Origin of the sequence: Streptomyces sp. NPDC020379, assembly GCF_044387105.1 — a bacterium.
GTDB lineage: Bacteria > Actinomycetota > Actinomycetes > Streptomycetales > Streptomycetaceae > Streptomyces.
Genome location: NZ_JBIRVR010000018.1, coordinates 1 through 56,153, shown reverse-complemented (window position 1 = coordinate 56,153; position 56,153 = coordinate 1). Strand labels below are relative to the sequence as shown.

The window sequence follows — 56,153 nt, the reverse complement described above, 5'->3', positions numbered from 1 at the left end:
GGACCGTGGTCGTGATATCCGATACCGACTTCGAGAGTGTTGTCATCGAGTCCGGCAAACCGGTGCTGGCCGCGTTCGGCGCATCGTGGGACGGGCCGAGCAACCCATCGTGAGTCTCGACGTCGACGAGAGCCAGGCCACGGCGGCCCGGTTCGGCGTTCGTGGCGTCCCGACTCTGATCCTGTTCAAGAACGGTGCGGCAGTGGGGCAGAAGGTCGGGGCCGTGAGCAAGAGCCAGTTGACGAGCTTGCTCGACAGCCGCATCTGATCTTCCGGGGCCGTGTATCCGTCACTGTCGCCGTCGTGAAGCATCACCGCTGATGCCCGGAGCCAAGGTCGAATCGCGGCGACGGTGACGGTCTGCCGGACTGCGAGGCCTCGCCCCGCTGGCCCGGGGTGACCGGGAGAGCCAGCGGACCCAGTTCACCTTCTCCAGCGAGGTGGATCTTGCCGGTCCGTCCGCCCCGGCAATGCCGAGCCCCTTGTCTGAGCGGTGCTGCCGGGGCATTGATGTCCGTGCCGCTCATAGACGGCCTTCCAGTTCCCGAAACGTGCCGGTGGATCCCGCCAAGGAACACGGGCCTGCCCGGGAAGAGGAAGACCCGTTGACCACCGTGCGGTGATCGGCCCAGCGTCCACGCTGCCCGGACTCCGGCAAATGCGGCTTCACCGGGCCCACTCGCCACTCGTTGAATCGCCCCGCTCCGTGCAGGAATCCGGCGCCCTCAACGCGAGACGCTCACATGATCAGCCGGACAGGACTTAGATGACGGCTCGTTCCCTGCCCCGCACCGCCCTTCAGCTGCCGCAACCGCTCTACGGGTGAGGAGTCGGAGCGAGCAGGTCTGGGGCATGCGCGATCACGGGGCGGGAGACCGACCCGCAGATGTCGAAGGCGCGCGGCGACCACGTCGACACCGGCGCCTGCCACCGACGCACCCGGGCCGCGCGCCGATCTCCGAACGGCCAACTACAGGGCCACGGACTGGCCAACCGCAGTCCACGCCACCGCGTGACCTGCAAAGGCTGGGGATCAGCCGGCCACCGCTCAAAGTCGCACGTGATCACCCTTAGAATCGTCCACTTGTCCACTAGGGGGAATCATGCGCAAGATCATCATGGGTGCGGCTCTGGTCCTGACCGCGGCCCTGCTGACGGGATGCGGCAGCGACGGCAGCCCGGCGACCGCCGACAAGCCCGCGACGGCCACGCAGCCGAAGGCGAAGCCGGAGAGCGGGAGCGGTGAGGTCAAGCACGAGGTCACCCTCGAAGTCCTCGGCACCGGCACCACGTCGGTCTACTACAACCTCGACACCAACAAGTTCGAACAGGTCCAGCTGCCCTGGAAGAGGTCCTCGACCATCACCTTGACGACGGACGCCGAGAAGAAGGTCGGCCTCGGGGTGTCCGTCGCCCCCGGCTCCGTCACCGGCTCCGACGGCATGCTGCACGCGGCACCCTGCGTCATCACCGTCGACGGCAAGAAGGTGGCGGACAACCAGAACGGCAAGTCGGACAAGATGTGCGAGTTCAAGCTGAAGTAAGGATTCCGAGGGGCTCGCCGTCTTTCGAGTCAAGTGGTCACCCAGGGCCGGGAGTTAATGATCTGGGTGCACGGGCCGGACTGTGCGGGTGAGGCCGGAGATTCCTGACCCCCCGGCGGACGCGGGCCAGGGCGAGTCGGCCGGGAACCCGCGCCGGTACGGACGTTGACCGCGCTACGGGCTATGGCCCCCGTGGCGGGGACACCGCCGAACAGCGGGCGGCGATGTTGGCCAGACCCTGCCCGGACAGCTCCCGGGCGGGAGCGCGCTTCCGCCCCACCGCCATCCCGTCCGCGACGGACGCGGACAGCGCCGACTCCAGCGCGGCCGGCGCCGCCACCACGACCGCCGGGGCCAACAGGGAACCCAGCGCGCCCGGATCGAGAAAAGACAGCGAGGGGATGGGCGGCCCGGCGGGCAGGTCAGCGATCGAGCCAGCCATGTCCAGGTGGAAGAGCTGGGCCACGCCGGTCACGCCGGTCACCGCGATGATCGAGAACGGGGTCGCCGCCCGCCACCGCGCGCCCAGCGGCACGACCGCGGCCACCGAGCACCGGGCACAGGGCCCGGGACGTGAACCCATATCCCTCACGCAGAAAGCACCTCCGCTTGGACCGGCAGAACCCCTCGGCAAAGTTCATCGCCGCGGCCAGAGAGGCACTTTCGTTTTCGGCACCGCGAGAACCGCGCCTCTGGCGAAACAGCGGGGTGCGGCCTCCCGCTGCCCTCGCGAATCAATCAGTCCACTGCGCCACAGGCGAATCGGGGCAGCCTCGGCAGGTGAATTATCCGGCACACGGAAAACTGGAGGAACACCCCTTTCACCGAAGGGGTGTTCCTCCAGTCTGCCGTGGGGGCGGCGAATCGGTCCGCCGCCCCCACGGCCTGCTCGTGGGCTGTCTAGCCGATCCTGATCTCGGACTGGCCGAGGACATAGCCCTTGATCGCCGTGACGAGCTCGCCGATGGAGACCTTGCCGTCCCGGTCCGTGTCGATCGCCTGGTATGCCTCGTCCACGGCGTCGGCGCGCACGCCGATGACCGCGAGCCACGTGGCGATCTCCTGCCGGCTGATCATTCCGTCGCCGTCGATGTCGCACAGGTTCGCGCAGGCGTACGCGTACGGGGCCATGACCTCGGCGAATCCCGCGCCGCCCCGGTTGCTGATCGCCGATGTCGCCGCCGCGACGAACTGCTCCCGGCTGAGCGCCTCGCTCTTCACGTCGGCCTGGCTGACGATGTACTCGTACACGCTCATGTAGCTCTGCTTGAGCACGATCGCGCGCGGCGAATCCGGGTCGGCGCCGAACGCGCGGGTCAGCCGGTTCGCCTCTTGCTCGAAGTCGGACCGATCGATGCGGCCGTCCTGGTTGACGTCGAACTGGTCGAAGCGCAACTCGAAGACCTGGGCCTTGCTGCCTTTCGCCATTTTCCGCCTCCACGCGAATCGGTGAACCGACGATCGAATGCGGCCGAGCGGCTCCTCGGAGGGAACTCGATGACGCTCCATGGACGGTCCCCTACCTTGCTCGCAAGCAGCCATTCAGGCCATGAATGCGGCTGCCGGAGTTGAGGGCCGATCTCGCTCTTTCACTTCGCGCGGGAGGCCGGTCCTGAATGCCGGCTCCGGGGTGCGTGCGCCGATATCGTGATCCGGTATGCCGACGGCCCGGCGTGGCGGCCGGGGTCTCCGGGGCCCTGCGGGCCGTGAGCGGACGAGGACGCGGCGTTCGGCCGGGCCCGTGGAGGACGCCACGCGCTCGCGAGGCACTGTTCGCGTCATCCGGCCGGGCCCGGCCACCCGTGCGCGCTGCGGGCCGCCCTGTTCCGCACCACCGCCGATCGCCGGACGGGCTTGACGCGATGACGCGATCTCAGCCCGTCCGGCACCCAGCCCCCGCTCACGCGTCGCGGAAAAGCTCCACCAGATCCTGGCGGCCGAAGACCCCCGCCGCCTCGACCGCGGAGGGCGACCCCGCCGACGGGTCGGCGCCATGGGCGAGGAGCGTGCGGACGATCTCGTCCTCGCCCTTGAAGACGGCTCCGGCGAGGGGGGTCTGGCCGCGGTCGTTGGGGCGGTTGGCGTCGGCGCCGCGCTGGAGCAGCGCCGTGACCGCGTCGAGGTGGCCGTGGTAGGCGGCCAGCATGATCAGGGAGTCGCCGCGGTCGTTGGTGAGGTTGACCGGTACGCCCGCGTCCACGTAGGCGGCGAGGGTGTCGGTGTCGCCGTGTCGTGCCAGGTCGAAGACCTTGGCCGCGAGCTGGAGCACCTCGGGGTCGTGTGCGGGCTCGGTCTCGGGGGTCTGCTCGGTCATCTCCGCTGTCCTCCGGGTTGGGCTGCTGGCGGCCTGGTGACGTCAGTGCTGCCACCCTATGTACGGCCGGGCCGCCGGAACCACGGGCCCCGGCCGCCGCGCGTCGCATCCGGGCACCGAGCGGCCCGGAGGGCGACGCGCGCGGGCCGGGCAGGGGTCGGACGCGGCCGAACGGGTGAATCCCGGGAATCCCCGTCGGCGGCGGCTCACAGGAGGGCGCTGATCGCCACCGGCCGGGTTTCGAGGCGTGTTCAAGCGGTTCGCCCCGCCCGCGGGGCCCAAAAGCCCCCGCTCCTGGTGCGGCGACCGGCCGCCGAACGGCGATTCATCCGCTTTTGCCTTATTAGCACTTTCTGTGAGTCTTGAGGAACTCGTGGTGACCGTCCCCATCAACCAGGAGAACCTCATGATCCTGTCCATCTCCGGCGTCGTCCTCTTCGGCATCGTCGTCTTCCTGTTCTTCCGCAAGGACGGCCTCAAGCCCTCCCACGGCATCGTGTGCGCCCTGTTCGGCTTCTACCTCGCCGGCACGGCCATCGCCCCGAGCATCAAGGCGGGCAGCGCGAGCCTGGCCGGGCTGCTGGGCGGCCTCAAGTTCTGACCCGTCACCGACCCCGGAGGACGCCCATGGCCCGGCGACCGCTCCCCGGCGGCCTGACCGGCGGCGCCACGCTCGCCCGCGGGCGGGAGTTCGCGCGGTCGGCCGCCTACACCGCCGCCGACGTCCTCCACCCGCTGATCACCGTCGCCCGGGGCCTGCGCGTGCTGGCCCACGGCGGGCTGCGCCGCTGCGCGCGCACCCCCAGGGAACAGCGCGCCCCCGGGCTGCTGCTGGTGGTCTCCTCGATGGTCATCGTGGCGCTCGTGCCGTACGGCCCGGCGTGCGCCGCGATCGCCCTGATGCTGGCGGCGGGCTGGGCGGGGCGCGAGCGGGCCGCCGGGGAGACGCACGGCGAGGACGAGGAGAACGAGCGGCTCCAGCTGCTGTACGAGTCCCTGGTCCCGTACTTCTCCACGCCCGAGGACCCCGATCCGCTGTACGCCCGCGGGGGCGACCCGCAAGAGGCGTTCCTGTCCCACGCCTTCGAGGACGGGCGGCTGGTCTCCCTCCAGCTGCGCTACCCCGCCTGCTTCACCGACGGCGAGGCCGAGGCGAGGGCCAAGGTCGAGCAGTTGCTGCGGGTCAAGGCCGGCCGCGGCCGCGAGTACCGCTTCGACTGGGACGAGGAAGCCAACCGCCTCACCCTGACCGTGCTGCCCGCCCTGCCGACCGACATCCTCGCCCAGCGGTTCGTGACCACGCCCGGGGAGACCGTGCTCGGGTTCACCGACGCCGACTCCGTGCAACGGACCCTGCCGGTGGTCGACAGCGAGGGGATCCGGGACGCGCCGCCCGTCGTCTGGCGCACCGGCCGCCGCTCCACCGAGCCGCACCTGCTGGCCCTCGGCAGACCCTCCTCCGGCACCACCACCCTGCTGCGCTCGATCGTGCTCCAGGCGCTCCACCACGGCGACGTCCTGCTGATCGACGGCGGCGGCACCGGCGGCTACACCTGCTTCCCCGGCCGGGAAGGGGTGCTGGCCCTGGAGTGCTCCCCCGCGGGCGCCCTCGCCACCCTGGAGTGGGCCTCGCACGAGACAGAGCGGCGGCTGATGACGGGCAATCAGGCCCGGCAACAGGGCCGTCCCACGCCGGAGGACGTCCGCCGTCCGCTGTGGATCGTGATCGACCGGCCCACGGCGCTGAGCCACCTCGCCGCGACCGAGGGGCGCCCCGATCCGCAGGAGCTGCTGGAGGTGCCGCTGCGACACGGCCGGGCGGCCAACGTCACGGTCGCCGTGGCCGACCACCTGGAGAACGCGGGGCTGCTCGGCGCGGCCGTGCTCGCCCACACCCGCGCCCGGGTGATCCTCGGCCCCGCCACTCCCGAGCAGGTGCGGACCGCGCTCGGCGCCCCGCCGCACACCACCCCCACCCCGGACGTGCCGCCGGGCCGCGGCTACGCGCGACTGGGCTCGGGGCCCGTGTACCGCGTGCAGGTGCCCGCCACCCCGGACCCGCTCGACGAGGAGGCCGCCGAGACCGAACGGCAGGCGGTCCTGGAACTGCTGCCCCGCCCGGACGGCCCGCTGTACGGCGCGGGCGTGGAGGCGGCGCCGGAACCCTGCGACGTGGGCGCGCCGTACGGCAGCGCGGCCCCCGCCCCCGAAGAGGCCGCGGGCGGCTTCGGGCAGCAGCTCGGCGGCGGGGAGCCGCTGCCGGTTCAGGCCACGTAGGTCCGCGGGGCCTCGACGGCCACGGTCGCGCCGCTCGCCACGAGGCGGGCGGCCTCCGCCAGCCGGCTCGCGGCCTCCTCGGCGACCGCGCCGGTGACGGTGAACGGCACCCGTACGAACCCCTCGAAGGCCCCGTCGACGCCGAACCGCGGCCCCGACGGCACCCGTACGCCCAGCCGCTCCCCCGCCTCCGCGATCCGCGAGCCGGACAGTCCGCCGGTGCGCACCCACAGCGTGAGCCCGCCGCGCGGGACGGTGAACTCCCAGTCGGGCAGGTGGCGCCGCAGCGAGTCGACGACGGCGTCGCGGTTCTCGCGCGTGGTGGAACGCCGTATGGCGACGGCGGCGTCCCAGCCCTCGGTGTTCAACAGCCAGGTGACGGCGAGCTGTTCGACCACGGGCGTGCCGAGGTCGGCGTAGGCGCGGGCGGCGACGAGGCTGCGGATGACGTCCGGGGCGGCCCGGACCCAGCCGATCCGCATGCCCGCCCAGAACGACTTGCTCGCCGAACCGACGGTGATCACCGCGTTGCCCGCGGGGTCGAAGGCACAGACGGGCCGGGGAAGTTCGAGGTCCGGCTCCAGGGCGAGGTCCGACATGGTCTCGTCCGCGACGAGCACGGTGCCCGCGGAGCGGGCCGCCTCGACGAGTTCCCGGCGCTGCTCCTCGGAGGCCAGGGCGCCGGTGGGGTTGTGGAAATCGGCGATGACGTACGCCATCCGGGGCGCCGCGTCGCGCAGCACCTGCCGCCAGGCCGGCAGGTCCCAGCCGGCGAGCCCGTCGGCCATGGCCACGGGTACCAGCCGGGCCCCGGCCTCGCGCATCAGCTGGAGGACGTTGGCGTAGGAGGGCGATTCGACGGCGACGCGCTCGCCACGCCCGGCCATGAGCCGGCAGATCGCGGCGACGGCGCCCATGGCACCGGTGGTGACCATGATCTGCTCGGGCATGGTGGGGATGCCGCGCGCCGTGTAGCGGTCGGCGATGGACTGCCGCAGCGCGGGCAGGCCCGCGGGGTAGTCGCCGTGGGTGTGCGCGTAGGGCGGCAGCTCCTCCAGCGCGCCCTGGAAGGCGCGGGTCAGCCAGGGCTCGGGGGCGGGCAGGGCGGCGCAGCCGAGGTCGATCACGGAGCCCGCGGCCTCCGGCGGCAGCGGGTCGAGGCCGCGGGTGGGCAGCGGGTTCCCGGCGGGCACGGAGGTCCAGCTCCCGGCGCCGCGCCGGGACTCCAGGAAACCCTCGCCGCGCAGCGCCTCGTAGGCGGCGGCGACGGTGGTGCGGCTGACGGAGAGCGCCGCCGCGAGTTCGCGCTCGGCGGGCAGCCGGGCGGCCACGGGGACGCGGCCCTCCAGGACGAGCAGCCGGATGCCGTCCGCGAGGGAGCGGTAGGCGGGCGCCCGGCGCCCGCCGATCAGCGTCACGACGCCCTGGCCGTCACGCTCGTGCTGCGACCCGAGAAGATGCGCGAGCTTCTGCGCACCCACGGAAGAGGTCCACTGACTCATCCTGACCGGTCCACCTTTCCGGGATTGGCCCTGGATCTTCCCTCGATCCAGTCCACAGACTGTCACGCGGCAGGCCACTCGCACCACTGGCTCTGCCGATTCTTCGTTTCACTCACTCGGGAGGATCCTGTGTCCGCATCAGGGGGACTGCTGCTCGCCCGCCGTCTGCTCATGCTCTACGGCGGGCTCGTGCTGTACGGCGTGAGCGCGGGGCTGCAGGTGCGGGCGGGGCTCGGGCTCGCGCCGTGGGATGTCCTGAACCAGGGGGTCGCCCGGCACGCGGGCACCTCGATCGGAGCCGCCTCGATCGCCATCGGCGCGCTGGTGCTGCTGCTGTGGATCCCGCTCCGGCAGCGGCCGGGGCTCGGCACCGTCTCGAACGTGCTGGTCATCGGCCTCGCGATGGACGCGACGCTGACCCTCACCCCCACCCCGGCGTCGCTGTGGACGCGGATCCCGCTGCTGGCCTTCTCGGTGGTGCTCTGCTCGGCGGCGACCGGGCTCTATATCTCGGCGCGCTTCGGACCCGGGCCGCGCGACGGCCTGATGACCGGTCTGCACCGGCGTACGGGCCGCTCGGTGCGGCTCGTACGGACCTGCATCGAGGTCGTCGTGCTGGCGACGGGCTTCGTGCTCGGCGGGTCGGTGGGCGTGGGCACGGTGGTCTTCGCGCTGGCGATCGGACCGCTGTCGCAGTTCTTCCTGCGCTTCTTCGCCCCGGCCGGGGCGGCCCCGGCGGCGGAGGCCGTGGCCGGGACCGTACGGGTCGCCTCGGGCGGCCCGGCACCGGCCGGACCGGCGGCGGCGCGCGAAGTTCCGGACCTGGTTTAGGCCCGGGAGACGCGGGCCGGTAGTGTACGCCTTCGACCCACCGGACGGACCGTTACTGCGCGCTAAAGCGACGGAAACGCAGGGTGACATCCGTTGCCAGATGTGACAAAACGGGCGTTGGTGGGTACAACAAGGGGCGGCACGACGGGCGACGCATGTCCCTCAACGGGAATCTTCACCGCCGACCGGACGTTGACCGGATGACGACGACAGCGACACCTGTCCTGTGGGCGACCAAGCCCGGGAGGCACGATTCATGAGTGAGCGAGCTCTCCGCGGCACGCGACTTGTGGTTACCAGCTACGAGACCGACCGCGGCATCGATCTGGCCCCGCGCCAGGCGGTGGAGTACGCATGCCCGAACGGGCATCGATTTGAGATGCCGTTTTCGGTAGAGGCGGAGATTCCGCCGGAGTGGGAGTGCAAGGCGTGCGGCGCCGTGGCACTCCTGGTGGACGGCGACGGTCCTGAGGAGAAGAAGGGCAAGCCCGCGCGTACGCACTGGGACATGCTCATGGAGCGGCGGACCCGCGAGGAGCTGGAGGAGGTGCTGGCCGAGCGGCTGGCCGTGCTCCGTTCCGGTGCCATGAACATCGCAGTGCACCCGCGGGACAACCGCAAGTCCGCCTGACGGCGGCATAGCAGCATCACACAAAGGGCCCGGGCCACTGCATTCAGGCAGTGGCCCGGGCCCTTTGTGCGCGTCAGCGGCCTCAGCGGGTGAGAGGCGGGGCTCCGCCGGTGCGGAGCCCCGAGGGCTCAGCGCGGCAGTTGCGGCCCGCCCTCGCGCGGGGCGCGCGGCGGCTCGTCCTCCCGGATGACCTCGCCCTGGACGACCTTGCCGTCGGGCACATGCATGCGCGCCTGCTGGAAGGCGTCCCCGAAGCTCCCCGGCGCCGCCGGCCGCGCCAGCCGCTTCTCGAAGCGCTTGCGCAGGAGCGCCCGCGTGGGCGGGAAGAGGCACAGCAGCCCCGCCACGTCCGACAGGAGCCCCGGCAGGATGATCAGCAGCCCGCCGAGCATCGTGAGGCCGTTGCCCTCGCTCCCGGGCGCGGGGCCCCCGGCCGCTCCCCCGGGCTGGAGGGTCACCGTCAGCCGCTGCCAGGCCCGGCGACCGGCCCGCTTGATCACATACGAACCGACGACCACGCCACCGGCCAGCAGGGCGAAGACCGTGAGGCCACCGGCGGCCCCGGCCACCAGTGTCAGCAGCCAGATCTCCAGCACGGCCCACACCGCCACCCCCAGCGGGATGAGCTTGCGGGCGCGGCTCCTGCGCGGCGGTCGGCCTTCGGGGGTCTGCTGTGCTCCGAACGTCATGCCTCAAGTGTGCCTGGGTGCCCGCCGTACGGGGCGGGCCGGGGTCAGCGCCGGCCCAGGACCTTGCCGACCCGGGAGCCGACGCCCCAGGAGGTGACCCGCCACAGCGCCTCCGCGACGATGTCGCGGCTCATCTTGCTGTCGCCGAGCTCCCGCTCGACGAAGGTGATGGGGACCTCCACCACGTGGAAGCCGGCCTTGACGGCACGCCAGGCCAGGTCGACCTGGAAGCAGTAGCCCTGCGAGGCGACCTCCTCCATGCCCAGGCCCTCCAGGGTCTCCCGGCGGAAGGCGCGGAAGCCGCCGGTGACGTCGCGCAGCGGCACGTCCAGCAGCAGCCGGGAGTAGGTGGAGCCGCCGCGGGAGAGGAACTCACGGGACTTCGGCCAGTTCACGACCCGCCCGCCGGGCACCCAGCGGGAGCCGAGCACCAGGTCGGAGCTCTTGAGGGCGGTGAGCAGCCGGGGCAGTTCCTCGGGCTGGTGGGAGCCGTCGGCGTCCATCTCCACCAGGACGCCGTAGCCGTTGTCCAGGCCCCAGCGGAAGCCCGCGAGATAGGCGGCGCCGAGGCCCTCCTTGCCCTGCCGGTGCAGGACCTTGACCTGGTCGTCGTCGGCCGCGAGCTCGTCGGCCAGCTTGCCGGTGCCGTCGGGGCTGTTGTCGTCGGCGACGAGGACGTGCGCCTGCGGCACCGCGGCCCGCACCCGGCCGACGATGGACTTGATGTTCTCCGCCTCGTTGTAGGTCGGAATGATCACCAAGGCCGTGCCGAGCGGACCGTACTTCCGCTGCCCACCGTCGTTCACTGCTGGTCCTTCTTTCGAAGCTCGTCCGTACGTCCCCGTCGGCCGATCAGGAGCGCGGCCGCACAGGAGAGAACGCCCACCATAGCGAGCGCCCATTCGGGCGCCGCACCCACGCGGTCCGCGACGGTGGTGCCGTCCCGCAGGGGAATCCGGGCACTGATGACATCCCGGGTGAATTCCTCGCTGCGCTGGAGCACCTTGCCGTCGGGGGCGACCACGGCGCTGATGCCGCTGGTGGCCGCGGTGACCACCGCGCGGCCGTGCTCGACGGCCCGCAGCCGGGACATGGCCAGCTGCTGCTCGGGCTGGCCGGTGCGGCCGTAGGTGGCGTTGTTGGTCTGCACGACGAGGGCGCGGGCACCGGCCTTGACCGTGTCGCGGACGATCTCGTCGTACGCGACCTCGAAGCAGATCACGTCGCCGAGCCGGGCCGGGCCGATCTGCATCACCCCGGTGTGGTCGCCGGGGTAGAAGTCGCGCTGGACGCGCTGGAGGCGGGTGATGACCTTGCTGAGCTCCGCGCGGAACGGCACGTACTCCCCGAAGGGCACGGGGTGCTGCTTGGCGTAGGAGGCGCCGGGGCCCGTTCCCGGGTCCCAGACGATGCCCTTGTTGTCGATATAGCCACTGCTGCCCGGGTGGTCGACCAGGGCCCCGACGAGGACCGGGACGCCGACGGCCTTGACGGCCTCGTCGATGCGGTCGTACGCCTGCGGGTACTGGAAGGGGTCGAGGTCGGAGGAGTTCTCCGGCCAGATCACCAGATCCGGCTTCTCCCGCCGCCCCTCCTTGATCTCACGGGCCAGCTGGAGGGTGGCGTCGACGTGGTTGTCGAGGATCACCATCGGGCGGCCGAGGAAGTCGATGCCGGGCTGCTGCACATTGCCCTGGACCAGGGCGACCTTCACGGTGTCGGCGGCGCCCGTGGGAACCGGCACGGCATACCCGCAGACGCCGATCGCCGCGGCGAGCGCGACGGCCCCGACGCCCGGCAGGGCCGCGCGGACCGTACGCGCACCGCGGCGCAGCCGCCAGGCGGTGACGGTCCCGTACGCGAGGAGGCCGGCCGTGAGGGCCACGGCGAAGGTCACCAGCGGGGCGCCGCCGAGGGCGGCGAGCGGGGTGAACGGCGAGGCGGTGTTGGCGAAGGCGAGGCGCCCCCAGGGGAAGCCGCCGAACGGCAGCCGGTCGCGGGCCAGCTCCTCCGCGACCCACAGGCACGCCCCCCACAGCGGCCACGCGGGCAGCCGGGAGACGCGCGCCAGGCAGGCACCGAGCACGGCGACGAACAGCGCCTCGACGAAGGAGAGCCCGACCACCGCGTCATAGCCGACGACCCGCAGCCAGCGCAGCAGGACGAAGAAGAAGGGCCAGGCGAAGGCGAAGCCCGTCCAGGCGCCCTGGCGGGCGGTGCGGCCACGGGTCAGCAGGGCCAGCGCGGCGACGGCCACGAGCGACAGCGGCCACAGGTCGTACGGCGGGAAGGCCACCGCGAGCGCGATCCCGCCTAGCACGGCGAGGCCGGTGCGCGGCGCCTCACGGCGGGCGAGGCGGCCCAGGCGGGTGAGCCGGCCGGGGCGCGGCGCGGCGGGGGCGGATTCCGCCTCCGCCCGCGGGGCGGGCACCGGTTCGGTGAGGTCGGCGGCGCGGCTCTCGCCATCGGCGGTGGTTTCGGGACCCGGGGGCACGGTCTCGCCTTCCTGCGAGCTGAGCGGTGATGTGCCGACGGTACCCCGCGCGGGGCGCACCCCGGATGCTGGGCTGGGGAAAACGCGCTGCGCGCGCGAGCGGCGAATGGGGGCCCGGCGTCCTTCGGGCCGGCCCGGGAACCGCTGGCTGCGGGTCGGCCGAGACCGTTGTCTACTGAACGTCCGGGCCCCACCCGGGTCGCACCTGCCGGGCGGCGGAACCGCCCCCCGCCCCCGAGCGCTGGAACCTGGCTGCCAGTGGCGGTGTGCCGGTCCGGCGCACCACCCCATGGCCCAGCGGCGTTCGACGACTGTGTGGAGATTCACCGGCCGGACGTCCGTGGTGGACTCCGCCGAACCTACCCGCCGCCGCCCACACCGTGTCAACACCCCTCCGACCTGCGTGAACGTCTCAAATCAGCAGGTCAGTACGGCGAGTGATCACATGCGGCGACAGGCCGACGGCACGTCGTTCGGCGGTACGCCGCGCCGCCCTCATCACTCGTTCGGACGCCCGGGAGCCGCGTGCACGGTGTGGCCGCCGACGACGGTGCGCAGACAGGTGGGGAGGGGGATCCCGGGGGTGAGGTCGGGCAGTCCGGGGGTGCCGGAGCGGGGGTCGGTGGACCAGCTGGCGACCCGCTCGTCCGGCACCTGGACGACGAGGTCCCCGGCCTCCCACACCGCGTAGTCGGCGGGCGCGCCCGGCACCAGGACGCCGGCGTCGTCGCGGCCGACGGCCCGCCAGCCGCCGCGGGTGTGCGCGGTGAAGGCGGCGCGGACGGAGATCCGGTGCTCGGGGGTGCGGTGGAAGGCGGCCGCGCGGACGGTGCCCCACGGGTCGAGCGGGGTGACCGGGCTGTCGGAGCCGAGGGCGAGCGGGACGCCGGCGCGCAGCAGGGCGGCGTAGGGGTTGAGGGTGCGGGCCCGCTCGGCGCCCAGGCGCTGCGCGTACATCGCGTCGTCGCCGCCCCAGGCGGCGTCGAAGGCCGGCTGCACGGAGGCGGTGAGGGCGAATTCGGCGAAGGCGGCGATGTGTTCGGGGGTGAGCATCTCGGCGTGCTCGACGCGGTGCCGGGCGGCGCGGACGGCGGCGAGGCCGAGCTTGTCGGCGGCGGCGCGCACGCCCGCGACGACGGTGGTCAGGGCGGCGTCGCCGATGGCGTGGAAGCCGGCCTGGACGCCGGCCTCGGTGCAGGCGATGACATGCGCGGTGACGGTGGCGGCGTCGAGGTGGGCGGTGCCGGTGTGGGTGGCGTGCGGGCCGTCGGCGTACGGCTGGTGCAGGCAGGCGGTGTGCGAGCCGAGGGAGCCGTCGACGAAGAGGTCACCGGCCGCGCCGTGCGCGCCGAGTTCGCGAATGCGACCGGCTCCGCCCGCGGCGGTGAGGGCCTCGGCCCAGTAGCCGACGACGCGCGGGCCGGGGCGCTCGGCGGCGAGGGCCAGCAGGCCGGTGAAGTCGTCCTCGCCGGAGATCAGCGGGCCGCCGCACTCGTGCAGGGTGCCGATGCCGAGGGCGGCGGCGCGGTCGAGGGTCGCGGCCTGGGCCTCGGCGCGCTGGGCGGCGGTGACGCTGCCGTGCGCGACGGCGCGCGCGGCGTGGTGGGCGTCGCCGGTCAGCGGGGCGTCCGCCTGGGGTCCGCGCAGCTCGGGGACCAGGTCGAGGAGGGCCGTGGTGACGACGGCGGAGTGCACGTCGACCCGGGTGAGGTAGAGCGGGCGGCCGCCGGTGGCCTCGTCCAGCTCGCAGCGGGACGGCGGGCGGCGCTCGGGCCAGACACTGGCGTCCCAGCCATGGCCGAGGAGCACCCGGTCGGCGGGCCGGGCGGCCGCGTGGGCGCGCACCTTCTCCAGCGCCTCGGCCAGGGTGCGGGTCCCGGTGAGGTCGAGGCCGGCGAGCGTGAGGCCGGTCGAGGTGGTGTGCACATGTGCGTCGGTGAACGCCGGGGTGACCAGCGCGCCTTCGAGGTCGACGACCTCGTCCACCCCGTCGGCGAAGGAGTCGGCGGCCCCTTCGGAACCGACCCAGGCGACGCTCCCCCGCTCCACGACCATGGCGGTGGCGAAGGGGTCGGCGGGGCTGTGCACCGTGCCGCGGCGCAGCAGCACGGTGCGGGTGTTCTTGCCGGTCGTGCCGGGTCGGTCGCTCATGGGGGTAAGTCTGTCACCCACCGGGGCGCCGCCTCCGGCGGCCTGGGCGAGCGGGCGTCAGCCCACCCTGGGCGGCCGCGCTTCGTACGGCGTCGACAGCACGATCGTGGTCCGGGTCGACACCCCCGCCAGGGAGCGGATGCGCGCCAGCAGGTGCTCCAGTTCCAGCGGGGTGGCCACGCGCACCTTGAGGATGTAGTTCTCCTCGCCCGCCACGCTGTGGCACGCCTCGATCTCGGGGATCTCGGCGAGCCGGTCGGCGATGTCGTCCGGGGCGCTGGGGTCGAACGGCTTCACCGAGATGAACGCGGTCAGCGGCAGGCCGACGGCTTCGGGGTCCACCACGGCCGCGTAGCCGCGGATGACACCGCGCTGTTCGAGCCGGCGCACACGCTGGTGCACCGCCGAGGTCGACAGGCCCGTGGCCTTTCCCAGGTCGGTGTAGCTCATCCGCCCGTCCTTGACGAGCAGTTCCACGATTTCTCTGTCCAGCTCCTCCACGCGGATCAACCTACTGGGTGAAAGCCGACCCGGCACAGTCGGCGGCCCGTCCGCCCGCGCAGAGCATGTGACGAACAACACACCTATGCGCCCGTGTCCTGCCGGGTGCCGCGATTATCCGACTCGCGTCGCGGGAAGTGCTTGCTGTGGCCGAGGCCGAGGTGCCTGGCCGGCCGAGCCGAGGGGGAGAACGACTATGCCCAGCCTGGAACGCCTCAATGAGGGTGACGGCAGCAGCAGCCCGTACGAGACATATGAGATTCCCGCCATGTTCCGGGTGACGTGCCCGGACTGCGCGCGCCCGATCGCCCTGCTCGCGGACGAGGACGTGCTCCCCGAGCATGCCCTGTGCCCGTCGCCGTGGAACCCCTTCGGGCTCACGGTCTGCCCGGGCTCCGGCCGCGGCGTGGGGAGCGCCGCGCCCGCCGACGAGTCGCAGGGCACCCAGGAGTTCGACGCGGCCCTGATGCTGACGCTGCCGGAGAGCCTGGACTGGCGCACCCAGCCCTTCTCGCACATCGGCGGCCCGGGCTCGCGCCCGGTGCGCGTCCCGGACATGCGGCGCCGGTCCCGGTGACGCCCGGGGGCGCCTCTCCCGGGCGCCCTCCGCTCCGGTGCGACGACCGCGTTCATACCGCCATCGTCCCGCCGCACCGCCCCGGGCGTACACCGTCCGTGCCCTCGTCACACGTACGGGTCGGGAGCCGCCCGCCCCTCCCCGTACGGAAGTGAACCGAGCGGCTCAGCGGGACTCGGGTCCCGCCAGGTGGCGGGCGATGACCAGCCGCTGGATCTGGTTGGTGCCCTCCACGATCTGGAGCATCTTCGCCTCCCGCATGTAGCGCTCCGCGGGGAAGTCCGCGGTGTAGCCATAGCCGCCGAGGAGCTGCACGGCGTCGGTGGTCACGCGCATCGCGGCGTCGGTGCAGAAGAGCTTGGCCATGGCCGCCTGCTTGGAGAAGGGCAGGCCCGCGTCGCGCAGGCGCGCCGCGGCGAGGTAGAGGGCACGGCCCGCCTCGATCTGGGTGGCCATGTCGGCGAGCATGAAGCGCAGGCCCTGGAAGTCCACCAGGGGGCGGCCGAACTGCTGCCGCTCGGCGAGGAAGGACAGCGCCTCGTCCAGCGCCGCCTGGGCGATCCCGACGGCACAGGCGGCGATGCCGAGCCGGCCGGAGTCGAGGGCGGACAGCGCGATCGCGAAGCCCTGCCCCTCCTCGCCGATGCGCCGCGCGTCGGGGACGCGTACGCCGTCGAAGTGGACCTGCGCGGTGGGCGAGCCCTTCATGCCCATCTTCCGCTCGGGCACCGCCGCCGACAGGCCGGGCGCGTCCCCCGGCACGAGGAACGCGGTGATGCCATGGGCGCCCTCACCGCCCGTGCGGGCCAGGACGGTGTAGAAGTCCGCGATGCCGCCGTGGGTGATCCACGCCTTGGTGCCCTCCAGCGTCCAGGTGTCGCCGTCGCGCTTGGCGCGGGTGCGCAGTGACGCGGCGTCGGATCCCGCCGACGGCTCGGAGAGGCAGTAGGCGCCGAGCAGTCCGCCGCCGAGCATCGCGGGCAGGTGCTCGGCCTGCTGCTCCTTGCTGCCGTAGCCGGCGAGCGCGTGGCAGGCGAGGGTGTGCACGCTGACGCCGAGGCCCACGGTGAGGCGGGCGGCGGCGAGTTCCTCCAGGACCTGGAGGTAGACCTCGTACGGCTGGTCGCCGCCGCCGAACTCCTCGGCGTAGGGCAACGCGAGCAGTCCGGAGCTGGAGAGCAGGCGGAAGACCTCGCGCGGGAAGCGTCCGGCATCCTCCTCCTCGGCCGCGTGGGGCTCGATCTCCCGCTGCACCAGATCACGTACGAGCGCGATCAGGTCGCGGGCCTCCTCGGTGGGCAGTTGACGCTCCACCGGCTGCGGGCCGTGGTCGGTCATGGCGGCGCTCTCCTCCCTGTCGGGCGCTGCGGCGACGGGAGCGCAAGGGTGTGTTTCCCGCCGTCCGTGATGCCCAGCCCATGGTCCCCCGCCGGGTCGCGGCACCGGGTGACCTGCGGCTGTGGCGGGTTGGAGTATGCCCGATCGGCGGCTGGACGTCACGGGTTGACAAATCCGGTGGGAGCGTCAGGACAGGATTGGTCCAAACCATTGACCGTACTGGTCTAGTCCTTCTACGGTTTGCGCACCGTTCACCCGCGTTCATGCCAACGCAACGAAACGCGTGTGCGTCACCCCCAGCTCTCCCCACCCACCGAGGAGAACCATGTACGGACCGCACCAGAACGCCCCCCGCCGCCGCGCCCGGACGCTGCTCGCGGCCTTCGCCGCCGCCGGAGCGATGCTCGCGTCCACGCTGCTCACCGGCACGGCGGGCGCGGCCGCCGCGGACAGCGGCGGCACCGGCACCGGCGACGCCTCCGCCGGGCACCGGGTCGTCGGCTACTTCACCGACTGGGGCGTCTACGGCCGCAATTACCACGTGAAGAACATCGAGACCTCCGGCTCCGCGGCCAAGCTCACCCACATCAACTACGCCTTCGGCAACGTCACCGGCGGCAAGTGCGCGGTCGGCGACTCCTACGCCGACTACGACCGCGCCTACGACGCGGCGGGCAGCGTCGACGGCCAGGCCGACACCTGGGACAACGGCGCCCTGCGCGGCAACTTCAACCAGCTGCGCAAGCTCAAGAAGCTCCACCCGAACCTCAAGGTCATCTGGTCCTTCGGCGGCTGGACCTGGTCGGGCGGCTTCGGCGAGGCCGCGAAGAACCCGGCCGCGTTCGCCGACTCCTGTTACAACCTCGTCAAGGACCCGCGCTGGGCCGATGTCTTCGACGGCATCGACATCGACTGGGAGTACCCGGGCGCCTGCGGCCTGACCTGCGACACCAGCGGCCGGGACGCCTTCCGCGACGTGATGGCGGCGCTGCGGACGCGGTTCGGCGGCAACAACCTGGTCACCGCGGCGATCACGGCGGACGGCTCGGCGGGCGGCAAGCTGGAGGCCGCCGACTACGCGGGCGCGGCCCGCTACGTCGACTGGTACAACCCCATGACCTACGACTTCTTCGGCGCCTGGGACGCCAAGGGTCCGACGGCCCCGCACTCCCCGCTGACCACGTACAACGCCATCCCCAAGGCCGGGTTCGACACCGACAGCGCGATCAGCAAACTCCTCTCCATGGGCGTGCCGCCGTCGAAGCTCCTGCTGGGCATCGGCTTCTACGGCCGCGGCTGGACGGGCGTGACGCAGGCGGCGCCGGGCGGCAGCGCGACGGGGCCCGCCGCGGGCACGTACGAGCAGGGCATCGACGACTACAAGGTCCTCAAGTCCAAGTGCCCGGCCACGGGCACCGTGGCCGGGACCGCCTACGCCACGTGCGGCAGTGACTGGTGGAGCTACGACACCCCCGCCACGATCGCCGGGAAGATGGCCTACAAGGACCAGCGGGGTCTGGGCGGGACGTTCTTCTGGGAGCTGAGCGGTGACACGGCGGACGGTGAGCTGATCAAGGCGATCAACTGACCTGACGCCGGGCCGGTCCCGCGGCCCGCGGGACCGGCCGGGCTCTACTCTTCGTCCAGCACTTCGGCCTCAGAGATCACATATGCGGTCATGCGCGCCATGGTGCCAGGCGCCCTGCGGGCGGCGTCCGTCACCCCGCGAGGAAGGCCCGTACCTGGCTCGCGACCGTGGTGTCCGTCAGCAGGTCGTTGTGCTTCAGGCAGCCGGCCGTTCGCGTGTTCACGGCACCCGCCAGCGCGGTGCTGGAGACCGGGGCGATCTGCTCGTCGCACGACGACCACCACGTGGCGTAGCGCGACGGCCCGGGCGTCTCGGAGCCCGCGTTGAGGTGGGAGAGGACGTACGACCCGGGGGTCATGTCCCGGCACCCCTGGTCCCAGAGCGCGCACAGGTACGCCAGGGCGGTGCCGTGGTTCGGGCCGGCCAGCGACACCCAGTGCGCGATCCTGGCGCCGCCCACGGCGGACTCGACGTACCAGCGGGAGGGCAGGCTGCCCAGGCTGTGGGCGACGATGTCCGCCTTCGACGCCCCGGTGCGGGCCAGCACGGCGTCGACGTGAGCGGCCAGTTGACCGGCCAGCACCTCGTTGGCCGATCTGCTGGTGTCGTACGACCAGGCGTCGAGCCGGTCCGCGGGATACCCGGCCCGGACGAAGCCGGCGCGCATGCCGTCCCATACGCCGGGCCCCGCGTTGCGGCCGTGCACGAAGATCACCGGGTTCGGCGGGGCCGTGGCCCCGGCCGGGGCGGCGCCGAGGGCGGCGGCCGTGAGAAGGACCGGCAGGAGGACGGCGAGGACGCGTCGCATGCGGAAGCCCTTTCCGGGGCGGGCTGTCGGCAGGGGCACGCACTATGTCAGCAACTCCCCCAACGGGGAAGCCTCCTTCGCCTCACAGCTCCTTCCGCAGCGGCGCCGGGCACGTCGGCTCGAAGTCCTCGATCGCACGGAGGGTGTCGCCCAGGCCGCGTACGAGCAGCGAGCGCACCGTCTCGCGCGGGAGCTCCTCGGTGCGCAGCCAGTCCAGGGTGACGCCCTCGACGCTGGAGAACCAGCCGATCAGCGCGGTGCGGGCGATGACGGGGAGGTCCCGGCGCCCCCAGGCGCCTTCGGCGATCGCGGCCAGCAGCCGCTCGCGGACGCCGTCGCGCAGGGCCAGGACCTCCTCGTCGAAGCCGACGCCGCCGGTGACGACCGCCCGGTAGGCGGCCTGGTGGTGCTGCGCGTAGCGGAGGTATCCGTCGATGGTGTGGCTGACGCGGTCGGCCGGGGGCAGGTCGTGGGTGGCGGCCGCGCGCTGGGCGAGCTCGGCGACGGAGTCCTCGATGATGGCGAGGTAGTAGCCCCGCTTGTTCTTGAAGTAGTAGTAGATCAGGCCCTTGGCGACACCCGCGTGCCGCGCGATGTCGTCCATCGAGAGCGCGTCGTAGGACGTGTCGGCGAACAACTTCCGGCCGATCGCGATGAGTTCGGAGCGTCTTGCCTGGGAGCGGTCGGTCCCAGCCTGTTGACTATTATTCAAATTCGGCCCTAGTCTCCCGTCACCGGACGTCCGCAGTATGGCAGAAGCCACACTCCTCACTTCCTTACGGGAGGGCGCAGTGAGCGGAACCGACCGACGCCTGCCGGAGGGCAGAACCGGCTGGAGGAAGACGGCCGTGGTGGCCGTCCCCGCCCTCGCCGCCGTGGCCGCGATGGCGACGGCGATGGCACAGGGCGCGCTGGCCGCGTCCTTCGCGGTATCCGGCACCAACTTCCAGGTGCAGTCCGGGAAACTGACGAGCAAGGGGCTCTCCTCGTTCGTCCAGACCGACCGCTCCGTGGACGGCAAGGGCCACCCGGTGTCGCTGCTGGGCATCGGCGACGCGCGGCTGAGCGACATCTGCCAGTCCGCGTCCGTGCCCACCCCGCTGGGGAACGTGGTCTTCAAGCTCACCGCGGGCGGCGGCGCGGGCGAGGTGAGCGCGAGCAAGCTGGTCATCGACGGCGAGGACCTCGTCGGCGACGCCACCTTCGGCACCGCTCAGATCGGCCGGGACGCCTCCACGCTCGACGCGGTGCCGGACGTCAAGGGCGAGGCGGGCCGGTTCGGGCTCCAGGCCGGGGACATCACGGTGGCCGGGGTGCGCTCGCACGCCTGGTCCGCGACCGGCGGCAACTTCCGGCTGCCGGGGCTGCGGCTGAACGTGAGCCTGGACGGCAAGAAGTGCTTCTGAGCGGCCGGTTCACCACGGCGGTGGAGCGGCGGCTGCCCTTCCCGGAGCGGCGGCGGGCCTTTTGGGCATGGCGGCGCACCCGGCCCTTCTGGGCCGGGCTGCTGCTCGTGCTCGGCGGGGCGGAGCTGCTGGTCGTGCCGCTGTCACCGGTGCCCGTGCTGGTCAGCCTGGGACTGGGCGGGCTGGCCGCGCTCGGGATCGGACTGGCGCTGATCGTCGCCGGGGTGTTCCTGTGGTGCGCGCCGTCGGCGCGGCACTACGTGAGCATCAACGCCCTGATCCTGTCCGTCCTCTCCTTCGCCGCGACCAACCTGGGCGGCTTCCTGGTCGGCATGCTGCTGGGGGTCGCGGGCAGCGCCATGGGCTTCGGCTGGACCCCGGCCGAGCGCCGGGAGGCCGGGCCGGGGCCGTCCCGGACGCTGTCGGTCGCCCTGCCGTTCGTGCTGGCGGCGGCGGTCGGTGCCCCGGCGGCGGACCACGCGGAGGCGGCGCCGCGCGGCGCCTCCGGCATCCCGGCCGCGGCGGTCCCGCCGGCCGTGCGCACGTCGCTCTTCGCACCGCGCGGCTTCGCGTTCGGCGGGGTCACCCAGGTGCCCACGGCCAAGGGGCCGTTGAAGGTGCTGGTCCTCAAGATGGGCTCCGCCTCGCTGAAGGACTACCGGATGACCACGCGGGACGGCGGCGCGGAGCTGTCCCTCGGGGCACGCACGCTGGACCTGAGCGGCGATGTGACGCTCTATCTCACGAAGTTCAGCGGGTGCCTGGAGGGCCTGCTGTGCGTGACCTTCTCCCCCGACGGGCTTCCCGTGCCGCCGGTGATCCCGCCCTTCGTCTTCATGACGGACGTCCACGCGGAACAGGCGCTGGTCACCTCGGACGTCATCGGGGCCGACGGACTGCGGGTGGGGGTGACGCCTCCCGGCGCGTGAGGGCCGGGCCCGGCTGCCCGCGGTCCCGGGGGGCGTGCGCATTACGCTGAGCCGACCCGGACCCCAAGCCGCAGCGACGAGGAGCACCGCACCATGACCGCCCCGCTCGACCTCGCCTTCTTCCACCGGTTCCTCCACCGCGCCACGCGCGTCCTCGTCGCGGAGGCCGCGTATCTGACCGACCTCGACGCCGCCATCGGCGACGCCGACCACGGCGCCAACCTCAAGCGCGGCTTCACCTCCGCCGCCGACGCCCTGGCCGCCGAGGCGCCCGCCACGCCGGGCGCCCTGCTCACCACCGTGGGCGTGCACCTCACCAACACCGTGGGCGGCGCCTCCGGCCCCCTGTACGGGACGGTCCTGCGCCGGATGGGCAAGATCCTCGGCGACGACGCCGTGGTCGAACCGGCGACGCTGGGGCGGGCGCTGGCCGCGGCCGTGGCGAGCGTGCGGCGCCTCGGTGACGCGGCGCCCGGCGACAAGACGATGGTCGACGCGTTGCAGCCGGCCGCGGACGCGTACACCGAGGCCCTGGCGGACGGCGGCGTGACGGCGGCGCTGGACGCGGCGGCGCGGGCGGCCCGCGCGGGCGCGGAGGCGACCATCCCGATGCGGGCGCGGCGCGGCCGGGCCAGCTATCTGGGCGACCGCAGCATCGGCCACCAGGACCCGGGCGCCACCTCGTCGGCGCTGCTGATGACAGCGCTGTACGAGGCCACCGACCCGGAGCTGTGCGCGGCGCCCGTCGAGGCGAGCCAGGCGCCCGCGCCGGAGCCCGGGCGCGCACCGGGCCGGGTCGGCGTGGTGCTGGTCTCGCACAGCCGTGATGTGGCCGCCGCCACGGCCGCGCTCGCCCGCGCCCTGACCGGCACGCCCTCCCCCGCGCCGGTCGCCGGGGCGGGCGGGCTGCCGGACGGCTCGGTCGGCACCAGCGCGGAGCTGGTCCGGGCGGCGGTCACGGGGGTGGACGAGGGCGCGGGTGTGGTGGTGCTGTGCGACATGGGCAGCGCGGTGCTCACGGTCAAGGCACTGCTGGCCGACGGCTCGCTGGGCGCCGACGGCGTACGCATCGCGGACGCCCCCTTCGTGGAGGGCGCGGTCACCGCCGTGGTGACGGCGTCCGCCGGTGGTGACCTGGCGACGGTGCTCGCGGCGACCGACGACGCGCGGACGTACCGCAAACTCTGAGGCAACCCGGGGTCAAGATCGCACCGGGTGGCCGAGGCGCGGCGGCCGTGGAAGGCTGGAGCTGGCGAAATACCCTATGCAGCCCATTTCCGGCGTGGAGGTCCCGCCACGGTGTCGTCGCGCAGCAGGCCTTTCGCGCTCGTCCTCGTCTATCTCCTGGTCATCGTGGCCGTCGATCTGACGACCCCGTCCAATCTCCGGCTGGACGTCTTCGCGGCGCTCGCGCCGATGACGGCGGCCGCGGTGTGCACGTATCAGCAGACGGTCTTCGTCGGCGTCCTGGACTTCTGCCTGATGGTGGCCCACCACGGCGTGCTCAACAGCGACGTGGCGGTCAACCGCGTCGGGTCCTTCGTGGGCAACGCCCTGATGGTGGGCGCGAGCATCGCGGTGGCCCGGCTCCGGCGCGACGGCGAGGACCTGCTGGAGCGGGTGCGGGCCACCGGGGAGGCCGCGCAGCGGGCGCTGTTGCGGCCCCTGCCGCTGCGCACGCACAGCGTGGTCGTGGACGGCTTCTATGTGTCGTCCCAGCGGGAGGCACTGGTCGGCGGCGACCTCTACGAGGTCGTCGACACGCCGTACGGCGCCCGGGTGCTGATCGGCGACGTACGGGGCAAGGGCCTGGGCACCCTCGGCGCGGGGGCCGCGGTGCTGACGGCGTTCCGGGAGGCCGCCTACCACCGGCGCGACCTGGAGAGCGGGGTGGAGGCGATGGAGCAGGGGCTCTACCGCTACCACCGGTCGGCGGCGTACGAGGCGAGGTCCACGGGCGCGGAGGACGTGGCGCTGCGCGCGTCGGAGGAGTTCGTGACGGCGCTGGTGTTCGGGACCGAGGAGGCGGCCGCGCCGGAGGCCGGGGCGGTGCCCGTGGTGTTCGTCGACTGCGGTCACGTGGCGCCGTTCCTCATCGGTCCGGAGGGCGGGGTGCGGGAGCTGGAGACACCGGACCCGGGGCTGCCGCTGGGCCTGGGCGACCTGTCCACGGCGCCGCGCACCACGCAACGGGTCGAGCTGCCCGCCGGTGGCCGGGTGCTGGCCTGCACCGACGGCGTCACCGAGGCCCGCGCGCCGGACGGCGGTTTCTACCCCCTGGCCGAACGGCTGGACGCGTGGGCCACGCTGTCGACCTCCGAGCTGCTGGAGCGGCTGCGCGCGGATCTCGACGCGCACACGGGCGGGAAGTTGCAGGACGACGCGGCCGTGCTGGTGATGGAGCGGGTGCCGGTGGGCTGCGGCTGAGATCCCGGCGCGGCTCCTGGAGGCAAGCCCGGATTGTCCGCCTGCCGGGCCGACAACGGGCCGGCGGCGGGGCGTACCGGCCCCGCGGACACGCGGAGTTCCTGCTCGGCGCCGGGTAGCGGGGCCTGCCGCGCTGCCCGGCACCCCGCCGAGGAGGCACCCGCACGCGGTGTCCCCGCGGAGCACAGCGAACGCGCCCGGCGACTGAACGGCTCTAGCGGCTGAACAGCTCGAAGGCCACCCCCGGCCGTCCTCCGAAGCGCTCCGCCACCGCCTTCATGTTGCCTTCCAGGAACTTCCGGCAGTACGTCTCCGGGTCGTCCTTCGTCAGCGCCTCGATATAGGTGCGGTGACAGAGCAGGGACGCCACGGCCCGGTCGAGGCCCGTGCTCGCGTCGACGGCGTGGGTGGGGTGCGGGGAGCCCGCGACGGCCACATAGCGGACGCCGTCCCAGGGCAGCAGGCCGTCGTCGGTGAGCTCGGGGAAGATCCAGCGGTTGCCCGCGTCACCGACGGCGTCCAGCACCGCCCGGCCGACCGCCCGGTGGTCGGGGGTGTTCCAGTAGACGCCGCCCCACGTGTCGTGGTGGTTGAGGGTCAGGACGAGTTCGGGCCGGTGGCGGCGGATGGCCGCCGCGAAGTCGCGGCGCAGCCGGGGCCCGTACTCGATGACACCGTCGCGGTGCCCCAGGAACTCCACGGTCCGCACGCCGACCACCGCGGCGGAGGCGCGCTGTTCCGTCTCCCGCAGCGGCCCTGCCTCGGCCGGGGCGAGCGTGTCGATGCCCGCCTCCCCGGCGCTGGCCAGCACGTACACGCACTCGCGGCCGTCGTCGAGCCAGGTCGCGACGGCCGCGGAGGCACCGTATTCCAGGTCGTCGGGGTGGGCGACGACGGCCAGGGCGCGCCGCCAGTCGGTGGGCATCTCCTTGAGCTGGTCCGCCACGGCGGTCTCCTTCGCTCGTCGACTCGGCTCGGGCAGCGTACGTCGTGATTCCTCGCGACGCGCGGGAACCGGGTGGGCCGACGGTCCGACTACCTGTCCGGACCCGCGCGGACGGGTCCGCGCGGATGTCGAGTTCTGGAGTGTTTTCTGATGCGCCCTCGTGTGTGGTGCGGTGTGCTGGCCGCTGTGGCCCTGTCGGCGACGGCTTGCGGCAGTGGCGGTGCGAAGAAGTCCGACGACGCGGGGGCCGAGTCCTCGGCACGCGCGGGCTTCCCGGTGACCGTCTCCGACTGCATGGGGGCGAGGACGACGTTCGACTCCGCGCCGAAGAAGATCGTCACCAGCAACGCGGCGAGCCTGGAGCTGCTGATGTGGCTGGGCGCGGGCGACAAGCTGGCCGGTACGGGCTTCCCGCCCGGCAAGGGCGCGCTGCCCGAGCAGTTCGCGGACCAGGCGGCGAAGGTCCCCGTGCTGGGGAAGATGGGCATCCCCAAGGAGAAGCTGCTGGCCTCGGGCGCCGATCTGTACGTCGACTCGTTCTCCTCCATGAAGAACATGGGGAAGATGGGCGACGCCCCGACGGCCAAGGAGTTCGAGGCGGCGGGCATCAAGCACGTCTTCCTGAAGTCGTCGGCCTGCGCGTCGATGAGCAAGGCGCCGCGCACGGACCTCTCCGGCGTGGAGGCCGACGTCCTGGAGATGGGCAAGGTCACCGGCACCTCCGCGCGCGCCGACGAACTGGTCGGCCAGATGCGCAAGAAGACGGACACCGTCCGCGACGCGCTCAAGGACGTGCCCGAGGCGAAGCGGCCGACGTATTTCTTCTTCGACTACGACGCCGGCACCAAGCAGCCCATGGCGGTGTGCAACCGGCAGGTCGCCAACGCGGTGATCACCCAGGCCGGCGGCCGGAACGTCTTCGCCGGCTGCGACGGCGACTTCAAGCCGGTGGGCTGGGAGGACGTCGTCGCCAAGAACCCCGACTGGATCCAGCTCGGCGTGCGCAACCGCGGCAGCGAGGAGGCCAACAAGAAGGCGTTCGACGAGGCCGCCGACTTCCTGCGCACCTTCCCCGCGACCAAGGACCTCACCGCCGTCAAGGAGGGCCACTTCGTACGCATCGGCTCCGAGCGGACCACGATCGGCGGGGTGCGCAGCGCCGACACCGTGCGCGAGATCGCGCACACGCTCCACCCGGACCTGGTGAAGTAGGTGGCCGCGCTCGCCACGGCCGCGAAGGCGGAGCGGGAGCGTGAGCCGGGCGCGCGGGCCGGGTGGGTCGGCGCCGTGCTGGGCGTCGCCCTGGTGGCCGCGCTGACCGCCTCCGTGTGCCTGGGCTCGACGGACGTCCCGCTCGGCGAGGTGTGGTCCTCGGTGGCGCGCGGCATCCGCGGCGCGGACCCGGTGCCGGGCACCCAGGACCTCATCGTGTGGCAGCTGCGCGTGCCGCGCGCACTGCTCGCGGCCGTGGTGGGCGCGGGCCTGGGCCTGGTCGGCACGGCCGTCCAGGCACTGGTCCGCAATCCGCTCGCGGACCCCTATCTGCTCGGCATCTCCAGCGGCGCGTCACTGGGCGCGGTCGCGGCGATCGTGCTGGGCGCGGGTGCGGGCGGGCTGCTCGGGCTCGGCCTGTCCTCGGCGGCCTTCGCCGGGGCGCTGGCGTCCTTCGCCCTGGTGTGGGCCATGGCCCGCCGGGGCGGCGGGTTCTCGCCGCTGCGCCTGGTGCTGTCGGGGGTGGGCATCGGGCAGTTCCTGTCGGGCTTCACCCACTATCTGGTGCTCCAGGCCGGGGACGACCAGCAGACGCACGGGGTGCTGTTCTGGCTGATGGGTTCGCTGGGCGGCGCCCAGTGGTCCACGCTCGCGCTGCCCGTGGTCGCGGTGCTGCTCGGCCTGGTGGCCCTGGTGGCCCGCGCCCGGGCCCTCGACGCGATGCTGATGGGCGACGAGACGGCGGCCGGGCTGGGCGTGGACGTGGTCCGGCTGCGGCGCGAGCTGTTCGTGGTCACCAGCGTGCTCACCGGCGTGCTGGTGTCGGTGTCCGGGGCCATCGGCTTCGTGGGCCTGATGGTGCCGCACGTCTGCCGGATGGTGGTGGGCGGCGCGCACCGCCGGCTGCTGCCGGTGGCGGCGCTGTTCGGCGCCGTGCTCCTGGTGGTCGTCGACCTCCTGGCCCGTACGGCCCTGCCGGACCAGGAGCTGCCGGTGGGCGTGGTCACCGCGCTGATCGGCGCGCCGACGCTGCTGTATCTGCTGGACCGACGGCTGGAGCGGGGGTAGCGGCGTGCGTGTCGCCATCGAAGGACTCGAAGTGGCCCTGTCCGGGCGGACGGTGGTCTCCGGCGTGGACCTGCTCGCGGAGGACGGCGAGATCGCGGGACTGATCGGCCCGAACGGCAGCGGGAAGTCGACCCTCCTGCGCACCGTCTACCGCTATCTGCGCCCGCACGCCGGACGCGTCCTGCTCGGCGGTACGGACGTCCGCTCCCTGACGACGGCGGAGTCGGCCCGCCTGGTGGCCGCCCTGCCGCAGGAGCGCGGCAGCGACTTCGAACTGTCGGTCCGCGCGGTCGTGGCCATGGGCCGCACCCCCTACAAGCGGGCGTTCGCGGCCGAGGACCGCACGGACGCGGACCTGGTCGCGGCGGCCCTGGAACAGGTCGGCATGGCGGGCGCCGGCACCCGCCGCTTCTCGGCCCTCTCCGGAGGCGAACGCCAACGGGTGCTGCTGGCAAGGGCGCTCGCGCAGGACCCCCGGGTACTCGTCCTGGACGAGCCGACCAACCACCTCGATGTCCAGCACCAGGTGGAACTCCTGGCGTTGCTGCGCGCGCAGCGCCGTACGACGCTTCTCTCCTTGCACGACCTCAATGCGGCGGCGTCGCTGTGCGACCGCTTGCACGTACTGCACGAAGGGGCGCTGGTGGCGTCGGGTCCACCGCGCGACGTCCTGACGCCGGGGCTGCTGGCGGAGGTCTTCGGGGTGCGGGCGGCGGTGGTGGATCATCCGCTGACGGGGGATCCGCTGATCGCTTTCGATCATCGGGGGGCTGGGCGGTAGTTGTCGCCTGAGGCGATCTCGCTTCGCCCCGCTTTCGTCGCGCCCGGGAGCGGTAGCGTGGGGCCATGGTGACGGAACACCTGGGCGACCGTTTGGGCAGGCTCCGCAAGCTTGCCGACCTCACGCAAGAGGGGCTGGCGGAGCGGTCCGGCGTGTCCGTGGACGTGGTCCGCAAGCTTGAGCAGAAGCGGAAGCACAGCGCACGCCTGCCGACCCTGCACGCGCTGTCCCGGGGACTGGGCGTCGAACTGACAACCCTCCTCGGAGACCCGCCCGGAGTCCCGTCCACCGGAGACGCCGACCCTCCTCAGTTGGTTGCTCTGCGTCGCGCGATCATGCCCCCGCTGTTCGCCCCGCCTCCGGAGCCGAACGGCGCCGAGCGACTGACCGCGCCTCTTCTGAGACGCGAGATCTCCGACAGCTGGACCCTTTACCACGACGCCGATTTCGGTCGGCTCATGGAGATGCTGCCCGGCATCATCTCCGACGCGCGCTTCGCTGCCGCTGTGGGGAACGTGGACGAACGCGCGGCGGCGCAGGCCGCATTGGGCAAGGCGCTGCAATTGGCCGGGCACCTCGCCATCCGCCTGGGGAAGACCGACCTCGCGCTGAGCGCACTTGAGCGCGCCATGAGCGCCGCCTCGGACTCCTCGGACCCGTTGCTCGCACCGATGATCAGCAACAGCGTGGCCTGGAACTACCAGCGGCAGAACCGGCTCGACGACGCCGAGCGCCTTGCCGTGTACGCCGCCGATTCGGTCGAGAAGGAGCATGGGAAGAACGCCGAGGGGTTGAGGGTCTGGGGTGCGCTCATCATGTCCGCCGCCACATCCGCCGCCCGCGCCGGCGACTACGCGACAGCGAACGACATGATGAACACAGCGGAGAACGCCACCCACAAACTGGCCACGCTCCCTCCTCCCGCCGACGGAAAGATGGTGTCGGTGTTCAGCCGCTCATCCGTACGGATCGAGCGCGTCCGCCTCGCCGTCCAGCACGCACGGCCCGAAGAAGCGCTGGCACTGGCCAAGGGAATGCGCCTCAGCGCCGATACTCCCCCTTCCTGGCGCACGTGGCTCCTGCTGGACGTCGCCCGAGCACACACGGACCTGGGCGACGCCGAGGGCGCCGTGCAGGCACTTGAGAAGCTTCGGCAGATCGCCCCGGCCTGGGTGCGGCACCACACGCTCGCCGTGGCGATCGTCAGCGACCTGTGGGCAGGCTCGTACCGCCCGCCCGGCCTGCGGAAGCTCGCCGAGTTCCTGGGCGTCGCCAACTAAGCCCGCGAAACTAGGACGTTGCGTCCCTGTCTCGCTCCCGCCTCTCAGGGTTTGCTGGCCTGACGCACGTACCCCCGCGACCGTCCGACCGGCCCGGGGGCGTGGACCACCCGAGAAGGACGAGCAGGCAGCCATGACAGAGCATAAGCAGGCGCAGCCCACACCGGACACCCCAGCACGAACCGACCATCGCACACCCAGCCACCCGCCCGCCGAGGCCCCCGAGGAACGGACACGGGCCCGACGGATCTTCCAGGTCGGCCCGTACACCGTGGAGACACACCACGAGAGGCCGCCATGCTGATGCCACGCCCACTCAGCCCCGCCTACGCGGCCGCACCGACCGTCTCCCCGCCGCTGTCGCCGACTGCCGGCTCCATCCACCACCCGACAGACTGGAGCCGCACCATGGGTGGAGAGAACGAGGTCAACGGGTACGACGTATTCGAGGAAGAGATCGTGACCCCGACCCCACAGCCGGAGGAGGGCGACGGCGACGATGACTGACGAGCCCGTCCCGGACGAGCCGCCGAGCAACCGGTTCCTGATCGGAATGCTGATCAAGCGCGATCTGCCCGACCGGTCCGGACCCTCCGAGTGGTGCGGCAAGCATCCGAAGGAGCGGACACGGCTCGTGGTCCGTACGGGATGGGTCTGTCTCGACTGCGTCGGGGAGAAGAGCAGGAAGCAACCGTAAACCGGTCACGGCTCGTGCCCCGTCCGCGCCCTCATCGCGAGGCGTGGGGACGGGGCTTCTCGCTGGTCGGGCGGGTGCGGGCCCTGCCCGCTCCCGGAGATCCCCGCGGCGGAGCCGCACATCAGACGCGGCCGGGGAGGAGGCAGGCCCGCCCCACACACCCCGTACCCAAAGCCCCGCTCAAGCCACCGCTTCGAAATGGCTCGGCCGCCCGCCCGACGACACCAGCCGGCCCACCCGCTCCGCGTCCGCGCGACGCATCAAACGAGCCTCTCCCCCCGCCCCCCGGAGCACAGCGCCATGCCACGGCGTGGCCCACGCGTCCGCCGCGTCCAGCAGCCGGATGCCGAACTTCTCCGAGCCCGCCCGCTGTGGGTGGATGGACAGCCGTACCGACCGCGGGTGGCAGTCGGCGATGAGGTCGCCCCACGCGCGGCTCCGTGCGATGACGCCGTACGCCCGCCGCTTGCACTCGCGCTGGAGCGCGGAGTTCGTGCCGGTGAAGTCCGCCGTGTCCTCGAAGAGGAAGCGGGTGATGCCGCGGTAGAGCCGCAGGGTCTCCTCGTCACCGGCGCGGACCTGCGCGCGCAGGGCGTCGAGTGAGGGGGCGTAGGCGGCGGTGACCAGCTCCCGCTTGGTGTCGTGGTCGAGGTCGCCGTGCACGTCGCGCATGTCGAAGGTCTCGAGGTGGCCCAGCCGTTCGCGGTCGATCAGGGCGCGCAGTTCGTCCCCGTAGGCGTCGATGTGGTGGTCGGGGACCCGGATGAGGTCGCCGAAGATATGCCCGTCGGAGCAGATGACGATACGGGCCCCGGGCTCGTATATCTCGCCGACGCGGGCGCACAGCCCGTCGAGGAAGCGCAGGGAGAGCCGCTCGCCCTCGTCGGGGAGGTGGCCGAGCACCTTGGCAGGGTTGGGCGATTTGCAGGGGAAGCCGGGGAGGGTGAAGACGATGGTCTCGTCGGCGGACGTGAACTGCCGTATCTGTTCCAGCTGTTCGGGGTGATCGGCGGGTTCGGAGGGGGTCGCCTCCGCCGTGCGATGGTACGGCAGGAGGAGGCCGAGCACGCGTTCTTCGACGGTGGTGCGGGTCAGGGTCGCTGCGTAGGACATGGTGCGGTCATCCACGGGGGCGGGGGCAGGCGGGCCGGTCGAAGGCGACGGGCAGTTCGCCGACGCCGCGGCCGAGGACGGCGGGGATCCAGGGGAGTTCCTCTTCGGGGACGGCGAGTCGCAGGCCCGGCAGGCGGGTGAGCAAGGTGCCGAGGGCGACCTGGAGTTCGGCGCGGGCCAGGGCCGCGCCGGGGCAGAAGTGGGTGCCGTGCCCGAAGGCCAGGTGGGAGCCCTGTGCCCGGTCGAGGTCGAGCGTGTCGGGGTCGGGGAAGCGCTCGGGGTCGCGGTTGGCGGCGCAGAGGGAGACGATGACGGAGTCGCCGGCGGGGACGCGCCTGCCGTGCAGGTCGGCGTCCTCGGCGAGGAAGCGCCAGGTGGTGAGCTCGAAGGCGCTGTCGATGCGCAGGAGTTCCTCCACCGCGGCGGGCAGCAGCCCGGGCTCGGCGCGCAGCCGCTCCAGTGCCTCGGGCGCTCGAAGGAGCGAGACGACGGCGGTGGTGATCTGGTTGGTGACGGGCTCCTGGCCGGCCACCAGCAGCTGGAAGATCATGGAGTCCAGCTCCTCCTCGGTCAGCTCGCCCGCGTCGCGGGCGGTGACCAGGCGGGAGAGCAGCCCGTCGCCGGGCGCGGCGCGCCGGTCGGCGACCACCTCGGCAATATAGCCCTGGAGTTCGCGCAGCAGCGCCTCGTAGGCGGGGCGGCCCGGGTCGGTGGGGCCGACGGGGGCGACGACCTTGCCCCAGTCGCGCCGGAAGCGGACGGCGAGGTGCGGCGGCAGGCCGATGACCTCGGCGAGCACCTGGAAGGGGAACCGCGCGGCGAAGCAGCGCACGAGGTCCGCGGAGTCCGCGTCGGCGGGCATGGCGTCGACGAGCGCGTCGGCCATCTCCTGGAAGCGGGGGCGCAGCTCCTCGACCCGGCGCGGCGCGAAGGCGTCGGTGATCAGGCGGCGCATCGCGGTGTGCTTGGGCGCGTCCTGGTGGAGGAGGTGGACCTGGAGCTGGGAGTGCTGCGGCTCGGGCATGATCGAGGCGTTCTCGCGCCAGCGGTCGTTGCCCAGCGCGTGGTTCTTGCCCAGCCGGGGGTCGGCGAGGGTCCGCTGGGCGGCGGCGTGGCCGGTCACGAGCCAGGCGGTGACACCGCTGGGGAAGCGCACCCGGTGGATGGGCCCGGCCGCGCGCATGCGCGCGTAGAGCGGGTAGGGGTCCCGCTTGTATTCGGGTCCGTAGAGGGGAATCGGCTCGGGCAGCGGCACGGCGGGGGCTCCTCGCGAAGTCGTGGACCCCAAGGAAGTCGGACGGCGCGGGCGATGAGTTCCCGCCGGATCGTCCAAGGCTCGCGGGCGGTGAGCTCCCGCCGGTTTCACCCAGAGCTCGCGGGCGGTGAGCCCCGCCGGATCGCGCCGTGCGGGCGACGAGCTCCCACCGGTTCGCACCGTGCGGGCGGTGACGGGTGATTCCTGGGTAGTCGGCCGCGGAGGCCCCCTGGTTCCCGTACGCGAAAGGGACAATCCTCACGCGCCGTGAAGCCGTCGCGGGCGGCCGGTCGTGGCGCGCGACGTGTCACGATGCGGCGATGACCGCTCGTCGTCTTCTCAGTCCGAGTCCTCTCGGCCCGTACGGATCCCTGCTCGGCTTCGTCCTGTTGCTGGCCGCCCTCTTCGGCGTCGCGTACGCCGTCGGCTCGGCCGCCGGACCCGCGGCCCCCGGCATACACCGCACCGGTGGTGGCTCCGGCGGCTCCGGTTCCGGCGGTGGCGGTGGCATGGGCGGGATGGGCGGCATGCACGACATGGGCGCGCCCGCGGGCCCGGTGGTGATCCGATGAGCACCGCGAGTCCCCTGGCGCCCGCCGCCACCGAGATCGTCGTCGGCGGGATGACCTGCGCGGCGTGCGTGGCGCGGGTGGAGAAGAAGCTCGGGCGGCTCGACGGTGTGACCGCCACCGTCAACCTCGCCACCGGCCGGGCCCGGGTCAGCCACCCCGCCGGGGTGACGGCGGCGGAGCTGATGGCCGTGGTGGAGGGCGCGGGCTTCACGGCGTCGCTGCCGGAGCCGGAGGTCACCGGGACGCCGGCCGACGGCGTGGCCGCGGCCTCCGCGATGACCCGGCTGATCGTCACGGCCGTGCTGTCCGTGCCCGTCCTGGTGCTGTCGATGGCGCCGGGGCTCCAGTTCCGCAACTGGCAGTGGCTGTGCTTCGTGCTGGCGACGCCGGTGGCCGTGTGGGGCGCGTGGCCGTTCCACGAGAAGGCGCTGCGCGGTCTGCGGCACTCCACCGCGACCATGGACACGCTTGTCTCACTCGGCGTGCTGGCCTCCTACGCGTGGTCGGCGTACGCGCTGTTCCTCGGCGGGGCGGGCGATCCGGACATGCGGATGCCGTTCACGCTGGTGCCGTCCATGGGTGGTGGCATGGCGGACGTCTATCTCGAAGCGGTGGTCGGCGTCCCGCTGTTCGTGCTGGTCGGCCGGCTGCTGGAGGCGCGGGCCCGGCACAGTACGGGTTCGGCGCTGCGGGCGCTGGCCTCGCTCGCCGCGAAGGACGTCGTCGTGCGCGACGCCGACGGCAGCGAGCGGCGGGTGCCGATCGCCGAACTGCGGGTCGGCGACCGCTTCGTCGTACGCCCCGGTGAGCGCGTGGCCACCGACGGCGTGGTCGTCGCGGGCAGCTCCGCGCTGGACCTGTCGCTGGTGACGGGCGAGAGCGCGCCCGTGGAGGCGGGGCCCGGGGCGGCCGTGGTCGGTGGCGCCGTCAACTCCGGTGGTCTGCTGGAGGTGCGGGCCGAGGCGGTCGGCGCGGACACCCAACTGGCGCGGATCGCCCGGCTGGTGGAGGACGCGCAGGCGGGCAAGGCCCGGGTGCAGCGCGTCGCCGACGCCGTCGCGGGGGTCTTCGTCCCGGCGGTGCTGGCCGTCGCCGTCACCGTGCTCGGCTTCTGGCTGGGCGCGGGCGCGCCGCCGCAGTCGGCGGTCACGGCCGCCGTCGCGGTGCTCGTGGTGGCCTGCCCGTGCGCGCTCGGCCTGGCCACGCCGACGGCCCTGCTCGCGGCCACGGGCCGGGGCGCGGGCCTGGGCATCCTGGTGTCGGGCCCGCAGGCGCTGGAGGGGCTGCGCCGGGTGGACACCGTCGTGCTGGACAAGACAGGCACGCTGACGACCGGTTCGATGGCGGTGACCGGGGTGACGGCCCGCGCGGACGGGCTCGGCTCCGAAGAGGCACTGCGGCTGGCGGCGGCGGTCGAGCGGGGTTCGGAGCACCCGGTGGGCCGGGCGGTGTGCGCGTACGTACCGGACGCCGCCGCCCTGCCGGAGGTCACCGGGTTCGCGGCGACGCCGGGCCGGGGTGTCTCGGGCCGGGTCGGTGACCGGCTCGTGGAAGTGGTCCGGCCGGAGGAGGCCGCCGCCCCGGCGAAGAAGAGGCCCAGGAGGAGCGGGCTGCCGGAGGCCCTGGCCACGGCGGTGCGCGAGGCGGAGCGGGACGGCAGGACCGTGGTGCTCGTCCGGGTGGACGGCACGCCCGAGGCGGTCGTCGCGCTCGGCGACTCGGTGCGCTCCGGTTCGTACCGCGCGGTCGACCACCTCAAGCGGCTCGGCCTGCGGCCGGTGCTGGCCACCGGTGACAGCGAGGGCGCCGCGCGGGCCGTCGCCGAGGAGCTCGGCATCACCGAGGTCCACGCGCGCGCGACGCCCGAGGACAAGGCCGCGCTCGTCCGTGAACTGCGCGCCCAGGGGCGCCGGGTCGCGGTCATCGGGGACGGCGTCAACGACACCGCGGCGCTGGCGGGTGCCGACCTGGGCATCGCGATGGGCAGCGGGACGGACGCGGCGATCGGCGCGGCGGACGTGACGCTGGTGCGCGAGGACATGGGCGCGCTGGCGGACGCCGTACGCCTGGCCCGCCGCACGTCGGCGACGGTCCGCGCCAACCTCGCCTGGGCGTTCGGCTACAACCTGGTCACCGTCCCGCTCGCCGCGGTCGGTCTCCTGAGCCCGATGTTCGCCGCGGCCGCGATGTCGGTCAGCTCGGTGCTGGTGGTGGCCAACAGCCTCCGCCTGCGCGGCTGGCAGCCGGCGCCCGCGGGCCTGAGCCGTACGCACTCCCCCGCCCGGCGCCGCCCGGCGACCCGGAGCACCGCCGTCCAGACACGAGGTGACGCGTGAAGACGCAGCTGTCCTCCCCCGCCGCCAGGCCGCTCGTCGCGACCGCCCGCGCGGCCGCCGTGCCCGTGATCGCCTGTGCCGTCGCCCTCGGCGGCCTGTGCGCGTGGACGGCCTCCGGCGCCGCGGGCCGGCCCGCGGCGATCGAGGTCGAGGGCCCCCGCGTCCTGCTTCCCTTCGGCACGGACGACACGGCCGCCTTCGTCGAGCTCCGCAACACCGGTGACGTGGACGACGAGCTCGTCGGCGTCGAGGCACCGACCGCCGGCGGCGCGATGCTCAGCCGCACGGTGGTCAAGGACGGCGCCGGGTCGATGCGGATGGTCCCGGCGGCGACCGTCCCGGCGAACGGCACCCTCGAGATGTCACCGCACACGCTGGACATCATGGTGGCGTCCCCGCCCCGCCTGCGCGTCGGCGACCGCCTCCCGCTGACGCTCCGCTTCCGCGACAGCGGCACGGTGCGGGTCGAAGCGGTCGTGGTCCGCCCGGGGAACCGGGGATAGGCGGCGGCACCAAGCGGTACGAAGAAGGGGGCGAGGCTCATGACGAGCCCCGCCCCTCTTCATTCCCGCTTCATTCCCGCCCGGTCAGGCGGCCCCGGCCAGCACCGGGGCGGCCCGTACGGCGTCCCGCTCGGCCGTCTCCAGCTGGCTGATCAGCGCCTCGCGCGCCCGCGCGACGCGGGAGCGCACCGTGCCGACCGGGCAGCCCGAGACCAGGGCGGCCTCCGCGTACGGCAGGCCCAGCAGCTGGGTCAGGACGAACGCCTCGCGCCGCTCGTACGGCAGGCGGTCGAGGAGCTGCGAGAGGGCGACGCCCTCGTCGAAGCCGGGCAGCTCCGCGGACTGCGCCCGCTCGGCGGCCGACTGCCAGTCGTCGGTGTCCGACAGCCGGGGCCGGGCCGCGTTGAAGCGGATCCGGTCCACGACGGTGCGGCGCGCGATGGTCAGCAGCCAGGTGCGGGCCGACGAGCGCCCCTCGAAGCGGGGCAGCGAGCGCAGGGCCCGCAGATACGTCTCCTGCACGAGGTCGTCCGCGCCCTGCGGGTCGTTGCTGAGCCGCGCCACGTATCGCCGTACGTCGCTCTGGGTGGCGCGGATGAAGCGCTCCACGGCGTCGGCGTCACCGCCGCGGGCCGCGAGCGCCCAGGTGGTCACCGCCTCGTCGTCACGCACGGCGGCCCCCCGCGTGGGGGGTGGTGCGCGGGGCTCCGACGGCGCCGGGGACGATGGCGGGGTGCACTGCGTCGAGTCCCGTACCGCCCTGTCCGCCCGCGTCGACGGCGAGGAGCCGCCGCCGGAGATCTCCGGCCCGGCGCTCGACGCCCACCTGCGGGAGTGCGCCGCGTGCCGGCACTGGGAGGCAGGCGCGCGCCGGCTGAAGCTGCTGTCGGCGGGCCTGGGGAACATCTGACGCGCTGGGTACGGCCGTACGGCGTGAGCCGAGGGCAGGGGGGACGTGCTGTCGCGGCACGCCCCATGTGCGGGCAGGGGTCATCGCCCTGGGTCCTTCCTGGAAATCCGGGCGCCCTGGAGTGCGGGTGGGCCCGGTGACGTGGTTCGGCGCGAGGGGTCGCCGTCAGCCGAAGGCGACGGCGACGCGGGCCGGTGGACCACGCGTGTCCAGGACATGGGCGTAGAGCAGCTGCCGCAGGCGCTGCGCGGCACGCGTCCGGTCGGCGCGGATGCGCGGCGGCCCGGAGGGCGTCGGGACGTCCCGGAAGAGGACGAGCAGCGGGGCGAAGAGGCGGGTGCGCAGGGTGCGGCCGAGCCGGAAGGCGGCCTGTTCGCCGCCGGAGAGCCAGACGCCGCAGACGACCGCGACGAGGACGTGCGCGGACCACATGCCGAGGGCGCCGTGCCCGGCGTGCATGGCCATGGAATGACCCGCCATGGAGTGACCGGCCATGCCGGACATGCCGCCGCTCATGTGCCCCATGGCGCCGCCCATGTCACCCATGGCGCCCGTCGACATGCCGGCCATGCCGCTCATGGACCCGGCCATGTCGTGCCCCATGGGCATGCCGGGGTCCGTCCCCGGCAGCCCTGTCGGCAGCCCGGCGCGTGCGGCCGCGGCCGCTCGGGCCGCGTTGGCCACGACGTTCTGGGAGAGGGCGAAGAAGAAGTGCAGTCCGGTCTGCGCCCCGACGGTGGCGAGTGTGATCAGCAGCGGGCCGCGTTCGCGTCCCGCCATGAACCACGCGCCGCTGCCCGTGGCGCACAGCGCGACCGCGACGGCCCACCAGGGGACGGTCGTGCCGGACATGACCGCGTGTCCCAGGGCAGCGAGCAGCACACAGACCGCTGCGAACACCGCGGCTCGCAGCGCTCGCGGACCCTCGTGCGCCTGCCCTGCTCTCATGACGTGCACATCGTTGCACCCGCTGCGCGCGGCCGGACGGCGGGGGGCGCCTTGACGCCCGCACGACCCCCCGCACGGGCGCATGGGTCCGCCCGGTCCGCCGCCCCTTCTCGACACACCGGAGAATCACTCCATTCACCACAAAGGGTGAACAACTGACCAACACCCAATAAATCGGTTACGTGATCGATGCCTATAGTTGACCAGGTGTTTTCGCGAACAGACATCGCCGCGCGGCGGCGACCCCAGGTGCTCCTGTGGGCCGCGGCGGGCGTGGCAGCCCTCGCGCTCCTCGTCGCGCTGGAGATCGCCGCCCGTCGCTACGCCGGCGTGCCCGGGCCGCTGACGACCCAGGTGCGCGAGGTGATCTTCGCCCCCAAGCCGGGGCCGCTGTACGGCGGCATGGCGTTGATGATGGTGGTGCTCACCTGGCGGCAACGGTTCATCGCGGCCGGCGCGGCGATCGGCATCGACGTCGTCTTCGTGCTGGTGCGGTGGGCGATCGGCGCCGAGGTGCCCGAGGGCCACTACTTCGGCAACGGCGCGTTGTGGGTGATGCTCGGCTGCGCGGTCATCGCTCTCACCCGCCGCACCGGCCGCGAACGCACCCTGATGCTGAAGGGCGTCGCGCTGGGCCTGCTGCTGGTGGCCGGCCGCAAGATCGGCGACACCTGGCTGCTCATCACGGCGAAGACCCGCCCGACGGTGCTCGACCCGTATCTGGCCACCGCCGACCACGCGCTGGGCAACCCGTCCTGGGCGATGGGCCGGGTCCTCGACGCCATCGGCCCGGTCGGCGACCGTCTCCTGGAGACCGTCTACGCCCAGCTCGCGGTGGCCGCGATCGTCGTCGCGCTCTACCAGCTGCGCAACGTCGCGACCGAGCGCCGCTTCCCGCGCCACCACCTCGTACGCACCTTCCTGGCGATCGGCCTCCTCGGGCCGGCGATCTACATGATCTTCCCGGTGGTCGGACCGGTCTTCGCCTACGGCCCGGGCGCCTCCGGAACCGGCGGCGTGCAGTGGGCGGTGGCCGACCTGTGGCCGCACACACCGCCGCCGGTCCACATCCCGCACCCCGTGCCCTACGACACGATCACCCCGCGCAACTGCATGCCCAGCCTGCACACGGCGTGGGCCACCGCGATCTTCATCCACACCCGGAAGGGCCCGCGGCTGCTGCGCTTCGCGGGGGCGTTCTGGCTGGTCGCCACGCTCAGCGCGACGCTGGGATTCGGCTACCACTACGGCGTGGACCTCGTCGCCGGCGTGGTGTTCTCGCTGACGATCGAGACGGCTCTGCGCACATACGACCGCGGCTGGGACCGCTCGGGGATCCGGCTGGTCGCCTACGGCACGGCCGTCTTCGCCGCACTCCTGGCGGCATACCGCTGGCTGCCGGTGGAGATGGCCGAGCACCGGTGGGTCTCCGGACCACTCCTCATCCTGGCGATGGCCTCGGTGATCTACGGCTACGTACGGACCACCAGGCGCTGGCAGGCGAAGGAGCGGGAGCCCGCGCCGATGCCGCGCGCGGAACCGCAGCCCGAACTGGTCTGAGGCACGTGTGGCCCTCGCGGCGAGGCGACGAGCCGCCCCGTACCGTCCGCCCGGCGGTACGAGGCGGTGGGCCGTCGGCTCGGGGGAAGGGCCGACGGCCCGGGTCCCGTCGCTCCAGTGGGACTCGCGTCTTCGAGTCAACCGTGTGGCGGGCCGCGCCGGGAAGCGTGTGCGCGGGGGCGGCATGGGTGCGCCGCGCACACCCCGTGTGAACGGTCAGCCTCCGCTCGACTGCCGCCCCGCGCGCGAGCCTGTCTTGGTTCCGCTTCTGGCGCCGCCGCCGCGGTTGGGCAGCCAGGCGGCACTGTTCGTGTCGCCGAAGCGGCTGCCTATCGCGCCCTTGATCACGGAGAGGGCGGCGGGCAGGGACGCGATCGCGGCCGCCTTGAGCGCGGAGACGTCGGTCAGGTCGAAGCCGTCGGCGATGAGGAGGCCGAGGAAGGTGGTGACATAGGCGGCGAGGGTGCGCTCGAGGATGTCGAGGAGAACTTTCTTGGACAGGGCAGTCATGGCCTTCTCGTGTCTCTTCCGTTCGCGTCGTATGGCTGAAGGGGCAGCGTGCTGGGTGCGCCACCCGCACCGCAAGACCTGACGGACAGTGAGACTCCGCACGGGACCTGTGCGGGCCCCGCCCCCTGTGGGATGCTGCCCTCTTTGCGGGGGCCGCCGAGGGCTGGGAGGGTCCGCATGGTCAACCCATGGCTGGCGCTGGTGTCCGGCGACGACCCCGCGCGGCGGCGCCGCGCGGTCCGTGGCGCCCACGCGGCCTTCGTGACCGGGGGCCCGGCGGGTCCCCAGGTACGCGCCGTGGTCGCCGACTCCTGGCGGCGCTCGGCGAGAGCCCTGCCCGCGCCCGAGTTCCTCGCACCCGTCGAACTGACCGGCACCGAGCTGGAGACCTACCGCCGCGCGCACCCGCTGGCCGCCGCGCTCCCCCTCTTCCGTGAGCTGCTCGGCTCCATCGCCGCCGACGGCGCGCACCTCTTCTCCGTCTGTGACGCCGCGGGCCGGCTGCTGTGGGTGGAGGGACACACGGGCGTACGGAAGGGGGCCGAGCGCATGAACTTCGTCCCCGGCGCCCGCTGGGACGAGACCCACGCGGGCACCAACGCCCCCGGCACCGCCCTGGCCCTCGACCACGCCGTCCAGGTCTTCGCCACCGAGCACTACAACCGCCTCGTCCAGCCGTGGACCTGCGCCGCCGCGCCCGTGCACGACCCCCGCACCGGCCGGCTGCTGGGCGCGGTGGACATCACCGGCGGCGATCAACTGGCCTCACCCCACAGCCTGGCGCTCGTCCAGGCCACCGCCCGCGCGGCCGAGGCGCGGCTGGCGGCGCCGGAGCAGGTGCCCGGCTGCGTCCTGTCGGCGCTCGGCCGGGACGAGGCACTGCTCGTCGTGGACGGCCGCCGGCTACGCCTGGGCCGCCGGCACAGCGAGATCGTCGCCCTGCTGGCCGCCCACCCCGACGGGCTGACGGGCGAGCGGCTCGCGGCGGCGCTCTACGGCGACCGCCCGGTGCCACCGGTGACCCTGCGGGCCGAACTGTCCCGGCTGCGGCGGCTGGTCGGCCCGCTGCTCGCGTCCCGGCCGTACCGGCTGCGTGGCGCGGTCGACACCGACTTCGGCTGCCTGGAGCGGGAGTTGGCCGTGGGCGGCCCGCGGGCCGCGCTCCGCGCGTACGACGGCCCGCTCCTCCCGCTGTCGGAGGCGCCGGGCGTGTGCCGGATGCGGCACCTCCTGGAGGCCCGGCTGCGCGGGGCGGTGCTGACCAGCGGCGACGCCGCCGCACTCCAGATGTGGGCCGAGGCCCCGTGGGGCGAGGAGGACTTGGAGGTGTGGGAGCGGTTGCTGGCCGCGCTTCCGATGAGCGCCCCGCAGCGGCGGTCGGTGGCGGCGCGGGCGCGGCGGCTGCGGGAGGAGTACGGGGCGGCGTACGCGGAGAACGGCCGGGCGACATACGGGCCGGGAGCCCGGGCAACGTTCGCGCAACCTGCGCAGGGCTAGCTTCCGAGGCGCACCTCCGACGTACCCCCGCTTCCGGAAGGCCGTCCTCATGACCCGCTACGCCGACCCCGGCTCCCCCGACGCGATCGTCTCCTACCGCCCGCGGTACGACCACTGGATAGGCGGTGAATACGTACCGCCCAAGCAGGGGCGGTACTTCGAGAACCCCACCCCGGTGAACGGCCGCCCGTTCACCGAGATCGCCCGCGGCACCGCCGAGGACGTCGAGCGCGCGCTGGACGCCGCGCACGCCGCCGCGCCCGCGTGGGGCCGCACGTCGCCGGCCGACCGGGCGCTGGTCCTGCACCGCATCGCCGACCGCATGGAGGAGCACCTGGAAGAGCTCGCGGTCGCGGAGTCGTGGGAGAACGGCAAGCCGGTCCGCGAGACGCTGGCCGCGGACATCCCGCTCGCCATCGACCACTTCCGCTACTTCGCGGGCGCGATCCGCGCGCAGGAGGGCGGTCTCTCCCAGCTCGACGACGACACGGTGGCCTATCACTTCCACGAGCCGCTCGGCGTGGTCGCCCAGATCATCCCGTGGAACTTCCCCATCCTCATGGCCACGTGGAAGCTCGCCCCGGCGCTGGCCGCGGGCAACGCGGTCGTCCTCAAGCCGGCCGAGCAGACCCCTGCGTCGATCCACGTATGGCTGGACCTCGTCGCCGACCTGCTGCCGCCGGGCGTGGTCAACATCGTCAACGGCTTCGGCGTGGAAGCCGGCAAGCCGCTGGCGTCCAGCCCGCGCGTCGCCAAGATCGCCTTCACCGGCGAGACGACGACGGGCCGCCTGATCATGCAGTACGCCTCCGAGAACCTGAAGCCGGTCACCCTCGAACTCGGCGGCAAGAGCCCGAACATCTTCTTCGACGACGTCTCCGCCGCCGACGACGACTTCCTCGACAAGGCGCTCGAAGGCTTCACGATGTTCGCCCTCAACCAGGGCGAGGTCTGCACGTGCCCGTCCCGCGCCCTGATCCAGCGCGGCCACTACGCGGCCTTCATGGAGGCGGCGGTGGCCCGCACCGAACGCATCGTCGCGGGCCACCCGCTGGACACCACGACCATGATCGGCGCCCAGGCGTCCAACGACCAGCTGGAGAAGGTCCTCTCCTACCTCGACATAGGCCGCCAGGAAGGCGCCCGAGTCCTCACCGGCGGCACCCGCGCCGAACTGGGCGGCGAACTGGAGGGCGGCTACTACGTCCGCCCCACGATCCTCGAAGGCGACAACAGCATGCGGGTCTTCCAGGAGGAAATCTTCGGCCCGGTGGTGGCGGTCACGCCCTTCACGGACTTCGACGACGCGATGACCCTCGCGAACGACACGCTCTACGGCCTGGGGGCGGGCGTCTGGACCCGCAACGGCACGACGGCTTACCGGGCGGGGCGCACGATCCAGGCGGGGCGGGTATGGACGAACTGCTATCACGCGTATCCGGCGCATGCGGCTTTCGGGGGGTACAAGCAGTCGGGGATCGGGCGGGAGACGCATCGGATGATGCTGGGGCATTATCAGCAGACGAAGAATTTGCTGGTGAGCTACTCGGCTCAGAGGTTGGGGTTCTTCTAGGGCCTCAAGTCGGTTGCCTGGAGGCATCATTGCGCTCCAGGTGACCCGACGCGACAGCTGCGCGATGTAACGTGTTGGGTTCTTCCCGTTAGCCTCTGGCATCCGGTGGAGTTCCACACGGACCAGTCGCGGACCAATGGTGCCGGAAGAAAGTCATCCCACGGGTCGCCCGTTCATGAGCGGGCGACCCGCCGACATATTCGTAGGCAGCACTCGAACCGCTGGCAGTACCCGCCCGCCCCGCCTGAGCCGACCCCGTGGACTGACCCAGCGGTTTCGGGGTCAGCCGTGCGGCACCGCATGAGCCATCCGGCTGCGCTACGTACGCAGCGAATCTGGCCAGGACCGGGTTTGGGTCGTCCGTGCGGTGGACGAAGGAGACGGCGTAGCGGGGCGGTCCTGCGGGTTCGTCCTCGACGAAGCGGCGGACGGCCACCTCGGGCGGGCGGAGTTTACGGGCACGGCCCAGGTCCATCACGGAGATGCCGGTGCCTTCGGCGACCGAGGCCACGACCTGCTCGAAGTCGGGCTCCTCGGAGACCAGTCGAGGAGGCCCGTCCGGCCACACGTCGGCGACGAGTTCCTTGTACAGCGTGGGCCCGGCCTCGCGCGGCCACAGGACTACGGGCAGGTCACGCAGGTCACGGCGGGTGAGGCGGTCGCGGGTGGCGAGGGGATGGTCGGCGGGAAGGACGACTGCGGCCTCCGCTTCGGCCACGACGACGGAGGTGATGCCCGGTTCGCTGATGACGCCGCGTACGAAGGCGGCGTCGAGGTCACCGTCGCGCAGCAGGCGCAGGCACCAGGACGACATGCCGGTGGTGACCGACACACGGACGTCCTCGTGGTCCTTGCGGAAGCGGCGGATTACAGCGGTGATGAGGTCGTCGGCGCCCGAACGGGAGTAGGCGAGGCGCAGTTTGCCGTGCGTGCCCTCGGCCACGGCCCGTACCCGCTCACCCAGTTCGTCGGCGGCCGTCAGCAGCGGCTCGGCACCTTCCAGCAGTGCCCGGCCGGCCGGGGTGAGGGTGACCCCCTGTGGGCCCCGGTTGAGCAGGGACGCCTTCAGCTTCTGCTCCAGGACCTTGATCTGCTGGCTGAGTCCGGGCTGCGCGATGTTCAGCTCCGCGGCGGCCCGCCCGAAGTGCCGGTGCCGGGCGAGCACTACGAAGTACCTCAAGCGGCGCAGTTCCATATGGACACCATAAACAGTTTCGGCATACGTGCCGTTCCGGCTCACGGACACTTCATGCGCCGTACACACACCGCCTGTCCGGGACCCGATAAACAAGCCTGATCGGCGGCGAGAAAAGCTGTATTGGACCTCCGCTGCGGCGGCACGCAGGCTGGGACCACGTGAGTGGGCGAGGAAAGGACCGGCAGGTGGGTGCCATGACGAAGGCCGAGCGCGAGGTGTTTCTGGCCGAGCCGCACATCGCGGTCGTCAGTGTCGCGTCGGAGGACGGCCGGGGGCCTTTGTCCGTACCGCTCTGGTACGGCTACACACCCGGCGGTGACATCACGCTCATCACCGCGCTGGACAGCCGCAAAGCCGCGCTGATGCGCAGGCACGGCCGGGTCTCCCTGTGTGTGCAGCGGACCGAACCGCCGCGCACCTACGTCAGCGTGGAGGGCCCGGTGACCGAGTTCCGCGAGCCGGCCAGGCTCGATGAACGGCGGGCGCTGGCCCACCGATATCTGGGGGCCGAGGAGGGCGATGCCTTCGTGGCGGCGTCCGCCGAGCGGACCGCCGGGTCGGTGCTGATCCGCGTGCGGCCCGAGCACTGGTTCTCCCGCGGCGCGTCCTGAGCCATGCCGGAACGAGTCATCACCCTCGGCCAGAGGTCGGGCATGTCCCCGGCCACTCCCCGACACGCCTCACGACTCAACTTGGAGGGGAAGTACCGATGGCCCACCTCGTCTTCATCGAGACCACCGCGCTGGGCGTCCAGTCCATCGCGTACGCCAAGCGGCTCGGTCACGAAGTGACCCTTTTACGTTCACCGCTGTACGACTTCATCACCCCACCCGCCGAGCGCGCCCGAGCCGAGGTACTGGCCGACCGCACACTCCACTCGGCCGACCTCCAGGAGGTCGGCCTGCTGACCGGCCTGCTGGGTGAGCACGGCATCGGCGTCGGGGACGTGGACGCCGTCCTGTCCACCCTGTCCCTGTGCGTGCTGAGCGCCTCGCGACTCGCCGAACGACTCGGCGCCCACGGCACTCCGTACGAGGCTGCGGCCGCCGCCCGTGACAAGGGCCGGTGCCGGGAGATCCTGCGGGAGACGGGTGTGCCGAGCCTGGGGTTCGCTGTGGTGACCACGCCGCAGCAGGCCCTTGCGGCCGCGGCGGACATCGGTTACCCGGTCGTGATCAAGCCGGTGTCGGGCGTCGGCAAGGCCGTCACCAGCATCGTCAAGGACCCGGATGGGCTGCGCGCCCATTTCGCGTCGTCCGCCGAGGAGTTGAGGACAATGCAGCCGGGTATCGCGGCCGAGCTGGACGAGCGGTACATCGTCGAGGAGTTGGCGGTCGGCGAGCTGTACTCGGTCGAAGTGGCCGCGGGCAGCGAGCGGTTCACCCCTCTGGTGGCGGTCGGCCGCAAGATGGGCCGCGACAACCCGGTCTTGGAACTGGGCTGCACCGTGCCATCGGGGCTGCCCGCGGACGAGGAGGCGGAACTCGGTCGGTACGCGGTCAGGGTCTGCGAGGCCCTCGGACTCACCCTCGGCATCTTCCACGTCGAAGTCATGCAGACGGTACTCGGGTTCCGGCTTGTGGAGGTCAACCCGCGGATATCCGGAGGCTCGTTGCCGGACTCGGTGCGGATGGCCACGGACCACAACGTCTTCGAGATCCTGGTCGACCTGTTCCTCGGCGCGCCCGCGCCCGCACGGCCCCTGCCATGGCACCGGGCGGCCAGCCACACCTTCCTGGCCGCCGCTCGGGACTCCGTCGTACCGCGGGACCTGCCGGCCGACTGGTTCGAGGAATTCCGGCCACGCCTGCACTCGGGGTGGAACCGCGCCGAGCCCGGGGCCCGACTCCGTTCGATGAAAGGCAACTTCGACACCTTCGGCATGATCCGGGTCGTCGGCGACGACGCCGACCGGGCCGCCAGAGAGGTCGCGGCGGTGCGGCGGGACATCGAGGAGCGGCTCGGGTTCGCACTCACGGCGGTGGCCGAGTCACGGGGCGAACAGGCCGCGGCGGCTCCGGCACGGGGAGACGGCTGACATGGGTGACTCCCCCGAGGACACCGGCACCCCTCGTACGTCCCCTACGACCGATACCTCTCCTGTCACCGCCGTCCTCGTCCGCCCTCCCCGTACGGTCGACACCCTGGTCCGCTACCTCCTCACCGCCTGCCTGGTCCGCACGGCGAGCGGCGGCGCGGCCGTCGGGTTGTTCACCCTGGCCGTCCGTACGGGTGGCTCGGGCGGTGCGACCCTGGGCGGTGTGCTCGCCGCCCTGCTGACCGCGCCGTACGTGGTGGGCCCCTGGCTGGCCGGCGTGCTCGACCGGGCCCTCGACGCCCGCCGGGTCCTGGCCGCCTCCTTCGTCTTGTTCGGCGTCGCACTCGCCGCGGCCGCGCTGCTGCTCGGGCGGATCCACTTCCTCGTGGTGGCCGGGCTCGTCACCGTCGCCGGAATGTGCGGGCCGCTGGTGACCGGCGGACTGAGCAGCCGGCTCGCCGCTATGGACGGCTGGGACGAACACGGCCGACGCCGGGCGGAGGGCTGGGACTCGGCGACGTACGGTGTTGGCAACACGTTCGGGCCCGCGGCCGTGGGCGCAGTGGGTGCTGCCCTCGGTGCACGCACCGCGGTGCTGTGCCTCGGCGCGGCGGCGGCACTGGCCGCGTTCACCTTACTGACGCTGCCCGCCGGGGCGCCGCCCGTCAAAGGAACGGAACCGCTCCGGGTCCGGCAAACCTTCCGCATCATCGCGACCGTGGGGCAACTGCGCCGTGTGATGGTGGCAATGGCGCTGACCGCGCTGGTCGCCGGCGGCATCACAGTCGTGGCGACCACACTGGGCCGACAGCTCGCCGGCAGTGCCGAGGCCGGCGCCGCGCTGGCCGCCGTCTATGGCTTCGGCTATCTGGCCGGGTCAGTCGCGGCGGGCATCGTGCCGCTGCCGGGCGAGCCCGAGAGGACGTCGACCCTGCTGGTGGCGGTGAGTGCGGCGACAGTGGCCTGTTGTGCGGTGGCGCCCAGCTACACGGTGGCCGTGGTGACGTTCGCCGCCACGGGGGCGGCCGGCGCCCTGCTGTTCACGGCGACGCTCGCCGTCCGCTCCGTCCACGCACCGCCCGAGGCCCGCGCCCAGGTGTACGTCTCCATGGGCGCCCTCAAGATGGCCGTCTCCTCGGCCGGCACCGCGCTGGCAGGCAGTCTGATGGCGCTGGGCCCGAGGATGCTCCTGGGCGCCGGATGCGCCGTGACGCTTTTCGCCCTGGCGAGTGTGCTCGGCGACCGGCGCATCAGCGCACGAAGGAATCCCGTACCGGTTACTGAGGGAGATTCATCAGTGCGCAGCAAAAGTCGGAAGTTCTCCTCACCGATTCCTTGACGGACAGCAGCAGAAACGCAAAGAATAATATTCATGCGGAACTTCTGTCACCCTTCCCGCTGATTCTGCTGTGCCGGCGCACGCCTTCGCGTCGACTCTGCACACGGCAGTTGACAAGCGCCTTCTCCACTGGTTTTCCCATCGGAGAAGCGGGACACCATTACTGGTCCCGTACCCCGCACATCCCGACCAGAGGACGAACATGGCAGCCTCCGCCGCTCCCACATTCAATTCGGTCTTCTCCACCATCGCCACTTGCTCGTGCCACGCCTTCGGCATCCGCACCCAACACGCCCTGCACGCCATGCGAAAAGTCTTCACAGATCCCGAAGACACCGCCCGGAATGTATTCGCGGACATTCTCGACCAGAGCGCGGACACGGAATTCGGCCGCGCCCACGGCCTGCACCGCGTCCGAACCCTCGGCGAATGGCGGCGGGCGGTGCCGATCCAGCAGTACGAAAACGTCGAGCCGTACATCCGCCGTGCCCGCCAGGGCCTTCCCGCGGTCCTCACCCGCAGTGGGCCGTACGCCTTCCTGCAGACCTCCGGCTCCAGCGGAACGCCCAAGCACATCCCCACCACCCGGCACTGGCGCGACCACTACCGCGGGCCCGCCCTGTACGCCCAGTGGGGCCTGTACTTCGAGGCACTCGCCGAGGCAGACGCGCTCGCGGCGCCTGCCGGCCACATCCCACAGATCCTCGACCTCTCCTGGGAACGCGCCCCGGGCCGTCCTGGACCGGACGGCGAGCTCCCCGTCTACAGCATCTCCAACCGCCCCACGGCGGTCAGTCCACACGACTGGCTGCCGCCCTGGTACGACGAGCCCTGGCTGCTCGCCGACCCGGGTGAGGGCTGGGAGGCCGCGCTGTACCGCAAGCTGCGGCTGCTCGCGGGAGACGACGTTCGGGCGGTGGTCGCCCTCAACCCCTCGAAGATCATCAGCCTGGCGCAGACTCTGGCCGCCTCCGGTGAACGGCTGATCGCCGACCTGCGCGACGGAACCCTGGACGGTCGGCGCCACCCCGCCCTCACCCCGGACCGGGAGACCGCCGACCGGCTGGCCGCCGCCCTCGACTCAACCGGTGCCGCCCCGGCCCTGCGCGACCTTTGGCCGCGCCTGGACCTCGCGGTCGTCTGGAACTCCGCGTCTGCCGCCCTGTACCGGGACTGGCTGACGGAGATCCTGCCGGGCGTACGGCGCCTGCCCTTCAGCACGACCGGCACCGAGGGCATCGTCACCCTCCCCGTGGACGGCCACCCCTCTGCCGGTCCACTCGCCGTCAGCCAGGGCCTCTACGAGTTCGTCCCCGCCGAAGGCCCCCGAGCGTCCGACGGCCCGGACGCGCTCGCCCCAGACGCGGCGACCGTGCTCTTCGACGAGCTGGAGGACGGCGGGGAGTACCGCCTGGTGATGAGCCAGGCCAACGGTCTGCTCCGCTACGACGTCGGCGACGTCTACCGCGTCGTCGGCCGTTATGGCGCCACCCCGCGCTTGGAGTTCACCGGCCGGGCCGGCTTCCGCTCCTCCTTCACCGGCGAGAAGCTCACCGAGCGTCAGGTCCACGAGGCCGTCGTGGCCGCCCTGCCCGCGGGTCCGGGCGGGCGCCCGCTGTTCACCTGCGTGCCCGTATGGGGGACCCCGCCGCGCTACCACGTGGTCGTCGAGGGGACCGTCGGCCTCGGCTCGGCCGGCCTGGAGTCCTTCGCCAGGGACATCGACAGCGCCCTGCGCCGCGTCAACATCGAGTACGGCGAGAAGCGCACCTCCCGCCGCCTGGGCCGGATCGAGGTCACCGCAGCCGAGTGGGGCGCCTTCGGCCGTGCCTCGGAGCAGCGGCTGCGCACCCGCGGTACCTCTTCCAACCAGGTCAAGCACCACTGGCTGCAGCGCGACCGGGACATACTCGACCACCTGGCCGAGCAGGGGCTGCTCACGGCCACCACGGAACCGGGGCTGATGCTCGTTTCCGCGTCCACCGGGACCGGTGGGGCCCGATGAGCGCGACAGCACGTTCCCAGGACCGTACGGCTCTCTCGCTCACCGCCTCCGACGGCACCGAACTCGCGCTTCACCACTGGGCGCCCCGGTGCCCACCCACCGCGGCCGTGTTCTATGTCCACGGCATCCAGAGCCACGCGGGCTGGCTCTTCGAGACCGGCCCCGAACTCGCCGCGCGCGGCCTCGCGGTGTTCGTCCTCGATCGGCGCGGCAGCGGCACCAGCGGCGGCCCGCGCGGCCACCTTCCCTCGGTTGCACAGGTTCTGGACGACTATGCGACCGCCATCACCGCAGTGCGGACACGGGTGGAGGACATTCCACTGACCCTCGTAGGTCAGAGCTTCGGCGGCAGCGTCCTCGCGGCCCTCGTCACCGCGGGGCGCACCGCCGGTGATCGCCTCGTCTTCTGCGCCCCCGCGCTGGGTCAGCAGCGCGCCCGGCACGGCAACGGCGAGGCCCTGGCGGCGGTGCGTTGCACAGGCGGCCTGAACACGACACCGCTGGCGCTGACCGACACGGACTACACGCAGGACATTCCCTATCTGGACTTCATGGCCAACGACATCCTGATGATCCGGCAGATCACCGCGTCAAGCCGCTCGGTGATGGTGGGGCTGGAGGACGTGTACATGCGCGGCGGAACCTGGGACACGGCCTCGGCCGTGCGCCCCGCGCATCCGGTGCACTTCGTGCGCCCGGAAGCCGACGCGATCATCGACCTGGACATCGCCTGGCGAGTCCTGACCGGCCTGACTCGGAGCGCGACCGCTGTCGACTTCCCGGACTCGGGCCATTACCTCGAGTTCTCGCCGGCCCGGCACCGCTACTGGGACTGGGTTGCAGCGACGGCAACGGCAACAGCCGATGAGTGAACCCCCTTTGCCAGTAGAGGTGTTCACCGCCGAGATCCCCATGGCTCGCCCCTTCTCACACGCCGCGCATGTCCGCCGTACCTCCCGTTCGGTCCTGGTCCGCTGCACTCTGGCGGGCGCGACCGGCTGGGGGGAAGGGGCGCCACGGACCTACGTCACCGGGGAGAGCCTGGACTCGACTGTGCACACCCTCCTGCACACCCGGCTCCCGGAACTGGACGGAGTGTTCGACGGTTCCTTCCACACGGGCGTCCGCGCGTTGGCCGGCCTCGACCTCCCAGCCGCCCTCGGCACCCGCGCGCACCCCGCCCCGGCCGCCGCCTGCGCCCTGGAGATGGCCTTACTGGACGCCTGGTGCCGTGCCCACAGCCGGGACGCGGCGGACGCCGTGGCCGCCGTGGGCGGCGACCTGCTGCGCCCCGAGCCGCGGGTCCCCGTCTCCACGCTGGTCGTCGACTCCAGCCGTACGCCCGCGGAGCTGCTCGGCACCTTGTCGGCCGAGGCGCGCTCCCGCCTGACGCACGTCAAGGTCAAGGGTTTGCCCGATCCCGAGGCGACCCGCGAACTCGTGCTACTGGTACGGAAGTACATCTCCCCGTCCCGCACCACGGTCTCCGTCGACGCCAACGGCGCCTGGTCGCCTACGCAGGCCCTGCGGGCCGCCGCCCTCCTCGTCGGCACGGTCGACTGGCTGGAGGAACCGACCCGCCCCCGTGACTGGGCCACCTTGCGCCGCGTCCAGCGGGAGGCAGGCTGTCCCGTGATGCTGGACGAGTCGGCGGTCGTCCCCGCCGATCTGGATGACGCGGTCGGACACGCGGCGGCGAGCTACGTCAACGTTCGCGTCTCCAAGTGCGGCGGCCCGCTGGCGAGTCTGCGCATGCTGCGCCGCGCCCGCACCCTCGGCCTGCGCGCCCAACTCGGTGTCCAGGTGGCCGAGGTGGGCCCGCTGTGGGCGGCGGGCCGCCTGCTCGCGGCCCGTGTCGGCGGCTTGGTCGCCGTTGAGTCCGGTCGCCAAGACGAGTGGTTCGCCCAGGACCTGACCGTGCCGCCGTACCGGATCGACCGCACACACCACCGAGCTGAGCCGCTCCCCGGGCCGGGCTTCGGCCTGACCCCGTCACCGCGCCTTCTGCGGCTCCACGCCTGCTGGGCGGGCCGTCGCGACTCCCCCCTTGCGACCGGCAAGGGCGCCTCCCCACGCACCCGACGACCGGAAGGACCGAACCGCGCATCGGCCTAGCACCCTTTCCCCGCTCCTACCGGCTCACGCTCGTAGGGCGGGGCCGTACCAACACCCACACTTATGACAAGGAACTCGCATGACCACCGCGCTCACCACTCCCCCTCCCGGCACTCTGATCTCCTCCCGTATCTCCGCCCTCTCCGTCTCCTCGCCCTATGCCGTTCCCAACCGCAAGCCGGGGCTCGACTTCGTGAACCTGGTCAGCGGCGCGCCCGCGGTGGAGGCGCTGCCGCTGGCCGAGATCAGGGAAGTGACCAACGACCTGCTGGCCGGTCCCGACACCGGTGGACCCGCGCTCGCCTACGGCCCCAACGCGGGTGATCCGACCTTGCGTTCGCTCATCGCCGCCCGCGAAGGCGTGGACCCGGCCCGGGTGCTTATCACCAACGGCGGACTGCACGGCACCGCCCTCGCGCTGCACGCGGTGGCCGAGCCGGGTGACGTGATCGTCGTCGACGACCCGGTCTTCCCCGACACGATCCGCATCATCGAGAACACCGGCGCGGCCGTCCACCCCGTCCCCGTCGGACCGCACGGCCTCGACATCGACGTCCTCGCCGAACGGCTGCGCGGCGGGCTCCGTCCCAAGGCGGTCTACACGGTGCCGGACTTCCACAACCCGTCGGGTGGCCTGCTGCCTCATGAGAAGCGGCTCCAGCTCGTCCGGCTTGCGGAGCGGTACGGGTTCTTCGTACTGTCCGACAACCCGTACCGGCCCTTTGCGCCGGACGACCGGAGTGAGTCGGACTTCCCGCTCGACAGCGACCGGGTGGTGGTCGTCCAGACCTTTGCCAAGACACTCGGCCCGGGCCTGCGCCTTGGCTGGATGACCTCCCCCGAATGGCTGGCGCCGCACGTCATCAACCTTCGGCGCCGCTATGACTTTCAGAGCTCGACCCTCTCCCAGGGCATCGCCCGCACGCTGCTCGCCCGCGACGGCTGGTTCGACCAACTGCTAGCCCGGGGCCGGGACATCTATCGCGAGCGTGCCGAACTCACCGTCCGGGGCCTGCGCGAGGCCGGTGATCAGCTGGAGTTCGACGACCCGGCGGGCGGTTTCTTCGTCTGGGCCAAAGTAGGCGGCGGCCCGTCGGCTGCCGAGTTCCTCGCCGAACGGGCGCGTAAGGCCGGGGTCGTCTACTCCGCCGGCACCTTCTACGACCCGCTTCAACAGGGCCGCTACGCCGACCACGTACGGATCGCGTACTCAGCCTCTCGACACGACCACTTGGTGGCCGGCTTGGAGCGCCTGACAGCCGTCCTGAAGTCCCTATGACCGCGCCCGCGTCGCTGCGCATCGCGCTCGGACAGATCAGCAGCACCACGGTCCCGGGGGAAAACCTCCTTCTCGTCGAACAGGAGGTCGCCAGGGCGGCGGCCGCGCGGGCCCAGGTACTGGTACTGCCGGAAGCGACCATGTGCCGCTTCGGAATCCCTCTGCATGCGGTTGCCGAGCCCTTGGACGGCCCCTGGGCGAGCCGGGTGCTCCAACTCGCCGCCGACGCAGGACTCACGGTCGTGGCTGGAATGTTCACCCCTGCCGGTGACGGCCGGGTGCACAACACAGTGATCGCGGCCGGTCCCACCGGACTGCTCGGCCACTACGACAAGATGCACCTCTACGACGCCTTCGGGCATCGCGAGTCCGACACAGTCGCATCCGGCACAGAACCGCTGACGGTGGACGTCGATGGGGTCCGGATCGGAGTCGCCACCTGCTACGACATCCGCTTCCCCTGCCTGTTCACCGAACTCGCCGCACGAGGCGCCCTGGTGACGATCGTGCCCGCCTCGTGGGGCGCGGGCCCGGGCAAACTCGGCCAGTGGACGCTGCTGGCCCGCGCCCGGGCGCTGGACTCGACGAGCTTCATCGTCGCCTGCGGCCAAGCCGCTCCGAGCGGGGTCACCACCACCGGCGTCACGCCAGGTGCGCCTCCCACAGGGGTCGGCGGCAGCCTGGTCGTCTCGCCGCTCGGCCAGGTCCGCGCGGCACTGGGCCCGGCCGCGGACTTCGCCACCGTGGATCTCGACCTGCGGGAGGTGCATGGGGCCAGAGAGCTGATACCGGTACTGGCCGACTCAGAAAGCGTCCGGATGGACACGACGACGATCCCGGCTGGTTCTTCAGCACCGTATCGCTGCCGCCACCGGCCAGTTCCTCAGCGTTCTGTGCGCGGACGACCACACGGGTGGATCTGACGCCAGCGGCGGAGCACCGGGCGTGAACGGCGTGCAATGTACGGTGCTTTGCACAGAGGGCGCATCGATGTGCCGCGGCTGCGGCGGTGCCGGCGGGGATACCCGAGGCGGCTGACGGCGTCTGGTCTTGGCGGCGGACGTCACTCAACGGCTTCGGCGGACGCGCCAACCAGTGCGGATCGCTCGTTCTGCCACCTCTACAGCCACAGCGGACGCTCCTCGGACCCGCTTGTGCTCAGCTGTCCCTACTCGTTCGCTCAGGAGTCGGACCGGACTTGTGGGTCAGATCATGGGCGCGCCGCAGCTGGGGCTGCTCGAGGATATCGCCAGGGGCGCAAGGGAGCATTTCGAGTCGTGGTCTGCAGGTTTGCTCAAGGAGTGGCTCTGCGACCCGGTAGGTGGTCTGGTGTGGGAGGTGCTCGCGGTCGCCGGTTGCAGCGGAACATGCAGCATCCTCAGGAGGCGCCCAGCGGCATACATCCACTGCTCGCCGGACGTTTCAGCCCCAACCGGTTCGATCCGTCCGCGGTCGTCGATGACCACGCCCTTGGGTTGCTGTTGGAAGCCGTGCGATGGGCGCCGTCGGCGGGGAACTCCCAGCCATGGGGCTTGTTCACCAGCAGGCCCGGTGAGCCGGAGCACGACCGTGTTCTCCCTCACCTTGCGCCGAGCTCGGCCCGCCGGGCGACGGACGCAGGTTTGCTCGTCGTCACCCTGACGCGGCGGTACGTCGATGACAGCCAGCTGCTCTACTCCGAGTTCGCGGACTACGACCTCGGCCAAGCCATCGCCCACATGACTGTTCAGGCCCAGGCCATGGGGCTGGCCGCGCGCCAGTTCCGGGCCTTCGACCTGTAAGGGCTCACCAAGGAGCTGGACCCGATCCCGGGGTGGGCGATCGTCTCCATGGTCGCGGTGAGCAAGGCGGTCGGCGGGCCACCGGAGGGCCGTGCTCGACACAGCGTCGCCCACTGGCGCTCTGCTCCCTGGTCACCGGTGGAGTAACGGCCGAGCTTTGCTCATTGAGCGGTCCTGGTTCTTTGATCCAGATCATCGAACCACACAGGTGAAGTCCGGCTTGCGGGCGTGCAAGATCGACGCGCGGGCGTGTTCTTCGGCGTGGTCCGGCCGGTCGATGTCACGGAAAGCGTTGTCCCACTCGCCTCCGAGATACGCGGGATCGATGAACTCGGCCCGCGAGGAAACTCCACCTGTCCACGTCCGCCCTCCCTACTGAGTTTTTCGTTAGTTCTGTGGTAGTTGGGGCTTCGGCGGTGTGAGAATGGTGGCGTGTCTTCCGAGTTGCAGGCTGTAGTTTCCGGCTGCTCTGTTCCGCCGCTGACGCGGCCGCAGTTGGCCGAGGCCCGTCGCATGCGGGCGGTCGAGTTGTTCGAGCAGGGACGCTCTACTTCCGATGTCGCACGGATGGTGGGGATGCACCCCGAGAGCGTGCGCCGGTGGAAACGTTCGTGGGAGCAGGGCGGGGCTCGGGCACTGCGGCGGCGGCCGGCCACCGGCCGGCCGCCCAAGCTGGATAACGCCCAAGCCGAGGTGGTGCGGGCCGCGTTGGAGCAGGGCGCCCAGGCGCACGGGTTCGAGGCGGATCTGTGGACCGTGGAACGGGTCGGCATGGTGGTGGAGCGGGTGACCGGGGTGAGGCTGGCGAGGGCATCGGTGTGGCGCCTGCTGACCGGGAGGCTGGGATGGAGTCTGCAGCGGCCCAGGCGCCAGGCCGTCGAGCGGGACGAGTCCGAGATCGCCCGGTGGGTCGCCCAGGAGTGGCCCCGCATCGAAAAGGGGCGGTGAAGAAACGTGCCTGGCTCGTGTTCTTCGACGAATCGGGCGTGTCGCTGCTGCCCCAGGTCCGCCGGACCTACGCACCCCGCGGGCGCACTCCCACCCTGCGCCACCGGCTGAACTGGAAACGCGCCTCGATGGCCGCCGCGCTGGGCTACCACGCAACTGACCCCGAACGTGGTCCGCGGCTGTGCTTCCACCTCAAGCCGGGAAGCTACGACACCACGTCCCTGATCGATGTGTTGGAACAGATCAAGACCTTCTACGCCGGTGAGCCGGTGGTGTTGGTATGGGATGGACTGTCTGCCCACTGGAGTCGGGGCATGCGGGCCTGGGTGGCCGAGCAGGACTGGCTGACGCTGGAGCGGCTGCCGGCCTACGCACCCGAACTCAACCCGGTGGAACTGCTGTGGTCGGCTATCAAGGCCCGTGAGCTGGCCAACCTCGCCGGCGACCACCTCGCCGATGTCGCCGACGCGGCCGAACGCGGCATCCACCGAGTCTGCTCCAGCGAGCAACTCCCGTGGTCTTTCCTCACTCACACCGGCCTGACAATCCACCCCCAACTACCACAGAACTAACGAAAAACTCAGTAGTGCTCGATTCCTCTTTCGGTGGGTATATGTCCTGGTGACAGGTCGGTCTCGGGGGTGGGGTGCCGGGCGATGGTCTTACGGACACGGCAGGACAG

General features: G+C 72.3%; 53 protein-coding genes and 3 pseudogenes. 37 read left to right on the top strand and 19 right to left on the bottom strand.

Going from position 1 to position 56,153, the window contains the following annotated elements; genetic code table 11:
* Positions 1–109 precede the first annotated feature (109 nt).
* Positions 110–268, top strand: coding sequence for a thioredoxin family protein (locus ACH427_RS22785; RefSeq protein ID WP_398871874.1), 159 nt, complete (start codon positions 110–112; stop codon positions 266–268).
* A gap of 835 nt (positions 269–1,103) precedes the next feature.
* Positions 1,104–1,544, top strand: coding sequence for a hypothetical protein (locus tag ACH427_RS22780; protein WP_398871872.1), 441 nt, complete (start codon positions 1,104–1,106; stop codon positions 1,542–1,544).
* Positions 1,545–1,684: 140 nt separating this feature from the next.
* Here ACH427_RS22780 and ACH427_RS22775 read toward each other — a convergent pair.
* From ACH427_RS22775 to ACH427_RS22765, 3 genes and pseudogenes are all read right to left on the bottom strand, one after another.
* A pseudogene (locus ACH427_RS22775) lies at positions 1,685–2,094 on the bottom strand (SulP family inorganic anion transporter); the annotation flags it as partial.
* Between the two features lie 350 nt (positions 2,095–2,444).
* On the bottom strand, positions 2,445–2,972 hold the full coding sequence (locus ACH427_RS22770; protein WP_398871870.1) for an EF-hand domain-containing protein: 528 nt from the start codon (positions 2,970–2,972) through the stop codon (positions 2,445–2,447).
* 472 nt (positions 2,973–3,444) lie between these two features.
* Positions 3,445–3,858, bottom strand: a complete 414-nt coding sequence (locus tag ACH427_RS22765) for an ankyrin repeat domain-containing protein (protein ID WP_398871868.1) — start codon at positions 3,856–3,858, stop codon at positions 3,445–3,447.
* 406 nt (positions 3,859–4,264) lie between these two features.
* Here ACH427_RS22765 and ACH427_RS22760 point away from each other — a divergent pair, with 406 nt between their 5' ends.
* Both ACH427_RS22760 and ACH427_RS22755 read left to right on the top strand, forming a co-directional pair.
* The gene (locus tag ACH427_RS22760; RefSeq protein ID WP_361527368.1) at positions 4,265–4,459 is read left to right on the top strand and encodes a hypothetical protein; all 195 of its coding nucleotides are present in this window, start codon (positions 4,265–4,267) and stop codon (positions 4,457–4,459) included.
* Between the two features lie 26 nt (positions 4,460–4,485).
* The gene (locus ACH427_RS22755) at positions 4,486–6,135 is read left to right on the top strand and encodes a hypothetical protein (RefSeq protein ID WP_398871866.1); all 1,650 of its coding nucleotides are present in this window, start codon (positions 4,486–4,488) and stop codon (positions 6,133–6,135) included.
* Here the strand turns inward: ACH427_RS22755 and ACH427_RS22750 are convergent.
* A complete protein-coding gene (locus tag ACH427_RS22750) occupies positions 6,123–7,637 on the bottom strand; it encodes a PLP-dependent aminotransferase family protein (RefSeq protein WP_398871864.1) in 1,515 nt (504 codons plus the stop codon). The two genes, ACH427_RS22755 and ACH427_RS22750, sit on opposite strands and share 13 nt — an antisense overlap.
* Positions 7,638–7,808: 171 nt before the next feature.
* Between ACH427_RS22750 and ACH427_RS22745 the strand changes: the two genes are divergently transcribed.
* Both ACH427_RS22745 and ACH427_RS22740 read left to right on the top strand, forming a co-directional pair.
* Positions 7,809–8,468: a YitT family protein gene (locus ACH427_RS22745; protein WP_398872047.1), complete on the top strand. Its 660-nt coding sequence runs from the start codon at positions 7,809–7,811 to the stop codon at positions 8,466–8,468.
* Positions 8,469–8,724: 256 nt separating this feature from the next.
* The gene (locus tag ACH427_RS22740) at positions 8,725–9,099 is read left to right on the top strand and encodes an RNA polymerase-binding protein RbpA (RefSeq protein WP_087929069.1); all 375 of its coding nucleotides are present in this window, start codon (positions 8,725–8,727) and stop codon (positions 9,097–9,099) included.
* Between the two features lie 128 nt (positions 9,100–9,227).
* Here the strand turns inward: ACH427_RS22740 and fxsA are convergent, their stop codons facing one another.
* From fxsA to ACH427_RS22715, 5 genes are all read right to left on the bottom strand, one after another.
* On the bottom strand, positions 9,228–9,788 hold the full coding sequence (gene fxsA, locus ACH427_RS22735) for an FxsA family membrane protein (RefSeq protein WP_398871861.1): 561 nt from the start codon (positions 9,786–9,788) through the stop codon (positions 9,228–9,230).
* 44 nt (positions 9,789–9,832) lie between these two features.
* Complete coding sequence (locus ACH427_RS22730; RefSeq protein WP_398871859.1) at positions 9,833–10,594, bottom strand: polyprenol monophosphomannose synthase; 762 nt, start codon at positions 10,592–10,594, stop codon at positions 9,833–9,835.
* Positions 10,591–12,282 (bottom strand): apolipoprotein N-acyltransferase, encoded by a 1,692-nt coding sequence (gene lnt / locus ACH427_RS22725; protein ID WP_398871857.1) that lies wholly within the window; start codon positions 12,280–12,282, stop codon positions 10,591–10,593. Before lnt ends, ACH427_RS22730 begins: the two co-directional genes overlap by 4 nt.
* Positions 12,283–12,780: 498 nt before the next feature.
* Entirely contained in the window at positions 12,781–14,433 is a 1,653-nt protein-coding gene (locus ACH427_RS22720) for an amidohydrolase (RefSeq protein ID WP_398871855.1), read from the bottom strand.
* Between the two features lie 57 nt (positions 14,434–14,490).
* Positions 14,491–14,934, bottom strand: coding sequence for an Lrp/AsnC family transcriptional regulator (locus tag ACH427_RS22715; protein WP_361530562.1), 444 nt, complete (start codon positions 14,932–14,934; stop codon positions 14,491–14,493).
* Positions 14,935–15,130: 196 nt separating this feature from the next.
* Between ACH427_RS22715 and ACH427_RS22710 the strand changes: the two genes are divergently transcribed.
* On the top strand, positions 15,131–15,511 hold the full coding sequence (locus ACH427_RS22710; protein WP_398871853.1) for a hypothetical protein: 381 nt from the start codon (positions 15,131–15,133) through the stop codon (positions 15,509–15,511).
* Positions 15,512–15,676: 165 nt separating this feature from the next.
* Here ACH427_RS22710 and ACH427_RS22705 read toward each other — a convergent pair whose 3' ends face one another.
* Positions 15,677–16,849, bottom strand: a complete 1,173-nt coding sequence (locus tag ACH427_RS22705) for an acyl-CoA dehydrogenase family protein (protein WP_398871851.1) — start codon at positions 16,847–16,849, stop codon at positions 15,677–15,679.
* 325 nt (positions 16,850–17,174) lie between these two features.
* Between ACH427_RS22705 and ACH427_RS22700 the strand changes: the two genes are divergently transcribed.
* Complete coding sequence (locus ACH427_RS22700; protein ID WP_398871849.1) at positions 17,175–18,437, top strand: glycoside hydrolase family 18 protein; 1,263 nt, start codon at positions 17,175–17,177, stop codon at positions 18,435–18,437.
* 130 nt (positions 18,438–18,567) lie between these two features.
* On the opposite strand, the gene ACH427_RS22695 is transcribed toward ACH427_RS22700, so the two are convergent.
* Positions 18,568–19,245: an esterase/lipase family protein gene (locus tag ACH427_RS22695; RefSeq protein ID WP_398871847.1), complete on the bottom strand. Its 678-nt coding sequence runs from the start codon at positions 19,243–19,245 to the stop codon at positions 18,568–18,570.
* Positions 19,246–19,327: 82 nt separating this feature from the next.
* Positions 19,328–19,957, bottom strand: coding sequence for a TetR/AcrR family transcriptional regulator (locus ACH427_RS22690; RefSeq protein ID WP_398871845.1), 630 nt, complete (start codon positions 19,955–19,957; stop codon positions 19,328–19,330).
* 79 nt (positions 19,958–20,036) lie between these two features.
* On the opposite strand from ACH427_RS22690, the gene ACH427_RS22685 reads away from it, so the two are divergent.
* The 5 genes and pseudogenes from ACH427_RS22685 (at position 20,037) to ACH427_RS22665 (ending at position 24,007) form a co-directional block, all read left to right on the top strand.
* On the top strand, positions 20,037–20,651 hold the full coding sequence (locus ACH427_RS22685) for a DUF6230 family protein (RefSeq protein WP_398871843.1): 615 nt from the start codon (positions 20,037–20,039) through the stop codon (positions 20,649–20,651).
* The gene (locus ACH427_RS22680) at positions 20,642–21,580 is read left to right on the top strand and encodes a DUF6114 domain-containing protein (protein ID WP_398871841.1); all 939 of its coding nucleotides are present in this window, start codon (positions 20,642–20,644) and stop codon (positions 21,578–21,580) included. Before ACH427_RS22685 ends, ACH427_RS22680 begins: the two co-directional genes overlap by 10 nt.
* A 93-nt stretch (positions 21,581–21,673) precedes the next feature.
* Positions 21,674–22,297 (top strand): annotated as a pseudogene (gene dhaL / locus ACH427_RS22675) (dihydroxyacetone kinase subunit DhaL); the annotation flags it as partial.
* On the top strand, positions 22,277–22,768 hold the full coding sequence (locus ACH427_RS22670; RefSeq protein ID WP_398872045.1) for a PTS-dependent dihydroxyacetone kinase phosphotransferase subunit DhaM: 492 nt from the start codon (positions 22,277–22,279) through the stop codon (positions 22,766–22,768). The pseudogene dhaL and the gene ACH427_RS22670, both read left to right, overlap by 21 nt.
* Positions 22,769–22,879: 111 nt before the next feature.
* Entirely contained in the window at positions 22,880–24,007 is a 1,128-nt protein-coding gene (locus ACH427_RS22665; RefSeq protein WP_398871839.1) for a PP2C family protein-serine/threonine phosphatase, read from the top strand.
* A 214-nt stretch (positions 24,008–24,221) separates the two neighbouring features.
* Here the strand turns inward: ACH427_RS22665 and ACH427_RS22660 are convergent, their stop codons facing one another.
* The gene (locus ACH427_RS22660; RefSeq protein ID WP_398872043.1) at positions 24,222–24,932 is read right to left on the bottom strand and encodes a PIG-L deacetylase family protein; all 711 of its coding nucleotides are present in this window, start codon (positions 24,930–24,932) and stop codon (positions 24,222–24,224) included.
* Positions 24,933–25,103: 171 nt separating this feature from the next.
* Between ACH427_RS22660 and ACH427_RS22655 the strand changes: the two genes are divergently transcribed.
* The 6 genes from ACH427_RS22655 to ACH427_RS22630 all read left to right on the top strand — a co-directional run bounded on the left by ACH427_RS22655 (position 25,104) and on the right by ACH427_RS22630 (position 29,991).
* Positions 25,104–26,165 carry an ABC transporter substrate-binding protein gene (locus ACH427_RS22655; RefSeq protein ID WP_398871837.1) on the top strand — a complete coding sequence of 354 codons (1,062 nt, stop codon included), beginning with the start codon at positions 25,104–25,106 and terminating at the stop codon, positions 26,163–26,165.
* The gene (locus ACH427_RS22650; protein WP_398871835.1) at positions 26,166–27,233 is read left to right on the top strand and encodes a FecCD family ABC transporter permease; all 1,068 of its coding nucleotides are present in this window, start codon (positions 26,166–26,168) and stop codon (positions 27,231–27,233) included.
* A 4-nt stretch (positions 27,234–27,237) separates the two neighbouring features.
* Positions 27,238–28,014 (top strand): ABC transporter ATP-binding protein, encoded by a 777-nt coding sequence (locus ACH427_RS22645; RefSeq protein ID WP_398871833.1) that lies wholly within the window; start codon positions 27,238–27,240, stop codon positions 28,012–28,014.
* Between the two features lie 65 nt (positions 28,015–28,079).
* Positions 28,080–29,294: a helix-turn-helix domain-containing protein gene (locus ACH427_RS22640; protein ID WP_398871831.1), complete on the top strand. Its 1,215-nt coding sequence runs from the start codon at positions 28,080–28,082 to the stop codon at positions 29,292–29,294.
* 303 nt (positions 29,295–29,597) lie between these two features.
* Positions 29,598–29,801, top strand: a complete 204-nt coding sequence (locus tag ACH427_RS22635) for a hypothetical protein (RefSeq protein WP_398871829.1) — start codon at positions 29,598–29,600, stop codon at positions 29,799–29,801.
* A complete protein-coding gene (locus tag ACH427_RS22630; protein ID WP_398871827.1) occupies positions 29,794–29,991 on the top strand; it encodes a hypothetical protein in 198 nt (65 codons plus the stop codon). Before ACH427_RS22635 ends, ACH427_RS22630 begins: the two co-directional genes overlap by 8 nt.
* 180 nt (positions 29,992–30,171) lie before the next feature.
* Here the strand turns inward: ACH427_RS22630 and ACH427_RS22625 are convergent, their stop codons facing one another.
* Positions 30,172–31,104, bottom strand: coding sequence for an L-tyrosine/L-tryptophan isonitrile synthase family protein (locus ACH427_RS22625; RefSeq protein ID WP_398871825.1), 933 nt, complete (start codon positions 31,102–31,104; stop codon positions 30,172–30,174).
* A gap of 7 nt (positions 31,105–31,111) precedes the next feature.
* On the bottom strand, positions 31,112–32,359 hold the full coding sequence (locus tag ACH427_RS22620; protein WP_398871823.1) for a cytochrome P450: 1,248 nt from the start codon (positions 32,357–32,359) through the stop codon (positions 31,112–31,114).
* 320 nt (positions 32,360–32,679) lie between these two features.
* Here ACH427_RS22620 and ACH427_RS22615 point away from each other — a divergent pair, with 320 nt between their 5' ends.
* Genes ACH427_RS22615 through ACH427_RS22605 form a run of 3 tightly spaced genes read left to right on the top strand, consistent with a single transcriptional unit; the run spans position 32,680 to position 35,770 of the window.
* Positions 32,680–32,931, top strand: coding sequence for a hypothetical protein (locus ACH427_RS22615; RefSeq protein WP_398871821.1), 252 nt, complete (start codon positions 32,680–32,682; stop codon positions 32,929–32,931).
* Positions 32,928–35,267, top strand: coding sequence for a heavy metal translocating P-type ATPase (locus ACH427_RS22610; protein ID WP_398871819.1), 2,340 nt, complete (start codon positions 32,928–32,930; stop codon positions 35,265–35,267). Before ACH427_RS22615 ends, ACH427_RS22610 begins: the two co-directional genes overlap by 4 nt.
* Entirely contained in the window at positions 35,264–35,770 is a 507-nt protein-coding gene (locus ACH427_RS22605) for a copper chaperone PCu(A)C (RefSeq protein WP_398871817.1), read from the top strand. Before ACH427_RS22610 ends, ACH427_RS22605 begins: the two co-directional genes overlap by 4 nt.
* Before the next feature lie 84 nt (positions 35,771–35,854).
* Here the strand turns inward: ACH427_RS22605 and ACH427_RS22600 are convergent, their stop codons facing one another.
* A complete protein-coding gene (locus tag ACH427_RS22600; protein WP_398871815.1) occupies positions 35,855–36,442 on the bottom strand; it encodes a sigma-70 family RNA polymerase sigma factor in 588 nt (195 codons plus the stop codon).
* Between the two features lie 61 nt (positions 36,443–36,503).
* Here ACH427_RS22600 and ACH427_RS22595 point away from each other — a divergent pair, with 61 nt between their 5' ends.
* On the top strand, positions 36,504–36,680 hold the full coding sequence (locus tag ACH427_RS22595) for a zf-HC2 domain-containing protein (RefSeq protein ID WP_398871813.1): 177 nt from the start codon (positions 36,504–36,506) through the stop codon (positions 36,678–36,680).
* A 165-nt stretch (positions 36,681–36,845) separates the two neighbouring features.
* Here the strand turns inward: ACH427_RS22595 and ACH427_RS22590 are convergent, their stop codons facing one another.
* On the bottom strand, positions 36,846–37,532 hold the full coding sequence (locus ACH427_RS22590; protein ID WP_398871811.1) for a hypothetical protein: 687 nt from the start codon (positions 37,530–37,532) through the stop codon (positions 36,846–36,848).
* 285 nt (positions 37,533–37,817) lie between these two features.
* Here ACH427_RS22590 and ACH427_RS22585 point away from each other — a divergent pair, with 285 nt between their 5' ends.
* Positions 37,818–39,188 (top strand): phosphatase PAP2 family protein, encoded by a 1,371-nt coding sequence (locus ACH427_RS22585; RefSeq protein WP_398871809.1) that lies wholly within the window; start codon positions 37,818–37,820, stop codon positions 39,186–39,188.
* 216 nt (positions 39,189–39,404) lie between these two features.
* Here the strand turns inward: ACH427_RS22585 and ACH427_RS22580 are convergent, their stop codons facing one another.
* Positions 39,405–39,698: a holin gene (locus ACH427_RS22580; RefSeq protein WP_398871807.1), complete on the bottom strand. Its 294-nt coding sequence runs from the start codon at positions 39,696–39,698 to the stop codon at positions 39,405–39,407.
* A gap of 177 nt (positions 39,699–39,875) precedes the next feature.
* Between ACH427_RS22580 and ACH427_RS22575 the strand changes: the two genes are divergently transcribed.
* Positions 39,876–41,195 (top strand): GAF domain-containing protein, encoded by a 1,320-nt coding sequence (locus ACH427_RS22575; RefSeq protein ID WP_398871805.1) that lies wholly within the window; start codon positions 39,876–39,878, stop codon positions 41,193–41,195.
* A 49-nt stretch (positions 41,196–41,244) separates the two neighbouring features.
* Positions 41,245–42,768 carry an aldehyde dehydrogenase family protein gene (locus ACH427_RS22570; RefSeq protein WP_398871803.1) on the top strand — a complete coding sequence of 508 codons (1,524 nt, stop codon included), beginning with the start codon at positions 41,245–41,247 and terminating at the stop codon, positions 42,766–42,768.
* A gap of 88 nt (positions 42,769–42,856) precedes the next feature.
* Here ACH427_RS22570 and ACH427_RS22565 read toward each other — a convergent pair whose 3' ends face one another.
* The gene (locus ACH427_RS22565) at positions 42,857–43,948 is read right to left on the bottom strand and encodes a LysR family transcriptional regulator (RefSeq protein ID WP_398871801.1); all 1,092 of its coding nucleotides are present in this window, start codon (positions 43,946–43,948) and stop codon (positions 42,857–42,859) included.
* 212 nt (positions 43,949–44,160) lie between these two features.
* Here ACH427_RS22565 and ACH427_RS22560 point away from each other — a divergent pair, with 212 nt between their 5' ends.
* From ACH427_RS22560 to ACH427_RS22510, 11 genes and pseudogenes are all read left to right on the top strand, one after another.
* Positions 44,161–44,577: a pyridoxamine 5'-phosphate oxidase family protein gene (locus ACH427_RS22560; protein ID WP_398871799.1), complete on the top strand. Its 417-nt coding sequence runs from the start codon at positions 44,161–44,163 to the stop codon at positions 44,575–44,577.
* A gap of 98 nt (positions 44,578–44,675) precedes the next feature.
* The gene (locus tag ACH427_RS22555) at positions 44,676–46,004 is read left to right on the top strand and encodes an acetyl-CoA carboxylase biotin carboxylase subunit family protein (protein WP_398871797.1); all 1,329 of its coding nucleotides are present in this window, start codon (positions 44,676–44,678) and stop codon (positions 46,002–46,004) included.
* Between the two features lies 1 nt (position 46,005).
* Entirely contained in the window at positions 46,006–47,343 is a 1,338-nt protein-coding gene (locus ACH427_RS22550) for a hypothetical protein (RefSeq protein ID WP_398871795.1), read from the top strand.
* Positions 47,344–47,545: 202 nt separating this feature from the next.
* Entirely contained in the window at positions 47,546–49,348 is a 1,803-nt protein-coding gene (locus ACH427_RS22545) for a GH3 auxin-responsive promoter family protein (RefSeq protein ID WP_398871794.1), read from the top strand.
* Positions 49,345–50,220: an alpha/beta hydrolase gene (locus tag ACH427_RS22540; protein ID WP_398871792.1), complete on the top strand. Its 876-nt coding sequence runs from the start codon at positions 49,345–49,347 to the stop codon at positions 50,218–50,220. The genes ACH427_RS22545 and ACH427_RS22540 overlap by 4 nt, the downstream gene beginning before the upstream one ends.
* Positions 50,213–51,463, top strand: coding sequence for an enolase C-terminal domain-like protein (locus ACH427_RS22535; RefSeq protein ID WP_398871790.1), 1,251 nt, complete (start codon positions 50,213–50,215; stop codon positions 51,461–51,463). Before ACH427_RS22540 ends, ACH427_RS22535 begins: the two co-directional genes overlap by 8 nt.
* A 79-nt stretch (positions 51,464–51,542) precedes the next feature.
* Entirely contained in the window at positions 51,543–52,742 is a 1,200-nt protein-coding gene (locus ACH427_RS22530; protein WP_398871788.1) for a PLP-dependent aminotransferase family protein, read from the top strand.
* On the top strand, positions 52,739–53,665 hold the full coding sequence (locus ACH427_RS22525) for a carbon-nitrogen hydrolase family protein (RefSeq protein ID WP_398871786.1): 927 nt from the start codon (positions 52,739–52,741) through the stop codon (positions 53,663–53,665). The genes ACH427_RS22530 and ACH427_RS22525 overlap by 4 nt, the downstream gene beginning before the upstream one ends.
* 444 nt (positions 53,666–54,109) lie before the next feature.
* A pseudogene (locus ACH427_RS22520) lies at positions 54,110–54,670 on the top strand (nitroreductase family protein).
* Positions 54,671–54,955: 285 nt separating this feature from the next.
* On the top strand, positions 54,956–55,471 hold the full coding sequence (locus ACH427_RS22515) for an IS630 family transposase (protein ID WP_398871784.1): 516 nt from the start codon (positions 54,956–54,958) through the stop codon (positions 55,469–55,471).
* Positions 55,468–56,043, top strand: a complete 576-nt coding sequence (locus ACH427_RS22510) for a transposase (protein ID WP_398871782.1) — start codon at positions 55,468–55,470, stop codon at positions 56,041–56,043. The genes ACH427_RS22515 and ACH427_RS22510 overlap by 4 nt, the downstream gene beginning before the upstream one ends.
* The last annotated feature ends 110 nt before the right edge of the window (positions 56,044–56,153 follow it).

Coding starts and splice junctions, on each gene's coding strand:
- ACH427_RS22625 (WP_398871825.1), bottom strand. CDS start 31,104: ATGTCCTACGCAGCGACCCTGACCCGCACCACCGTCGAAGAACGCGTG.
- ACH427_RS22555 (WP_398871797.1), top strand. CDS start 44,676: ATGGCCCACCTCGTCTTCATCGAGACCACCGCGCTGGGCGTCCAGTCC.
- ACH427_RS22710 (WP_398871853.1), top strand. CDS start 15,131: ATGCCCAGCCTGGAACGCCTCAATGAGGGTGACGGCAGCAGCAGCCCG.
- ACH427_RS22575 (WP_398871805.1), top strand. CDS start 39,876: ATGGTCAACCCATGGCTGGCGCTGGTGTCCGGCGACGACCCCGCGCGG.
- ACH427_RS22560 (WP_398871799.1), top strand. CDS start 44,161: ATGACGAAGGCCGAGCGCGAGGTGTTTCTGGCCGAGCCGCACATCGCG.
- ACH427_RS22530 (WP_398871788.1), top strand. CDS start 51,543: ATGACCACCGCGCTCACCACTCCCCCTCCCGGCACTCTGATCTCCTCC.
- ACH427_RS22750 (WP_398871864.1), bottom strand. CDS start 7,637: ATGAGTCAGTGGACCTCTTCCGTGGGTGCGCAGAAGCTCGCGCATCTT.
- ACH427_RS22630 (WP_398871827.1), top strand. CDS start 29,794: ATGACTGACGAGCCCGTCCCGGACGAGCCGCCGAGCAACCGGTTCCTG.
- ACH427_RS22670 (WP_398872045.1), top strand. CDS start 22,277: ATGACAGCGCTGTACGAGGCCACCGACCCGGAGCTGTGCGCGGCGCCC.
- ACH427_RS22745 (WP_398872047.1), top strand. CDS start 7,809: ATGCTCTACGGCGGGCTCGTGCTGTACGGCGTGAGCGCGGGGCTGCAG.
- ACH427_RS22705 (WP_398871851.1), bottom strand. CDS start 16,849: ATGACCGACCACGGCCCGCAGCCGGTGGAGCGTCAACTGCCCACCGAG.
- fxsA (WP_398871861.1), bottom strand. CDS start 9,788: ATGACGTTCGGAGCACAGCAGACCCCCGAAGGCCGACCGCCGCGCAGG.
- ACH427_RS22570 (WP_398871803.1), top strand. CDS start 41,245: ATGACCCGCTACGCCGACCCCGGCTCCCCCGACGCGATCGTCTCCTAC.
- ACH427_RS22765 (WP_398871868.1), bottom strand. CDS start 3,858: ATGACCGAGCAGACCCCCGAGACCGAGCCCGCACACGACCCCGAGGTG.
- ACH427_RS22700 (WP_398871849.1), top strand. CDS start 17,175: ATGTACGGACCGCACCAGAACGCCCCCCGCCGCCGCGCCCGGACGCTG.
- ACH427_RS22585 (WP_398871809.1), top strand. CDS start 37,818: ATGCCTATAGTTGACCAGGTGTTTTCGCGAACAGACATCGCCGCGCGG.
- ACH427_RS22780 (WP_398871872.1), top strand. CDS start 1,104: ATGCGCAAGATCATCATGGGTGCGGCTCTGGTCCTGACCGCGGCCCTG.
- ACH427_RS22720 (WP_398871855.1), bottom strand. CDS start 14,433: ATGAGCGACCGACCCGGCACGACCGGCAAGAACACCCGCACCGTGCTG.
- ACH427_RS22540 (WP_398871792.1), top strand. CDS start 49,345: ATGAGCGCGACAGCACGTTCCCAGGACCGTACGGCTCTCTCGCTCACC.
- ACH427_RS22770 (WP_398871870.1), bottom strand. CDS start 2,972: ATGGCGAAAGGCAGCAAGGCCCAGGTCTTCGAGTTGCGCTTCGACCAG.
- ACH427_RS22695 (WP_398871847.1), bottom strand. CDS start 19,245: ATGCGACGCGTCCTCGCCGTCCTCCTGCCGGTCCTTCTCACGGCCGCC.
- ACH427_RS22655 (WP_398871837.1), top strand. CDS start 25,104: ATGCGCCCTCGTGTGTGGTGCGGTGTGCTGGCCGCTGTGGCCCTGTCG.
- ACH427_RS22610 (WP_398871819.1), top strand. CDS start 32,928: ATGAGCACCGCGAGTCCCCTGGCGCCCGCCGCCACCGAGATCGTCGTC.
- ACH427_RS22760 (WP_361527368.1), top strand. CDS start 4,265: ATGATCCTGTCCATCTCCGGCGTCGTCCTCTTCGGCATCGTCGTCTTC.
- ACH427_RS22535 (WP_398871790.1), top strand. CDS start 50,213: ATGAGTGAACCCCCTTTGCCAGTAGAGGTGTTCACCGCCGAGATCCCC.
- ACH427_RS22755 (WP_398871866.1), top strand. CDS start 4,486: ATGGCCCGGCGACCGCTCCCCGGCGGCCTGACCGGCGGCGCCACGCTC.
- ACH427_RS22580 (WP_398871807.1), bottom strand. CDS start 39,698: ATGACTGCCCTGTCCAAGAAAGTTCTCCTCGACATCCTCGAGCGCACC.
- ACH427_RS22660 (WP_398872043.1), bottom strand. CDS start 24,932: ATGCCCACCGACTGGCGGCGCGCCCTGGCCGTCGTCGCCCACCCCGAC.
- ACH427_RS22550 (WP_398871795.1), top strand. CDS start 46,006: ATGGGTGACTCCCCCGAGGACACCGGCACCCCTCGTACGTCCCCTACG.
- ACH427_RS22545 (WP_398871794.1), top strand. CDS start 47,546: ATGGCAGCCTCCGCCGCTCCCACATTCAATTCGGTCTTCTCCACCATC.
- ACH427_RS22740 (WP_087929069.1), top strand. CDS start 8,725: ATGAGTGAGCGAGCTCTCCGCGGCACGCGACTTGTGGTTACCAGCTAC.
- ACH427_RS22640 (WP_398871831.1), top strand. CDS start 28,080: ATGGTGACGGAACACCTGGGCGACCGTTTGGGCAGGCTCCGCAAGCTT.
- ACH427_RS22525 (WP_398871786.1), top strand. CDS start 52,739: ATGACCGCGCCCGCGTCGCTGCGCATCGCGCTCGGACAGATCAGCAGC.
- ACH427_RS22615 (WP_398871821.1), top strand. CDS start 32,680: ATGACCGCTCGTCGTCTTCTCAGTCCGAGTCCTCTCGGCCCGTACGGA.
- ACH427_RS22635 (WP_398871829.1), top strand. CDS start 29,598: ATGCCACGCCCACTCAGCCCCGCCTACGCGGCCGCACCGACCGTCTCC.
- ACH427_RS22590 (WP_398871811.1), bottom strand. CDS start 37,532: ATGTCCGGCACGACCGTCCCCTGGTGGGCCGTCGCGGTCGCGCTGTGC.